The 55,681-nt window shown below is 70.6% G+C and carries 51 protein-coding genes, 2 tRNA genes and 1 rRNA gene (1 of these 54 cut by a window edge); 15 read left to right on the top strand and 39 right to left on the bottom strand.

Going from position 1 to position 55,681, the window contains the following annotated elements:
* Positions 1–1,169, top strand: the 3' portion of a protein-coding gene (locus tag XM48_RS15865) for an aminotransferase class I/II-fold pyridoxal phosphate-dependent enzyme (protein WP_046456816.1). It extends 49 nt beyond the left edge of the window; 1,169 of the gene's 1,218 nt are visible here — the last part of the coding sequence; its start codon lies off the left edge, out of view; it ends in the stop codon at positions 1,167–1,169.
* Here XM48_RS15865 and XM48_RS15860 read toward each other — a convergent pair.
* From XM48_RS15860 to serS, 6 genes are all read right to left on the bottom strand, one after another.
* The gene (locus XM48_RS15860) at positions 1,166–1,855 is read right to left on the bottom strand and encodes an SOS response-associated peptidase family protein (RefSeq protein ID WP_052961573.1); all 690 of its coding nucleotides are present in this window, start codon (positions 1,853–1,855) and stop codon (positions 1,166–1,168) included. The two genes, XM48_RS15865 and XM48_RS15860, sit on opposite strands and share 4 nt — an antisense overlap.
* 108 nt (positions 1,856–1,963) lie before the next feature.
* Positions 1,964–2,055: transfer RNA gene (locus XM48_RS15855), tRNA-Ser, on the bottom strand.
* Positions 2,056–2,164: 109 nt separating this feature from the next.
* Positions 2,165–3,415 (bottom strand): LCP family protein, encoded by a 1,251-nt coding sequence (locus XM48_RS15850; RefSeq protein WP_046456815.1) that lies wholly within the window; start codon positions 3,413–3,415, stop codon positions 2,165–2,167.
* A gap of 192 nt (positions 3,416–3,607) precedes the next feature.
* Positions 3,608–3,695: transfer RNA gene (locus XM48_RS15845), tRNA-Ser, on the bottom strand.
* Between the two features lie 10 nt (positions 3,696–3,705).
* Positions 3,706–4,572, bottom strand: a complete 867-nt coding sequence (locus XM48_RS15840) for an HAD family hydrolase (RefSeq protein WP_052961572.1) — start codon at positions 4,570–4,572, stop codon at positions 3,706–3,708.
* Positions 4,573–4,575: 3 nt separating this feature from the next.
* Complete coding sequence (gene serS, locus XM48_RS15835; protein ID WP_046456814.1) at positions 4,576–5,847, bottom strand: serine--tRNA ligase; 1,272 nt, start codon at positions 5,845–5,847, stop codon at positions 4,576–4,578.
* 81 nt (positions 5,848–5,928) lie between these two features.
* Between serS and XM48_RS15830 the strand changes: the two genes are divergently transcribed.
* Positions 5,929–6,936, top strand: a complete 1,008-nt coding sequence (locus tag XM48_RS15830; RefSeq protein ID WP_046456813.1) for a diacylglycerol kinase family protein — start codon at positions 5,929–5,931, stop codon at positions 6,934–6,936.
* 31 nt (positions 6,937–6,967) lie between these two features.
* Here the strand turns inward: XM48_RS15830 and XM48_RS15825 are convergent, their stop codons facing one another.
* From XM48_RS15825 to pgm, 5 genes are all read right to left on the bottom strand, one after another.
* Complete coding sequence (locus tag XM48_RS15825; protein ID WP_046456812.1) at positions 6,968–7,318, bottom strand: hypothetical protein; 351 nt, start codon at positions 7,316–7,318, stop codon at positions 6,968–6,970.
* Between the two features lie 116 nt (positions 7,319–7,434).
* Complete coding sequence (locus XM48_RS15820; RefSeq protein WP_046456811.1) at positions 7,435–8,586, bottom strand: hypothetical protein; 1,152 nt, start codon at positions 8,584–8,586, stop codon at positions 7,435–7,437.
* The gene (locus XM48_RS15815; protein ID WP_084821239.1) at positions 8,583–8,996 is read right to left on the bottom strand and encodes a PadR family transcriptional regulator; all 414 of its coding nucleotides are present in this window, start codon (positions 8,994–8,996) and stop codon (positions 8,583–8,585) included. The genes XM48_RS15820 and XM48_RS15815 overlap by 4 nt, the downstream gene beginning before the upstream one ends.
* A 104-nt stretch (positions 8,997–9,100) precedes the next feature.
* Positions 9,101–10,060 (bottom strand): prephenate dehydratase, encoded by a 960-nt coding sequence (gene pheA / locus XM48_RS15810; protein ID WP_046456810.1) that lies wholly within the window; start codon positions 10,058–10,060, stop codon positions 9,101–9,103.
* 60 nt (positions 10,061–10,120) lie between these two features.
* Positions 10,121–11,773, bottom strand: coding sequence for a phosphoglucomutase (alpha-D-glucose-1,6-bisphosphate-dependent) (gene pgm / locus XM48_RS15805; protein ID WP_046456809.1), 1,653 nt, complete (start codon positions 11,771–11,773; stop codon positions 10,121–10,123).
* Between the two features lie 186 nt (positions 11,774–11,959).
* On the opposite strand from pgm, the gene XM48_RS15800 reads away from it, so the two are divergent.
* From XM48_RS15800 to XM48_RS15785, 4 genes are read left to right on the top strand one after another with little or no spacing between them, the layout of a single operon-like run.
* The gene (locus XM48_RS15800) at positions 11,960–12,703 is read left to right on the top strand and encodes an HAD-IIA family hydrolase (protein ID WP_046456953.1); all 744 of its coding nucleotides are present in this window, start codon (positions 11,960–11,962) and stop codon (positions 12,701–12,703) included.
* A gap of 60 nt (positions 12,704–12,763) precedes the next feature.
* Positions 12,764–13,453: a response regulator transcription factor gene (locus tag XM48_RS15795; RefSeq protein ID WP_046456808.1), complete on the top strand. Its 690-nt coding sequence runs from the start codon at positions 12,764–12,766 to the stop codon at positions 13,451–13,453.
* Positions 13,446–14,618 (top strand): HAMP domain-containing sensor histidine kinase, encoded by a 1,173-nt coding sequence (locus XM48_RS15790; protein ID WP_304413618.1) that lies wholly within the window; start codon positions 13,446–13,448, stop codon positions 14,616–14,618. The genes XM48_RS15795 and XM48_RS15790 overlap by 8 nt, the downstream gene beginning before the upstream one ends.
* A complete protein-coding gene (locus XM48_RS15785) occupies positions 14,618–15,259 on the top strand; it encodes a VanZ family protein (RefSeq protein ID WP_084821237.1) in 642 nt (213 codons plus the stop codon). Before XM48_RS15790 ends, XM48_RS15785 begins: the two co-directional genes overlap by 1 nt.
* On the opposite strand, the gene XM48_RS15780 is transcribed toward XM48_RS15785, so the two are convergent.
* The 6 genes from XM48_RS15780 to XM48_RS15755 form a co-directional block, all read right to left on the bottom strand.
* Positions 15,238–16,776, bottom strand: a complete 1,539-nt coding sequence (locus XM48_RS15780; protein WP_046456806.1) for a carboxyl transferase domain-containing protein — start codon at positions 16,774–16,776, stop codon at positions 15,238–15,240. The two genes, XM48_RS15785 and XM48_RS15780, sit on opposite strands and share 22 nt — an antisense overlap.
* Positions 16,773–17,996: a CaiB/BaiF CoA-transferase family protein gene (locus XM48_RS15775; protein WP_046456805.1), complete on the bottom strand. Its 1,224-nt coding sequence runs from the start codon at positions 17,994–17,996 to the stop codon at positions 16,773–16,775. Before XM48_RS15775 ends, XM48_RS15780 begins: the two co-directional genes overlap by 4 nt.
* Positions 17,997–18,118: 122 nt before the next feature.
* Entirely contained in the window at positions 18,119–19,327 is a 1,209-nt protein-coding gene (locus XM48_RS15770; RefSeq protein WP_046456804.1) for an amidohydrolase, read from the bottom strand.
* A 25-nt stretch (positions 19,328–19,352) separates the two neighbouring features.
* Complete coding sequence (locus XM48_RS15765; protein WP_046456803.1) at positions 19,353–20,798, bottom strand: sodium:solute symporter; 1,446 nt, start codon at positions 20,796–20,798, stop codon at positions 19,353–19,355.
* The gene (locus tag XM48_RS15760) at positions 20,795–21,103 is read right to left on the bottom strand and encodes a hypothetical protein (protein WP_046456802.1); all 309 of its coding nucleotides are present in this window, start codon (positions 21,101–21,103) and stop codon (positions 20,795–20,797) included. Before XM48_RS15760 ends, XM48_RS15765 begins: the two co-directional genes overlap by 4 nt.
* 32 nt (positions 21,104–21,135) lie before the next feature.
* The gene (locus XM48_RS15755; protein ID WP_084821236.1) at positions 21,136–22,557 is read right to left on the bottom strand and encodes an amidase; all 1,422 of its coding nucleotides are present in this window, start codon (positions 22,555–22,557) and stop codon (positions 21,136–21,138) included.
* Between the two features lie 161 nt (positions 22,558–22,718).
* Between XM48_RS15755 and XM48_RS15750 the strand changes: the two genes are divergently transcribed.
* Positions 22,719–23,723: an Lrp/AsnC family transcriptional regulator gene (locus tag XM48_RS15750; protein ID WP_046456801.1), complete on the top strand. Its 1,005-nt coding sequence runs from the start codon at positions 22,719–22,721 to the stop codon at positions 23,721–23,723.
* A gap of 12 nt (positions 23,724–23,735) precedes the next feature.
* Here XM48_RS15750 and XM48_RS15745 read toward each other — a convergent pair whose 3' ends face one another.
* The 3 genes from XM48_RS15745 to XM48_RS15735 are packed head-to-tail and all read right to left on the bottom strand — an operon-like array spanning position 23,736 to position 26,824.
* Positions 23,736–24,515, bottom strand: coding sequence for a sulfite exporter TauE/SafE family protein (locus tag XM48_RS15745; protein ID WP_046456800.1), 780 nt, complete (start codon positions 24,513–24,515; stop codon positions 23,736–23,738).
* Positions 24,516–24,550: 35 nt separating this feature from the next.
* Positions 24,551–26,092, bottom strand: coding sequence for a gamma-glutamyltransferase family protein (locus XM48_RS15740; RefSeq protein ID WP_046456799.1), 1,542 nt, complete (start codon positions 26,090–26,092; stop codon positions 24,551–24,553).
* 15 nt (positions 26,093–26,107) lie between these two features.
* Positions 26,108–26,824: a FadR/GntR family transcriptional regulator gene (locus XM48_RS15735; RefSeq protein ID WP_046456798.1), complete on the bottom strand. Its 717-nt coding sequence runs from the start codon at positions 26,822–26,824 to the stop codon at positions 26,108–26,110.
* Positions 26,825–27,048: 224 nt separating this feature from the next.
* Between XM48_RS15735 and XM48_RS15730 the strand changes: the two genes are divergently transcribed.
* The 4 genes from XM48_RS15730 to XM48_RS15715 all read left to right on the top strand — a co-directional run bounded on the left by XM48_RS15730 (position 27,049) and on the right by XM48_RS15715 (position 30,539).
* Positions 27,049–27,921 carry an ABC transporter substrate-binding protein gene (locus XM48_RS15730; protein ID WP_046456797.1) on the top strand — a complete coding sequence of 291 codons (873 nt, stop codon included), beginning with the start codon at positions 27,049–27,051 and terminating at the stop codon, positions 27,919–27,921.
* A 64-nt stretch (positions 27,922–27,985) separates the two neighbouring features.
* Positions 27,986–28,795 carry an amino acid ABC transporter permease gene (locus tag XM48_RS15725; protein ID WP_046456796.1) on the top strand — a complete coding sequence of 270 codons (810 nt, stop codon included), beginning with the start codon at positions 27,986–27,988 and terminating at the stop codon, positions 28,793–28,795.
* Positions 28,792–29,592, top strand: a complete 801-nt coding sequence (locus XM48_RS15720) for an amino acid ABC transporter ATP-binding protein (protein ID WP_369699859.1) — start codon at positions 28,792–28,794, stop codon at positions 29,590–29,592. The genes XM48_RS15725 and XM48_RS15720 overlap by 4 nt, the downstream gene beginning before the upstream one ends.
* Before the next feature lie 2 nt (positions 29,593–29,594).
* On the top strand, positions 29,595–30,539 hold the full coding sequence (locus XM48_RS15715) for an arginase family protein (RefSeq protein ID WP_046456795.1): 945 nt from the start codon (positions 29,595–29,597) through the stop codon (positions 30,537–30,539).
* A gap of 70 nt (positions 30,540–30,609) precedes the next feature.
* Here XM48_RS15715 and pyrE read toward each other — a convergent pair whose 3' ends face one another.
* Entirely contained in the window at positions 30,610–31,164 is a 555-nt protein-coding gene (gene pyrE, locus XM48_RS15710; RefSeq protein WP_046456794.1) for an orotate phosphoribosyltransferase, read from the bottom strand.
* A 9-nt stretch (positions 31,165–31,173) separates the two neighbouring features.
* The gene (locus tag XM48_RS15705) at positions 31,174–32,526 is read right to left on the bottom strand and encodes an NAD(P)/FAD-dependent oxidoreductase (RefSeq protein ID WP_046456793.1); all 1,353 of its coding nucleotides are present in this window, start codon (positions 32,524–32,526) and stop codon (positions 31,174–31,176) included.
* Between the two features lie 141 nt (positions 32,527–32,667).
* Here XM48_RS15705 and XM48_RS15700 point away from each other — a divergent pair, with 141 nt between their 5' ends.
* A complete protein-coding gene (locus tag XM48_RS15700) occupies positions 32,668–33,369 on the top strand; it encodes a TetR/AcrR family transcriptional regulator (RefSeq protein WP_084821234.1) in 702 nt (233 codons plus the stop codon).
* Positions 33,370–33,373: 4 nt separating this feature from the next.
* Here XM48_RS15700 and XM48_RS15695 read toward each other — a convergent pair whose 3' ends face one another.
* From XM48_RS15695 to lysA, 4 genes are all read right to left on the bottom strand, one after another.
* On the bottom strand, positions 33,374–34,204 hold the full coding sequence (locus XM48_RS15695; protein WP_084821233.1) for an amino acid ABC transporter ATP-binding protein: 831 nt from the start codon (positions 34,202–34,204) through the stop codon (positions 33,374–33,376).
* Positions 34,201–35,181, bottom strand: a complete 981-nt coding sequence (locus tag XM48_RS15690) for an amino acid ABC transporter permease (RefSeq protein WP_052961571.1) — start codon at positions 35,179–35,181, stop codon at positions 34,201–34,203. Before XM48_RS15690 ends, XM48_RS15695 begins: the two co-directional genes overlap by 4 nt.
* Positions 35,178–36,107 (bottom strand): ABC transporter substrate-binding protein, encoded by a 930-nt coding sequence (locus XM48_RS15685; protein WP_046456792.1) that lies wholly within the window; start codon positions 36,105–36,107, stop codon positions 35,178–35,180. The genes XM48_RS15690 and XM48_RS15685 overlap by 4 nt, the downstream gene beginning before the upstream one ends.
* A 93-nt stretch (positions 36,108–36,200) precedes the next feature.
* Positions 36,201–37,526 (bottom strand): diaminopimelate decarboxylase, encoded by a 1,326-nt coding sequence (gene lysA / locus XM48_RS15680; protein WP_046456791.1) that lies wholly within the window; start codon positions 37,524–37,526, stop codon positions 36,201–36,203.
* Positions 37,527–37,607: 81 nt separating this feature from the next.
* On the opposite strand from lysA, the gene XM48_RS15675 reads away from it, so the two are divergent.
* Positions 37,608–39,242, top strand: coding sequence for a CdaR family transcriptional regulator (locus tag XM48_RS15675; protein ID WP_046456790.1), 1,635 nt, complete (start codon positions 37,608–37,610; stop codon positions 39,240–39,242).
* The gene (locus XM48_RS15670) at positions 39,239–40,126 is read left to right on the top strand and encodes a Sir2 family NAD-dependent protein deacetylase (RefSeq protein ID WP_046456789.1); all 888 of its coding nucleotides are present in this window, start codon (positions 39,239–39,241) and stop codon (positions 40,124–40,126) included. Before XM48_RS15675 ends, XM48_RS15670 begins: the two co-directional genes overlap by 4 nt.
* On the opposite strand, the gene XM48_RS15665 is transcribed toward XM48_RS15670, so the two are convergent.
* The 12 genes from XM48_RS15665 to XM48_RS15610 form a co-directional block, all read right to left on the bottom strand.
* Complete coding sequence (locus tag XM48_RS15665; RefSeq protein WP_046456788.1) at positions 40,111–40,704, bottom strand: short chain dehydrogenase; 594 nt, start codon at positions 40,702–40,704, stop codon at positions 40,111–40,113. The genes XM48_RS15670 and XM48_RS15665 overlap by 16 nt on opposite strands.
* A gap of 38 nt (positions 40,705–40,742) precedes the next feature.
* Positions 40,743–44,141: a pyruvate carboxylase gene (locus XM48_RS15660; protein ID WP_046456787.1), complete on the bottom strand. Its 3,399-nt coding sequence runs from the start codon at positions 44,139–44,141 to the stop codon at positions 40,743–40,745.
* 96 nt (positions 44,142–44,237) lie between these two features.
* Positions 44,238–45,614 (bottom strand): NAD-dependent succinate-semialdehyde dehydrogenase, encoded by a 1,377-nt coding sequence (locus XM48_RS15655; protein ID WP_046456786.1) that lies wholly within the window; start codon positions 45,612–45,614, stop codon positions 44,238–44,240.
* Positions 45,615–45,777: 163 nt separating this feature from the next.
* A complete protein-coding gene (locus XM48_RS15650; protein ID WP_046456785.1) occupies positions 45,778–46,554 on the bottom strand; it encodes an SDR family NAD(P)-dependent oxidoreductase in 777 nt (258 codons plus the stop codon).
* Positions 46,554–47,318 (bottom strand): SDR family NAD(P)-dependent oxidoreductase, encoded by a 765-nt coding sequence (locus XM48_RS15645; RefSeq protein WP_046456784.1) that lies wholly within the window; start codon positions 47,316–47,318, stop codon positions 46,554–46,556. The genes XM48_RS15650 and XM48_RS15645 overlap by 1 nt, the downstream gene beginning before the upstream one ends.
* A 28-nt stretch (positions 47,319–47,346) precedes the next feature.
* On the bottom strand, positions 47,347–48,435 hold the full coding sequence (locus XM48_RS15640; RefSeq protein ID WP_046456783.1) for a proline racemase family protein: 1,089 nt from the start codon (positions 48,433–48,435) through the stop codon (positions 47,347–47,349).
* Entirely contained in the window at positions 48,432–49,337 is a 906-nt protein-coding gene (locus XM48_RS15635) for a dihydrodipicolinate synthase family protein (RefSeq protein WP_046456782.1), read from the bottom strand. Before XM48_RS15635 ends, XM48_RS15640 begins: the two co-directional genes overlap by 4 nt.
* A gap of 55 nt (positions 49,338–49,392) precedes the next feature.
* Positions 49,393–50,637 (bottom strand): FAD-binding oxidoreductase, encoded by a 1,245-nt coding sequence (locus XM48_RS15630; RefSeq protein ID WP_046456781.1) that lies wholly within the window; start codon positions 50,635–50,637, stop codon positions 49,393–49,395.
* A gap of 77 nt (positions 50,638–50,714) precedes the next feature.
* On the bottom strand, positions 50,715–51,539 hold the full coding sequence (locus XM48_RS15625) for an amino acid ABC transporter ATP-binding protein (RefSeq protein WP_084821231.1): 825 nt from the start codon (positions 51,537–51,539) through the stop codon (positions 50,715–50,717).
* Positions 51,536–52,288, bottom strand: a complete 753-nt coding sequence (locus tag XM48_RS15620) for an amino acid ABC transporter permease (RefSeq protein ID WP_052961570.1) — start codon at positions 52,286–52,288, stop codon at positions 51,536–51,538. Before XM48_RS15620 ends, XM48_RS15625 begins: the two co-directional genes overlap by 4 nt.
* Before the next feature lie 15 nt (positions 52,289–52,303).
* Complete coding sequence (locus tag XM48_RS15615; RefSeq protein ID WP_046456780.1) at positions 52,304–53,149, bottom strand: transporter substrate-binding domain-containing protein; 846 nt, start codon at positions 53,147–53,149, stop codon at positions 52,304–52,306.
* Between the two features lie 330 nt (positions 53,150–53,479).
* Complete coding sequence (locus tag XM48_RS15610; RefSeq protein WP_046456779.1) at positions 53,480–54,199, bottom strand: GntR family transcriptional regulator; 720 nt, start codon at positions 54,197–54,199, stop codon at positions 53,480–53,482.
* Between XM48_RS15610 and XM48_RS15605 the strand changes: the two genes are divergently transcribed.
* Positions 54,186–55,358: an Ldh family oxidoreductase gene (locus XM48_RS15605; RefSeq protein WP_197074237.1), complete on the top strand. Its 1,173-nt coding sequence runs from the start codon at positions 54,186–54,188 to the stop codon at positions 55,356–55,358. The genes XM48_RS15610 and XM48_RS15605 overlap by 14 nt on opposite strands.
* Before the next feature lie 204 nt (positions 55,359–55,562).
* Here the strand turns inward: XM48_RS15605 and rrf are convergent.
* Positions 55,563–55,679, bottom strand: a 5S ribosomal RNA gene (gene rrf, locus XM48_RS15600).
* Between the last annotated feature and the right edge of the window lie 2 nt (positions 55,680–55,681).

Below are 55,681 nucleotides of genomic sequence, written 5' to 3'. Positions count from 1 at the left end.
CCGACGGCACGACCCGGCCGACCGTCTTCGCCGAGATGAGCGCGCTCGCCGCGCGCACGGGCGCCGCGAACCTCGGGCAGGGCTTCCCCGACGCCGATGGCCCGGAGTGGATCCGGGAGGCCGCGGTCGCCGCGATCCGCGCGGGCGCGAACCAGTATCCGCCCGGGCGCGGGATCCCCGAGCTGCGGGCCGCGATCGCACGGCACCAGCAGCGGCACTACGGCCTGGAGCTGGATCCCGATACCGAGGTGCTCGTCACGGCCGGCGCGACCGAGGCCCTCGCGACCGCGGTGCTCGCGCTCGCGGGCCCCGGCGACGAGGTCATCACCCTCGAGCCGTTCTTCGACTCGCACGCCGCGAACATCGCGATGGCCGGCGCGACCCACGTCCCCGTTCCGCTCGTCCCGGGCCCCGACGGATTCCGCGTCGACCTCGAGGCGCTGGAACGCGCCGTCTCCCCGCGTACCCGACTGATCCTGCTGAACACGCCCCATAATCCGACCGGAGCCGTGCTGAGCGCGGACGAACTGGCGGCCATCGCACGAGCGGCCGTCGCCGCCGACGCGATCGTGCTCTCCGACGAGGTCTACGAGCACCTCACCTTCGACGGCGCGACCCACGTGCCCATCGCGACCCTTCCGGGGATGCGCGAGCGCACGCTCACCGTCTCGTCGGCAGGAAAGACCTTCTCGCTCACCGGGTGGAAGATCGGGTGGATCTCGGGACCGGCCGAGCTGATCGAGGCGGTGCTCGCGATCAAGCAGTTCACGACCTTCGTCGGCGGAGCGCCCTTCCAGCCGGCGGTCGCCCGCGCGCTCGACGAGGGCGATCCCGATGTCGCGGCGCTGCGCGACGACCTCGACGCTCGGCGCGCGTTCCTCGTCGACGGCCTGCGACGGGCCGGCTTCGACGCGGTGGTCCCGTCGGGCACCTACTTCGTCTGCGCGGACGCCACGGCGCTGCTGGGGTCGCACGCGGACGGCGCCGCCTTCGCCCGGGCGCTGCCCGAGGCCGCGGGCGTCGCGACGGTCCCGCTGTCGGCGTTCTGCGTGCCGGGTTCCCCGACTGCGACCGCGCTCGCGCCCTGGCTGCGGTTCACCTTCGTGAAGGATCGGGCGACCCTCGAGACCGCGGTGGAGCGCCTGCTCGCCTACGCGGCGTCCCGCTAGAGCTCGAAGAGCGCCGGGACCCGATCCAGCCGCTCGGCCCCGGGTTCCGGCTCCGCGCCCACGATCGTCCGGCACAGGGCCTCGGAGGACGCGACCGCGCGCACGACCAGTTCCTGGTCGCCGGGTCGATCCGCGGCGAGCCACTCGTCGTGCATCGACTCGGGCAGGATCAGCGGCATGCGCGCCTCACCGCGCGACGACAGCACCGATGCGGCTGCTCCGACACCCGCGCGCGTCACCATCGAATAGGTGACCAGCGGGCTCCCATCGTGCTGCGGCACCGTGCTCGTGATCGCGGCGATCCCGAACGGCTCGCCGTCGAATCCGAACCGCACTCCCTGCTCCCGGTACCAGGTGGCCGGCAGGATCGCGCGCTGCTGGAACGGAGCCCGCCAGCTGCGCATCAGCGCGTCGTCGCGCGAGTTGAAGGCACTGAAAGATGCCGGGGCGCCGTTCTGCCACAGCCACCACCAGGCCGGGTCCACGCGCCGCTCGCCGGCGATCTCGTGCACCAGCGGGTTCAGGTTGCGGGCCTTCCGCCGGGTGATCTGCGCGGTTCCGCCGAGCGCGGCGGCCCACTGGCCGAGCCGCTCCGAGTGGACCGCCTCGTCGACCGCGACGAACGAGACGCGGCGCTGCCCGGCCCCGCTCGCGCGCACCTCATCGAATCCGTAGGTGCCGCACATGCCGCCAGCGTATGCCGACTCGGGCGCGGACCACGCGCGACGAGCCGCTGTTCGTCCAGCCGGAACACGAAGAAGCCCCCGCCTGAGCGGGGGCTTCTTCGATGGTGTTGGCGGAGACGGGGGGATTTGAACCCCCGGTCAGGTTTAAGCCCGACCCTTCATTAGCAGTGAAGTCCGTTCGGCCGCTCCGGCACGTCTCCTAGCGTTTGCACGCGAACTCCATCATAGGGGAGGAGGAGGCCCCACGAAAAATCGGCGCGGCGCGGCGACCGTTCCGGCGCGGGATTCCGCGCCGGAACGGATCTCGCGCTAGAGGACGGTCCGCCCCTGCGAACAGGTCTGCGTCGCGCTGCTCTGCCCCGAGATGTTGTCGGGCAGCTTCGTGGTGGTGGGCGGCGTGGTCGTCGAGGGCGTCGTCGTCGACGGGGTCGTGGTGCTCGGCGCCTGCGTGGTCGCCGGGGGCGCGGTCGTCGTGGGCGTCGGCGTACCGCCCTCGGTCTGGACGCCCTCGCCGACCTTCGCCACCTCGAACGGCTTGCCGCTCTTGAGGATGTCGAACAGCGTGGTCGCCGACGCCTCGTCGGGAGTGAGGCGGCCCTGCTGGTACGGGTGCGGGAAGCTCGGGTACTGGACGAAGGTGATGCGATCCAGGTCGATGTCCTTCACCGTGCCCGCGAGGGCCTGCAGGAACCCGGCGGACGCCATGTTGCTGGTGAGCTTGATGTTCTCGACGCCGGCCTTCGCGAGCGCATAGACCTTCAGCGGGTTCGACAGCGTGTCGGCGCTCTTCATCTTGCGCACGAGGCTCGACATGAAGATCTGCTGGTTGCTGATGCGGCTCGTGTCGCCGCCGTCGCCGACGCCGTGGCGGGTGCGCAGGAACTGCAGCGCCTCCATGCCCTTGAGCGTCACCTCGCCCTTCGGCAGGTCGAGGTCGGTGTTCGGGTCGACGATGGGTTCGGCGAGGCAGACCTCGACGCCGCCGAGCGCGTTCGACATGCCGATCACGCCGTCGAAGGTGATGAGCCCGCCATAGGGGATCTTGAGTCCGGTGAGCTGCTCAATCGTGAGCATCACGCAGGGCAGACCGCCCTCGGAGAGCGTGGAGTTCAGCTGCTGCTCGCTCATCGCCGGCAGCTCGCCCCCGCCGGGGGCCGGACAGCTCGGGATCGGGATCATGAGGTCGCGGGGGAAGCTGATGACGGTCGCGCTCTTGTGATCGGCGGACACGTGCAGCAGCAGCGTCACGTCGTTGAGCTCGCCCGTCTCGCCGTCGTTGATCGCCTGCCCCTGCCGGGAGTCGGATCCGACGAGCAGGATGTTGACCTCGCCCTTCAGCGAGTCCTCGCCCGCGGCGACGGCGTCGGGGCCGTCGACCGTGTGCACGCTGGTCGCGAGGCCCCAGACCGCGTAAGCGGCGATGGAGGCGCCGCTGAGCAGCACGACGACGGCCATGGTGAGCAGGATCCGGCCGGAGTTCAGCCAAGCGCTCGAACGCCGGAGCTTGCCGTGCCGAGCGCTCGCCCACTCCCCTGCCGCGTCCCGCCGCCGTTTCGCCATGCCGTTCGATTCCCCACCTGTCGGATCGCGCGCCGCCGCAAGATTCCGGCGGAGACGCGCATACGTCAGAACGAGAGTACCGGAGGATCCTGGGGGTCGGCCCGCCCCGGGCGAGCTCCCAGGCGAACGCGACGAACGCCTGGGAAACGGGGAACGCCCGGTCAGAACCGCGTTCTGACCGGGCGTTCGCAGCGGTGGGTAGGGGATTTGAACCCCTGAGACGGGGTTACCGCCTGCTTGTTTTCAAGACAAGTTCCTTCGGCCGCTCGGACAACCCACCGCAGAAGAGCTTAGCCGAGGAGCGCGGGGAACCGGTCGCGCAGCGCCTCGAACAGGCCGTCCTGGTCGACCGGAGCCGTGACGCGACCCGCTTCGGCCCGCACATCGGCCACCGCCTGGCCCATCGCGACCGAGTCGCCGTGGCGCCCGGCCCACTGCAGCATGTCGATGTCGTTGCGACCGTCGCCCGCCGCGAAGACGCGGGAGCGGTCGATGCCGACGCGGGAGCGCACGACCTCGAGCGCACTCGCCTTGGTCACCCCGCTCGGCGCGATGTCGAGCCACGAGGTGCGGCCGACCGCGTACGACACGTGGGTGAGCCCGAGCGTCTCGACGGCGCTCAGGAACTCCTCGAGGCGGTGGTCGGGCGAGACGACGACCACGCGCGAGGCCTGCACGCCGAGCAGTTCCTCGAACGGCACCTGCCGCTGCTGCGACGGCAACGTCCCCGTGGGGATCGGCTCGGTGTAGAGGAACCCGCCGCTCGCGAGCTCGACCGCGAACCGCGCGGTGACGAGCTGCGCTCGGATCTTGACGAGCGCCTCGCTCGGGTCGAACGCTTCGACGTACTCGCGGCGGTAGGCGCGCGGCGCCAGCGCGTCGCGGTGCAGCGTCACGGCACCGTTCGCGGCGATCACCCACTCGGGCTTGATCCGCAGCGCCTCGACGACCGGCAGCGTCGCGTCGACTGAGCGCCCGGTCGCGATGACGACCTCGTGCCCGGCGGCGTGCAGCGCACGGATCGCGTTCCCGGCCCGCTCGGGAATCTGGTCGTCCCAGTCGGTCCCGGCGGTGCCGTGGTGTTCGTTGTCGAGCACGGTCCCGTCGAGATCGAGCGCGATGAGGTGGCGCTCGTTCGCCGCGATGCCGGCCGCCACGGTCTAGGCTCCCGCGATCGGGGTCAGCACTTCGAGTCCGCCGAGGTAGGGACGCAGCGCTTCGGGCACGCGCACGCTGCCGTCCGCCTGCTGGTGCGTCTCGAGGATCGCGACGATCCACCGCGTGGTCGCCAGCGTGCCGTTCAGCGTGGCGACCGGAGCGGTCTTGCCGCTCTCGCCGCGGAACCGGGTCGAGAGCCGCCGCGCCTGGTAGGTCGTGCAGTTGCTCGTCGAGGTGAGCTCACGGTAGGTGCCCTGGGTCGGGATCCACGCCTCGATGTCGAACTTGCGCGCCGCGCTGGATCCGAGGTCGCCGGCGGCGACGTCGATCACGCGGTAGCTGAGCTCGAGCGCCTGCAGCATCTCCTCCTGCCAGCCGACCAACCGGTCGTGCTCGGCCTCGGCCTCGGCGGGGTCGGCGTAGACGAACATCTCGAGCTTGTTGAACTGGTGCACGCGCAGGATGCCGCGGGTGTCTTTTCCGTGCGAGCCCGCCTCGCTGCGGTAGCAGGTGGACCAGCCGGCGTAGCGCAGCGGACCGCCCGCGAGATCGATGATCTCGTCGGAGTGGAACCCGGCGAGCGCGACCTCGCTCGTTCCGGTGAGGAACAGGTCCTGATCCTTCAGGTGGTAGACCTCGTCGGCGTGCTCGCCGAGGAAGCCCGTGCCCTGCATGATCTCGGGCTTGACCAGCGTCGGCGTGATGAGCGGCGTGAATCCGTTCGACAGCGCGCGGTCGAGCGCCATGTTCATGAGCGCGATCTCGAGGCGCGCGCCGATGCCGCTCAGGAAGTAGAAGCGAGCGCCCGAGACCTTGGCCCCGCGCTGCATGTCGATCGCCCCGAGCATCTCGCCGAGCTCGAGGTGGTCGCGCGCCTCGAAGTCGAAGCTCGGCACCTCGCCGACCTCGCGCAGCGTCACGAAGTTCTCCTCGCCGCCGATGGGGACGCCGTCGACGACGACGTTCTCGATGCGCATCGCGGCCGCCGAGAACTCCTCGTCGCGGGCCTTGGCCAGCGCTTCGGCCGCCTTGACCTGGGCCGCGAGCTCCTGAGCCTGCGCGATCAGCGCCGGCTTCTCGTCCTTCGAGGCGGACTTGACCCGGGAGCCGAACTCCTTCTGCTCGGCACGCAGGCGCTCGAACTCGGAGAGGGCGCTGCGCCGGGCCTCGTCTGCTGCGACGGCCCGGTCCACCACCGCCTCGTCGTTTCCGCGCGCGCGCTGGGAGCGCTTGAGCTGCTCGGGATCGGTGCGGAGGAGTACTGGATCGATCACGAGCCCAGTCTAGCCAGCCGGACGCCGGATCCGGGCGGAGCGTCCAGGCACGGACGGGTCCCGGCGCGGTAGTTTGGGCGCATGACCCGAACGCCCGCGCGCACGCAGCCCGCCGCGGCGGTGGTCTACCAGCCGTTCAAGACCGACATCGTCGCGCTCCGCCGCGAGGTCGGTCGGCAGGAGGCCGAGGCCGGCTGGGCGCCGAGCCGCTGGTACGAGACGGATGCCGACGACGCCGGGGTCGCCGCGACCCGGCAGGCCATCGCCGACGGGGCGAGCGTGATCCTCGGCTCGGGCGGCGACGGCACGATCCGCGCCGTCTCGGAGGCCCTCCGCGGCACCGGCGTCCCGCTCGCCGTGATCCCGCAGGGCACCGGCAACCTCCTCGCCCGCAACATCGGGATCCCGCTGAACGATCTCGGCGCGGCCGTGCGCGCGGCCTTCGGCGGCGCGAACCGCCCCATCGACCTCGGCGTCATGACGATCATCCGCCAGGACGAGAGCGAGGACGAGCACGTGTTCCTCGTGCTCGCGGGCATGGGGCTCGACGCGCGCGCGATCCGCTCGACCAGTTCGTCGCTCAAGAAGCGCGTCGGTTGGCTCGCCTACGTCGACGCCGGACTCCGCACCATGATCCGCGAGTCGCCGCTGCAGATCCTCTACTCCGTCGACGGCAAGGCCTCGAAGTCGCTCTCCGTCTACACCGTCATGATCGGCAATTGCGGGCTGATGCCCGGCGGCGTGCTGCTGATCCCCGACGCCCAGATCGACGACGGGCGGCTCGACGTCGTCGCGCTGCGGCCGCTCGGCCCGTTCTCGTGGCTGCGCATCTGGAACAAGATCGGCTGGGAGAACGGCGTGCTGCGCAAGACGAAGGCCGGGCGCCGGATCATCGACCTCGTGCACGACACCCGCAGCGTCAGCTATCTGCGAGCGAAGCAGTACGCGCTCTCGGTGCGATCGCCCGAGCCGATCCAGCTCGACGGCGACGACTTCGGGCTCGCGCTCGCGGCGAGCGGCGCCGTCGACCCGGGCGCGCTGACCGTGCGCGTGCTCCCGGGCTGGAGCGTGCCCGCGCTCGAGCGCTAGCGGGGATCCCGCGCCTCGGTGCCGGCTCCGCCTACGGGCGCTGGGATCCGGGCAGCGCCGCGCGCACCTCGATCCAGGCGTCGAGCTCGCCCGCGAGCTCGGAGGCGAGTTCGACGACGCGGTCGCGGGTCTCGGCGCGCACCGCCCACACGCGCCCGAGGGGCTTCCCCTCGACCGCGGGATCGCGGTCGCGGGCGACCGGCCCCGGGCCGACCACCACGGCCTGCGACTCGGGCGCGAGCACCTCGGTCCACTCGAGCTCGGAGGTGCTCGCCAACTCGTCCTCGAAGCGGGTCAGGAACGCCGCGATCTCCTCGTGCCACTCGGGGCTGCGTTCGCGGAGCTCGGTCTCGTCGGTGTGCCAGAGCAGCAGGTAGCGCATGGTCGCCTCCTCCGTCGGTCCGGGGCGGCCGGGCCGCGCCCCGGGGTTCCCATCCTCCCAGCGGGGTCCGGCGCTGTCGAGGGGCGGCTCGCGGAACGAACCCGGGGGCGGCGGGATCACGGCTTCGGCGTCGCGGAAGGTGCGGGGGTCTGAGTCGCACTCGTACCGGCCCCCGTCTGCTCCTGCGTCGCGCCTGGCGCCGGGCAGCTCGTCGACAATGGAGCCACCGCATCGCGCGGAGCCGCTGCGATGGGGCCCGCGTCGTCGGATACGGCGTTCCCCTGCGTATCGATCCGTTTTTCGGCGAGCGGGAACACATTCCACGCCCCCGGGTCGGCCAGACGGTTCACGCCGTACTCGATGCTCTGCTGCTTCTGCTCGTCCCAACCTCCGTCGACCTGCTGCCCGTCACCCCAGGGGCCGCCCGTGGTCGTGGTCAGCGGTCGACCGTCCTGGTCGAAGAGCCGGACTCCGTCGAGCAGTTTGCCCGAGCAGTCGTAGGCGTAGATGTTCGAAATACGCTGGTCCGCGTTCGCGTTCAGGCCGGGCTCCCCCTGCGGCTGCTCCGACACATCGGAGGAGACGACGCCCAGGTTCGCGATGCTCCCGAGCAGGAACACCAGCGCGAACACAGCGATGACATCGCCTGCTCGGCGGAGCCAGACCATCCATCGCTTCGGCAGCCACTTGCCGCTCCCCCACTGCACGCTCAGCACGGTCGTGACAAGTCCGAGCAGCACGGCGACGAACATCGAGCGCGGGTACGGAAAGCCGTAGACGTCGACGATGAATCCGGTGAAGAACATGATGGCGAACGCCACCCCCAACCCGCGGAGCACCCACCAGACCGGCCGCAGCGAGCGGATGAAGTCCCAGATCCCCTTGCGCGCCGCGGTCGCTTCGGCCCAGTCGCTGAGCCGCGCCTCGACGGCATCGGCGCGCTCCCGGAGCGTACGCCGGGGCCGGGCACCGGTCGCCTCGCCGCGCGGCGGCAGGCCCGCGGCCCGGCGCAGCTCCTCGGCGTAAGCGATCGGGTCGCCGGGCTCCCCGCCATCCGCGATGCGCTCGACGAGGTCGGCCTCGAGTCCGTCGAGGAGCTCGTCCCGCTCATCGGCGGGGAGATCGGCGAGCTGGGCGCGCACCGCGTCGGCGAATGCCGCAGCGCGGTCGGCGGCGGCACCGGGGCCGGTTTCAGCCCCGGGTCCGGTCCCGATCCCAGCGATCGGTCGCGTCGGAGCGGTCTGGTCGGAGGCGGTGGTGGCGTTCATGCGTCGACTCCCGTCGTGAGCGGCTGGGGTTCTGAAACGATCTGGGGTTCCGGGGTCTGCTGCGGCGCGGCAGCCGGCCGACCGGATCGCGGGTCGCCCGCCACGAGCTCGGTGAGCACGGCGGAGAATCGGAGCCACCCGGCCCGCTGCTCGTCGAGCAGGGCACGCCCTGCAGGGGTCATGCTGTAGTACTTGCGGTGCGGGCCGCCCTCGGACGGCACCACGTAGGTGGAGAGCGCGCCCGCGGCGTAGAGCCGTCGCAGGGTGCCGTACACCGAGGCGTCGCCGACCTCTTCGAGGCCCGCGTCGCGCAGGCGCCGCACGACGTCGTAGCCGTATCCGTCCTCGTGCTGCACGACGGCGAGCACCGCGGCATCCAGCACGCCCTTGAGCAGTTGGGTGGGATCCATCGCGTTCCTCACGTTTCTTCCGTTGCGCACTAGTGTGCATTACACAATAGTGCGCCGTCAAGAACTCTTGAAGACACCGACCCCCGGGCGGCCCGCGCGGGCGGTTACCCCTCGCCGTCGGCGGTACCCTCGATCACGCCGCGCAGCCAGTCGCGCGCATCGCGGAACGTGCCGTCATCGTGCGCGTCGCGGATCGACGCCGCGATGCGGTCGGCTCGCGGGTACGAGCCGAGGAACACCACGTTGGGACTGAAACGCTTCACGCCGAGCAGCGCATCGGCCACTCGCTCGTCCTTCACGTGCCCCTCGGCGTCGATCACGAAGCGGTACCTGCCCATGCGGTCGCCGATGGGCCGCGACGCGAGCAGCGTCAGGTTGACCCCGCGGGTCGCGAACTGCTCGAGCAGATCGAGCAGGGCGCCGGACCGGTCGTCGGGCAGCTCCACGATCAGCGAGGTCTTGTCGGCACCGGTCGGCTCGCCGACGGGCACGGTTCGGCTGACGAGCACGAAGCGGGTCTCGGCGTCGAGATTCTCGGCGATCCCCTCGGCGAGCACCTCGACTTCGTAGTGGTCGGCGATACCGGGCGGCGCGATCGCGGCGTCGATCCCCTTCTCGGGGTCGAACAGGTCGGCGGCCGCCTGCACGTTCGAGGTGGCCTGCAGGTGGCGATGCCCCGGAGCGTTGCCGTCGAGCCAGGCGCGGCACTGCCCGTAGGCGACCGGGTGCGCGGCGACGACCTCGACGTCCTCGAGGCGGACCCCGGGCCGCGCCACGAGCACGAAGCTCACGGGCACGAGGTACTCCCCCACGATCCGCAGGTCGGGGATCGTGGCGAGCGCGTCCTGCGCGACGGTGACGCCACCGTCGATCGAGTTCTCGATCGCGATCATCGCGGCGTCGCTCACGCCCGTGACGACATCGTTCAGCGCCTCGCCGAGGTTCGCCACCGGCCGCCAGTCCTCGCCGACCGCCTCGGGCACCTGCTTGAGCGCGGCCTCGGTAAAGGTTCCGGCCGGGCCCAGGTAGCTGTACCGGCGTGATCCTGCGGGGCGCTCGTTCATGGGGTCAAGCGTACCCACCCCGCGGCGACGAGCATGCGGCGAGCGCCGCAGCAGTTCGGGCTATGCGCCGAGCACTCGGTCGACGAGTCGGCGCGCGGCCTCCTGCACCTGCGCGAGGTGCTCGGGGCCGCGGAACGACTCGGCGTAGATCTTCATGACGTGCTCGGTGCCCGAGGGGCGCGCGGCGAACCAGGCGTGCTCGGTCTGCACCTTGAGGCCGCCGATGCCCGCCCCGTTCCCTGGAGCGGTCGTGAGTACCGCGGTGATGGGATCGCCCGCGAGCTCGGTGTCGGTCACGTCGGACGGGGCGAGGGCCGCGAGGCGGGCCTTCTGCTCCGGCGTCGCGGGGGCGTCCACGCGCGCGTAGGCGGGGTCGCCGAGCCGGTCTGCGAGCTCCCGGTAGCGCTGCGAGGGCGACTGCCCGGTGACGGCCTGGATCTCGGCGGCCAGGAGGCAGAGCAGGATCCCGTCCTTGTCGGTGCTCCAGGGTGCGCCGTCGAAACGCAGGAAGGAGGCCCCGGCGCTCTCCTCGCCGCCGAACACGACCGAGCCGTCGACGAGCCCGGGGACGAACCACTTGAATCCGACCGGCACCTCGAGCAGCGTGCGCCGGTGCGCGGCGACGACGCGGTCGATGAGCCCGGAGGAGACGAGGGTCTTGCCGATGCCCGCTTCGGGCGCCCAGTCGGGCCGGTGGCTCAGCAGGTAGTCGATGGCGACCACGAGGAAGTGGTTGGGGTTCATGAGGCCGGCGTCGGCGGTGACGATGCCGTGGCGGTCGGCGTCGGCGTCGTTGCCCGTGACGAGGTCGAAGTCGTCCCGGTAGCCGGTCACGGTCGACATGACCTGCGCCGAGGAGGGATCCATGCGGATCTTGCCGTCCCAGTCGAGGTGCATGAACGACCAGCGCGGGTCGACCCCGGGGCCGAGCACGGTGAGGTCGAGCTCGTAGCGGTCGCGGATCGCGGCCCAGTAGGCGACGCTGGCACCGCCCAGCGGGTGCGCACCGATGCGCAGCCCCGAACGGCGGATCGCGTCGAGGTCGATGACGCGGTCGAGCGATTCGACGTACTCGCCGAGGAAGTCGTAGCGGCCGACGGGCTCGCCCGCGACCGAGTCGCGACCGGCCCGCGGGATCGCGTCGACGCCCCGCTCGAGCAGTTCGTTCGCACGGCGAGCGATCCAGCCCGTCGCGTCGGTGTCGGCGGGGCCGCCGTGCGGCGGGTTGTACTTGAATCCGCCGTCGCGCGGCGGGTTGTGGCTCGGGGTGACGACGATGCCGTCGGCCCGATCGGGATCGGCGGCGTCGCGGCCGCGGTTGTGGGTGAGGATCGCGTGGCTCACCGCGGGGGTCGGCACGTAGATCTCATCGCCCGTGCCGGAGCGGGCGAGCACGCGGACGCCCGCGGCGGAGAGCACCTCGCGGGCGATCCGCTCGGCGGGCGCGGAGAGCGGGTGTGTGTCGGCGCCGAGGAAGAGCGGCCCCGCGATGCCCTGCTCGGCGCGGTACTCGGCGATGGCCGCGCTCATCGCGATGATGTGGGCGGCGTTGAAGGACCCGTCGAGCGAGGACCCGCGGTGCCCGGAGGTGCCGAACACGACGCGCTGCGCCGGATCGCTCGGGTCGGGGACGCGCTCGTCGAACGCGGCGAGCAGCGCTTCGAGGTCGACGAGGTCCTCGGGGCGCGCGGGTGCGGCGGCTCGGTCGTGCATGGATCCAGTCTCCCACCGGTCCCCCGCAGAACCGGTGAGGCCGCGCGGCACCGCGCGTTCACCGGCCGGGACTACTCTGTGGCTATGAGCGAAGCACGCGACGCCGTCCCGCAGCCCTCGACCGAGACCGCCCCCGCCGGCGCGGAGGCGCACCCCCGCGCCCGGATCGAGTGCTGGCTCACCGACATGGACGGCGTGCTCGTGCACGAGAACCGCGCGATCCCGGGCGCCGCCGAGCTGATCGGGCGCTGGCAGGCGGACGGTACTCCGTTCCTCGTGCTGACGAACAACTCGATCTTCACCGCCCGCGATCTCAGCGCCCGGCTCTCGGCGTCGGGCCTCGACGTCCCCGAGGACCGCATCTGGACGAGCGCGCTCGCCACCGCGGCGTTCCTCAAGCAGCAGAAGCCCGGCGGTTCGGCGTTCGTGATCGGCGAGGCGGGGATCCTCACGGCGCTGCACGATGCGGGCTACGTGATGACCGAGACCGATCCCGACTTCGTGGTGGTCGGCGAGACCCGCAACTACTCGTTCGAGGCGATCACCAAGGCGATCCGCCTGATCGAGCGCGGCGCGCGCTTCATCTCGACGAACCCCGACGCCACGGGGCCGAGCCCCGAGGGGCCGCTTCCCGCGACGGGCGCCATCAACGCGCTCATCACCAAGGCGACCGGGCGCGAGCCCTACATCGTGGGCAAGCCGAACCCCATGATGTTCCGCTCCGCCCTCAACCGGATCGGCGCGCACTCCCACAACACCGCCATGATCGGCGACCGGATGGACACCGACGTGGTCGCGGGCATGGAGGCGGGCCTGCACACGGTGCTCGTGCTGACCGGCATCTCGGATCAGCAGGAGATCGAGCGGTTCCCGTTCCGCCCCGACGAGGTGCTCGGATCCGTCGCGGAGCTGCTCGACCCGATCGCGTAGCGCGCGGATCCCCGCGGATCCGATACGCCGACGATACGCGCGGGCTCCTAGCATGGGGGCATGCGCGTACTGATCGTCGAAGACGAGCCCCTGATGGCCGAGGCCGTTCGCGACGGCCTGCGGCTCGAGGCGATCGCGGCCGACATCGCGGGGGACGGCGACACCGCGCTCGAACTGCTGAGCATCAACAGCTACGACATCGCGGTGCTCGACCGGGACGTGCCCGGCCCGTCGGGCGACGAGATCGCCCGGCGCATCGTCGAGTCCGGCAGCGGGATCCCGATCCTGATGGTCACCGCGGCCGACCGGATCGACGACAAGGCTTCGGGCTTCGAGCTCGGTGCCGACGACTACCTGACGAAGCCGTTCGAGCTGCGCGAGCTCGTGCTGCGTCTGCGCGCGCTCGACCGTCGCCGCGCGCACCACCGGCCGCCGGTGCGCGAGATCGCGGGGCTCCGCCTCGACCCGTTCCGCCGCGAGGTGTACCGCGACGGCCGCTACGTCGCCCTCACCCGCAAGCAGTTCGCCGTGCTCGAGGTGCTCGTCGCCGCCGAGGGCGGCGTGATCAGCGCCGAGGAGCTGCTGGAGCGGGCATGGGACGAGAACGCCGACCCGTTCACGAACGCCGTACGGATCACGGTGTCGGCGCTGCGCAAGCGGCTCGGCGAACCGTGGCTGATCGCGACCGTCCCGGGCGTCGGCTATCGCATCGACGTCGAGCCGAGCGCCGAGGGGCCCGGCGGTGCCTAGACCGGCGGTGGATCGCGAGCCCGGGCTGAGCGTCCGGCTGAAGTTCACCCTCAGCTACGCGGCCGTCGTGCTGCTCACCGGTGCGCTGCTGCTCGCGGTCGTCTGGGTCTTCCTGCTGCGCTACGTGCCGGCCGATGCATTCGTCGGCTCGCACTCCGACTCGCCCGATGAGTTCCCGAGCATGTTCTTCCCGGGGCGCAACGATCTGATCCGCGCCTTCGTCCCCGCCGCGATCTGGGCGCTCATCGCCCTCCTCGTCATCGGACTGGTCGGCGGCTGGGTCCTCGCCGGTCGCATGCTGGGCCCGCTGCGCCGGATCACCGCCGCGACCCGTCGCGTCTCCGACGGATCCCTCTCGCACCGCATCGAGCTCGAGGGCCGCCGCGACGAGTTCCGCGAGCTCGCCGACGGCTTCGACTCGATGCTCGATCGGCTCGAGGCCCAGGTGGCCGAGCAGCAGCGCTTCGCGGCGAACGCCTCCCACGAGCTCCGCACCCCGCTCGCGATCACCCAGACCATGCTGGAGGTCGCCCAGAGCGAGCCCGCCCGCGCCGACGACGAACTGCTGGAGCGTCTCCGCACCGTCAACGCACGGGCGATCGAGTTGACCGAGGCGCTGCTCGTGCTGAGCCGCGCCGACCGGCGATCCTTCGATCGCGAACGGGTCGACCTCTCGCTGCTCGGCGAGGAGGCCGCCGAGACGCTGCTGCCGCTCGCCGAGAAGCACGGCGTCGCGATCGAGACCGAGGGCGAGATCGCGCTCGCGTTCGGCTCTCCCCCGCTCCTCCTGCAGACGGTGACGAACCTCGTGCACAACGCGATCGTGCACAACCTCCCGTCGGCCGGGACCGTCCTGATCCGCACGGCCGCGGGTGCCGAGACCTCGCGCATCTCGGTCGAGAACACGGGCGAGCAGGTCAGCCCCGAGCTCGTCTCGACCCTCACGGAGCCGTTCCGGCGCGGTACCGGGCGCATCCGCAGCGACCAGGCCGGGGTCGGCCTGGGCCTCGCGATCGTGCAGAGCATCGTCACGGCGCACGACGGCGCCCTCGACCTGACCGCGTTGCCGGACGGCGGCCTGCGCGCGACCGTCGTGCTGCCGACGGGGAGTCCCGCCGGCGCGCACCGGACGTCGCGCCCGAACGCACCGGACCCTGAGCGCTGATGCCGACAGGTCCGGCCGACCGTCCGGCCCGGCGTCCCGTCTCGCGCAACGCGCTGATCGCGAGCCTCGGCGTCTATCTGCTCGTGCTGACCTGGGCAGTGCTCTGGAAGTTCGAGGTCCCGCACATCGGCGCGGGCGGGCTGCGCGTGATCAAACTGGTCCCGTTCGGGGCCGACACCGAGGCGACGGCGAGCTTCCCGCTCGAGATCCTCGCGAACCTCGTGCTCTTCCTCCCGCTCGGGTGGCACCTCGGGCTCCTCGCACCGCGGCACCGGTCGAAGCGGCACCTGTTCCGGGCCGCCGCGGGCGTCTCCGCAGCGATCAGCCTGCTGCTCGAGACCGCCCAGTTCGTCCTCGCGGTCGGCGTCTCCGACATCACCGACGTGATGGTGAACACCGCGGGCGGGCTCGCCGGGCTCGGGATCCTGGCGCTCGCCCGCCGGGCGCTCGGCGGACGAGCCGATCCGGTTCTGGGCCGCGCCTGCGTCGCCGGCACCGCGTTGGCGCTGGTGCTCGCCGTCGCGGTGCTCGTCTCGCCGCTCCATTTCCGGCAGCGGGACGTCTCCTGCACCGTCCCGGGTGATCCCACCAGTTGCGTCGTGACGTCCGGCCCCGCCGCTCAGACCCCGATCCGCCGGTAGCGGTCGAGCCGCGCGACCCGGCGCCGGTCGCCCTGCTGCAGCATGAGCCCCGCGAGCTCCTGCGCGATCGCGTCGCGCATCCGCCCGCAGAAGTCGACCGGTTCCCGCGCGGCATCGGGCGACTCGGCCACGATCCGGTCGACGATGCCGTTCGCGCGGAGCGCCGCCGAGGCGACGCCCTGCTGCTCGGCGAGCTCCGCCGCGTGCGCCGTGTCCCGGTGCACGATCGCGGATGCGCCCTCGGGCGGGAGCGGGGACAGCCAGGCGTGCTCGGCGGCGATCGTCCGGTCGGCCGGCAGCAGCGCGAGTGCCCCGCCACCGGTCCCCTCGCCGAGCAGCACCGACAGCGTCGGGCCCTGATGGCTCACGAGGTCGGCGAGGCAGTGGGCGATCTCGCTCGCGAGCCCGCCCTCCTCGGCGGCTCGGGACAGCGCGGCCCCCGGGGTATCGATGACGCTGACGAGCGGCAGCCGGAGTTCCTCGGCCAGGTGCATCGCGCGGCGGGCGGCGCGGAGCGCGCCCGGGCCCAGCGGAGCGTACGCGCGCTGCGCGCGACGATCCTGCCCGACGACCACCGCGGGGATACCGCCGAACCGGGCGAGGCTCAGCGAGAGGCCCGGATCCCGTTCGCCCTGGCCCGTGCCCGACAACGGGACGATGTCGCTGGCGGCGTGGCGCAGCAGTTCGCGCAGGCCAGGCCGCCTGCGATCCCGCGTGCGTATGACCGACTCCCAGGTCGCCGCGGAGCCCGCGGGATCCGCCGAGGCGGCCCCGGGATCGGCGGCGCGCGCCACGAGCGCCGCGTGCGTCGGCCGCTCGAGCAACCGCAGCGTCCGCTGCACGACCTCGCGCAGCGCATCGGGCTGGAGCACGCCGTCGATGATCCCGAGCCGCGCGAGGTTCTCGGCGGACTGCACCCCGGCCGGGAACGGCTCGCCGTACAGCGCCTCGTAGACGCGCGGGCCGAGGAAGCCGACGAGCGCGCCCGGCTCGGCCACCGTGACCTGCCCGAGCGAGCCGAACGAGGCGAGCGCGCCGCCCGTCGACGGATGTCTGAGGTAGACGAGGTACGGCAGGCCCTCGTCCTGGTGCGCCGCGACGGCCGCGGCGATCTTCACCATGGCGACGAACGCGACCGTCCCTTCCTGCATGCGGGTGCCGCCCGACGCGGTCGAGGCGAGCACCGGCAGCCGCTCGGCGGTGGCCCGCTCGATCGCGGCGACGAATCGCTCGGCCGATGCCGCCCCGATGGACCCCGCGAGGAACGCGAACTCGCAGGCGATGAGCGCGACCCGGCGTCCGTCGATGAGCGCTTCGCCCGTGATGATCGACTCGTCGACCCCGCTCTTCTCCGCCGCGCGGGCCAGCTCGTCGCGGTAGGCCTCGCCGAGATCGGGCTCGACCGGCGGCGCGTCCCACGAGACGTAGCTGCCGGGATCCGAGATGAGCTCGATGAGCTGCGCGGCCGAGAGGCGGCGCGGACGCTCGGCGGCTGCGCCGCCGACCGCGGCGCTCATGCCGCCTCCTCCGCGACCGGAGCGCTCGGCGCGACGGGAGTACTCGCGAGCCAGGCGCGGATCGCTTCGCTGTGCTGGTCCAGCACGGGCGGCGCCTGGTGCTCGGTCCGCGCGCGCTCCGTCTCCCCTGCCGCATCGACGTCGAAGAAGCGGATCGCCGGCCCCGGCAGCGAGATGCTGCCGAGCGCCGCGTGCTCCACGTCGACGACGAGCCCCTGCGAGCGGACCTGATCCCACTCGTAGACCTCGGTGAGATCGCGCACCTTGCCCGCGGGGATCCCCGCGGCACGCAGCCGATCGAGCAGCGGGACCGCGTCGTGCACCGCGAAGGCGTCCTCGACGAACGCGATCGTCTCTCCACGGCGCGCGACGCGTTCCGGATTCGTCCCGAGCCCCGGCGTCTCGGGGTCCAGGCCGAACTCGGCGCAGAACGCCTGCCACAGCCGCTCGCTGCCGACGCTGATCTGCACCGCGCCGTCGCGGCAGCGGAACAGGCCGTACGGCGCGATCGACGGGTGGTGGTTGCCCTGCGCCTGCGGAGTCTGACCGGCCACGGTGACCCGAGTGCCCTGGAACGCGTGCACGCCGACGATCGACGACAGCAGCGAGGTGCGCACCACGCGCCCGCGGCCCGTGCGCTCGCGCTCGTGCAGCGCGGCGAGCACGCCGACCACGCCGTGGATCCCGCCGAGCAGGTCGGCGATCGGGGTCCCGACCCGTTGCGGGTCCTCGGGGCCCGGTCCCGTGATCGACATGAGCCCGGCCTCGCCCTGCACGATCTGGTCGTAGCCCGCACGCCCGCCCTCGGGCCCGTCGTGGCCGAAGCCCGTGATCGAGAGCTGCACCAGCCGTGGGTTCAGCGCCGCGAGCGCGGCGGTGCCGAAGCCGAGGCGGTCCATCACGCCAGTGCGGAAGTTCTCGATGAGCACATCGGCGCGCTCGAGCAGGCCGGTCAGCACCGCGCGACCGTCGTCGCTCTTCAGGTCGAGCGCGATCGACTCCTTGTTGCGATTGCACGACAGGAAATAGGTAGAGTACGACCGGCCGTCCGCGCCGTCGACGAACGGCGGCCCCCACGATCGAGTGTCGTCTCCGCTGCCCGGCGACTCGACCTTGATCACCCGGGCGCCGAGATCCCCCAGCATCTGCCCGGCGTGCGGTCCCGCGAGCTCGCGGGACAGATCGACCACCAGCAGGTCCTCGAGCGAGCCCTCGTTCATGGTGCGTCCTTTCTGCGTTTCTGCGTTTCTGCGTTTCGATTGCGTCGTGGCTGCCGGCCACCGGCCCGGGTCGGATCCGACCCGGGTTCGGATCCGACCCGGCCGGCGGCCGACGGGCCGGTTCAGCGGCCCAGGGAGTGCCCCAGTGCGGCGAGCGCCGCGCGTACCCCGGTGCTGAGCGTCGGCTCCAGCACGGGCAGGAAGTGGGGCGAGTGGTTCACGGGCGGGGCCGGGTGGTCCGCCGGGAAGCCGCCGAAGACCCAGTAGACGCCCGGTGCACCGGCGCTGTCGGGGAGCGTGCCGAAGTCCTCCGACCCCATCGCGGGCGGAGCCGTGAACACGTTCTTCTCGCCCAGTTCCTCCCGCAGGGCTGCGCGCACCTCCTCCGCACGCACCTCGTCGTTGTGCAGACGGGGGAAGCGGTACAGCTCCTCGATCTCGGGGTGCGGGGCACCCGAGGCGTCGGCCTCCGCGTTCACGATGCGGACGATCGCGGCGAGCACCCGCTCGCGCACATCCTCCGTGAGCGTCCGGATGTTGAGGGTGAACTCGGCCCGGTCCGGGATGATGTTCTCCTTCAGCCCGGCGTGGAACGTGCCGCAGGTGACGACCGCCGGGGACTGCGGCGGCAGCTCGCGGGAGACGATGGTCTGCAGTCGAGCGACCATGTGCACGCCGAGCACGATCGGATCGATCGAGTCCTGCGGCTGCGATCCGTGCGACTGCTTGCCGTGCACGGTGACCCGCAGCGAGTCCGCCATAGCCATCGCGGGGCCCGTCGCGAGCGCGACGGTTCCCGCGGGGGTCTCGGGGAAGACGTGCTGCCCCAGCACGAGCTCCGGCACCGGAGCCCGGTCCCACAGCCCGTCGGCGACCATCGCCGCGGCACCGGCGGCGGTCTCCTCGCCGGGCTGGAACAGCCAGACGACCGTCCCCGCCCAGGAGCCCGGCTGCCGGGCCATCGCGGCGGCCGAGGCGAGCGCGACCGCGACGTGGGTGTCGTGGCCGCACCCGTGCATCACCGGGACGACGGTGCCGTCCGCGAGCGTGCCGGTCGCGGACGAGGCGTAGTCGGCCCCGGTGTCCTCCCGGATCGGCAGCCCGTCGGTGTCGGCGCGGAATCCGATCACCGGGCCGTCGCCGTTGCGCTGGATGCCGACGACCCCCGTGCCGCCGCAGCGGAAGTGCTCGATCCCGAGCTCGCCGAGGCGCGCCTCGATGAACTCGGCGGTGCGGTGCTCCTGCATCGAGAGCTCCGGGTTCGCGTGCAGGTGCCGGTAGTCCGCGTGCAGCGTGTCGCGTTCGGCGTCGGTCAGGCGGGTGTTCAGCATGCTCGGTTCCTTCCGTGATCCGGGGTCATCGCGCGACGGGGACCGCCGCGTCGTCCTCGAACTCGACCTGCTCGACCGCGGTGCCGCCGCGCGCGCGTCGGATCGCCTCGGCGACGACGAGCACCACGAGGTTCGGGACCAGGGCGATGAGGCCGGAGTCGATGCCGCCGGTCGGGATCCCCGCGAAGGTGATCGTCGCGACGGTGACGACGCCGACGAGGACGCCGAGCCCGACGGGCCAGGCCCCCACGCGCACCTTCCGCTGCAGCGCCAGGACGATGCCCGGCGCGAGCTGCGTCGTGCCGCCGTAGGTGAGCAGCAGCAGCGCGCCGATGTCGGAGCGGACGAGGCCGAAGGCGAGCGACAGTCCGAGCGCGACCACGATGACGACGTAGTTGACGGTCATCTTGCGCGCGGGGCTCACGTTCTGCAGCACGTTGGAGCTTACGAGGGTCGAGATGCCCATCACGATGCCGGCGGCCGGCACCATCGCGGCCGAGGCGCCGCCGACCGCGACGAGGCCGAGCACCCAGTCCGGCACGATGTTCCCGGTCATGGTGAGCAGCACCGCGTTGCCGGGGGTGTCCGAGGGCAGCCGCAGCACGGCGGCCATGCCGACCATGATCGGGATGAACAGCAGCAGCTGGTAGATCGGCAGCCACTTCGAGTTGCTCCGCAGCACCTCGCCGCTCTTCGCGGCGAGCATGGGCGGCCACAGGTGCGGCAGCGTCGCGAAGCCCGCGCCGATCACGGTGACGAGCATCGAGGTGACGAACCAGACCGGACCGAAGCCGTCGGCCTGCAGCGTGAGCAGCGTCGGCGTGCGGTCGGCGATCTCGGCGAACACGGGGCTGATGCCGTTGAAGCTGATCGCCACCCCCGCGATCACGACGATGAGCGCGAGCGCCATCAGGATGTCCTTCAGGATCGCGACGCGTGCGATGCCCTTGATGCCCGACCAGGCGACGAAGATCGCGACCAGGATGCTCGCGATGACCATGCTCAGGCCGCGGGCGCTGGAGCTGCCGGTCGCGAGCTCGACGATCATGCCGAGCCCTGTGATCTGCAGCTGCAGGTAGGGGATGAGCGTGATGGCGCCGATGATCGCGACCACCTTGCCGAGCCAGCGGGCGCGGAACCGGTCCTCGAAGTAGTCGGCCATGGTGAGGTAGCCGCGGCGCTGGGCGAGCTCGCGGATGCGCGGAGCGACGAAGTAGTTGATCGGCCAGGCCATGGTCAGGTAGCCGATGGCGTAGACCGCGCTCGCGCCGCCGCCGAAGGCGAGGCCCGCGAGGCCGAGGAAGCTGAAGGTCGTCAGCGACTCGCCCGCCTGCAGGAACCAGGTGGTCCACTTCGGGATGTCGCGCTTGCCGACGACCCAGTGCGAGGCGCTGGTCTGCCTGCGTCGGAGGCCGATGCCGAGCGCCCCGATGATCAGGATCCCGACGATGATGATGATCGCGACGGTCATCGGATCCCCTCCTCTTCCTCGGCGGCGATGCGCTCGAGGCGCAGCAGCTGGATCTGCTGGGTCTCGAGGCGCTCCTTCTCGGCGAGGTCGGCCTCGCGGCCGCCGTTGCGCAGGTACAGGGACTCGACGATCTGGATGCTCACGACGGTGAGGACCACGAGGACCGCGATCCACACGAGCACGGCCGGCAGGCCGAACCACAGGGTCGGCTCCTGCGCGAAGGTCCAGAACGGGGTCGAGAAGAAGCCGAGGATCGGGATGCCGATGATGGCGGCCCGTCCGGGCGTCAGCAGTCGGGGTTTCATATTGCTCCTTTGCAATAGCTGGGCGGTTCGGGTCAGCGGGAGAGCGCCATCGGTGCGCTGCGCCAGACGGGGAGTTCGCGCTCGAACTGGCGGGCCAGGGAGAGCAGCAGCGCTTCGCTGCGCGGGGGCGCGATGAGCTGCAGGCCGACGGGAAGCCCCTCGGGGCTGAACCCGCAGGGCACGCTGATCGCGGCGAAGCCGGTCACCGAGATCCGCCAGCTCGCTCGCATCCAGTCGAGGTAGTCCGCCTGCGCGACGCCATTGATCTCGCTCGGCCAGTGCTGCTCGGCGGGGAACGGGAGCACCGTGGTGACCGGAGCGGCCAGCACGTCGATGCGCTCGAACAGCTCGACCATGCCGTTGTAGACGCGAGTGCGCTGTTCGCGCGCCTCGGTGAAATCGGCGATCCCGAGTCCGAGCCCGTACTCGGTGTTCGCCACGAGCTCGGGGCTGAGGATGCTGCGGTGCTCGTCGATCAGCGCGCCGAAGCCCCGGGCGTAGCCGATACCGCGCAGCACGCGGAACGCGGGGTCCGCCTCCGCGAGCTCGGGCTCGACATCCGCGACGGCGTGCCCGAGCCGCTGCAGCGCGGGCAGTCCTTCGCCGTCGAGCACCTCGGTCACCGCCGGCTGGATGTCGAGACCGCCGAGCGTGCGGCTCCACCCGATGCGCAGCGGCCCCGCGAGCTCGGGGATCCCGGGTGCGAGCGCGTCGGGGAACGCGAGCGGCGACCGGGCGTCGCCGCCCGAGAGCACCGAGAGCAGCAGCGCCGCGTCGCCGACGGTGCGGCCCATCGGACCGTTGGTGGCGAGGGACTCCCAGGCGTCCTTCGACGGCCAGTTCGGCACGCGCCCGATGGAGGGGCGCAGGCCGACCACGTTGCAGAAGGCCGCCGGATTGCGCAGCGAGCCGCCCATGTCCGAGCCGTCGGCCACCGAGGACAGTCCCGCGGCGAGCGCGGCGGCGGCACCGCCGCTCGATCCTCCTGCGCTGCGGTCCGGCGCGTAGGGGTTCGTGGTCGTCCCGAACACCCGGTTGTAGGTGTGCGATCCGGTGCCGAACTCGGGGGTGTTGGTCTTGCCGTAGATCACGGCGCCCGCCGCGCGCATGCGCTCGACCACCAGGCTGTCGCGGACCGGCACGTGCTCGGCGTGCAGCTGCGAGCCGTAGGTGCTGCGCAGGCCGGCGGTGTCCTCGAGGTCCTTGACCGCGATGGGGAGACCCTCGAGCGGGCGCACGGGCTCGCCCGCCGCGCGTCGGCGGTCGGACTCGGCGGCCGCGGCTTCCGCCGCGTCGAAGTCCACCGTCACGACGGCGTTGATGACGGGGTTGATCCGCTCGTAGCGCTCGCGCGTCTCGCTCAGCAGCTCGCGCGCCGAGAGCTCGCCGCGGTCGAGTGCTTCGATCTGCTCCAGCGCGCTGCCGCGGCAGAGATCGATGTCCGTTTCAGTCACTCACTCCTCCTTGAATGAGTAGATCGGGAAACTTTCGCCCCCGAAGTGTCCTCTTTAGGTATTGATCGTGGGACATCGTGGCGATTCTGTCAACCTCGAATAGCTTTCGTGTCCGAAAAGCCACCTTTCGAGCCGTTAGGCTCCTGAGCAGGAGGTGTGCAATGACCGAGCCGCTCGACCAGGCAGACCGCGAGATCTGCGCCGCGCTGCTGCGCAACGGGCGCGCCTCGTGGCGCCTCATCGCCCAGACCACGGGCCTGCAGGAACGCACCGTCGCACGCCGCGGCGCGCGGCTCATCGAGCAGGGCCTCGTGCGGGTCCGGGGGCTGTCCCAGCCCCACCTCATCGACCGCGGCGACGGCTACTTCGCCCGGATCGAGTGCCGTCCGGCCGACCTCGGCGCCGTCGCCGGCTGGCTCGCGCACCGACCCGAGACGCTGTGGGTCGCCACGCTCATCGGCGAGAGCGCGATCATCTCCGAGGTCTACATCCGCTCGGACGACCGGTCCCGGTTCATCGAGGAGGAGCTCGCGACCCAGCCGGTCACCGGGTACTCCTTCGAGTACATCGATCGCTTCCGCCGCACCGTGCGCGGCTGGCACCCCGACATCCTCAGCTCCGAGCAGCTCGACATGCTCGGCGAGGACGAGAGCCGGGCGCTCCGGGCCGCCGCGGAGCACCGGAACGAGGGCCTCGAACCGGATCAGACGGACTCCGAGATCATCCGCCTGCTGAGCATCGACGGCCGACTGAGCATCGACGCGATCGCGAGCGCGGTGGGGATCGCGAAGCCGACCGTGCGCAAGCGCATCGCGCAGATGCAGCGCACCGATTACCTGAGCATCCGCGCCGTGATCGATCCCGCGCTGCTGGGGTTCCCGCTCGAGTCGCTGATCACGGTGCACGCCCCGGCGTCGCGCGTCGACGAGGTCGCGGCGTTCCTCGCCCAGGACTGGCGCACCCGCTGGGCCGCCGAGCTGCCGACGGGGCCGAGCGTGCGCGCGCTGCTCACCCTGTCATCGCGCCGGGAACTCTTCGGGCTGCTCCACGACCTCGAGGCCGGCCTCGCCGACCGGGGTGCGCTGCGGATCGAGTCGAGCCCGCTCCTCACCCACTACAAGCGCAGCGACGTGGTCCTGCCCGTCGCGGGCGACCCCGCCCCGTAGCGGCTCGAGCGCCTACTTCGTCTTCGGCTTCCGCATCTTCAGCGCCATCTGCACGAGCACGAAGGCGAGCAGGATCGAGAAGGCGATGTTCGACCAGAGCGGCGAGATGTGCGTCGCGAGCACCGATCCGAGCGGCGAGAGCACGCTCGCCGAGATCCCGAGCGCGGCCGCGGCACGCAGATCGACGTTGCGCCGGCGGAAATTGCCGAGCGTGCCCGAGATCGATCCGGGGATCAGCATGATGAGCGAGGTGCCCTTCGCGATCAGATCCGAGGCGCCGAAGAAGAACATCAGGATCGGCACCACGACAACACCGCCGCCGACGCCGAGGAGGCCCGAGAGCACCCCGGTGATGAGGCCGGTGACGACGAGCATCACGGCCGAGAACCAGGTGATCCCGATCTCGGAATCGCGCTGGGGCACCACGAACCAGAGGCTGACGGCGACCGCCGCGAGGAACACCATGAACATCCAGCGCAGGAATCCCGTGGGGACCTTCGACAGCAGGTAGCTGCCGATCTGCGCGCCGACGACGATGCCGATCGCGAGGCAGAGCGCGGCGATCCAGTCGACGTTGCCCTGCACCGCGTACCCGATGCCGCCCACGATGGCCGCGGGCAGGATCGCGGCCACCGAGGTGCCCGCGGCGAGCCGCTGCGGGAACTGCAGCAGGAGGACGAGCAGCGGCACGAGGACGATGCCGCCGCCGATGCCGAACAGTCCGGAGAGCAGGCCGGTGACCGCGCCGAGCACGATCAGGATGATGATTCCGGGGCGCGGGCTGTCGGTCATGCTGCCTTCCAGGGCGGGGACGGGTGCGGGTGCGGTCATCGGACGATTGCCGAACCGTCGGAGCGGGGATCGCTCGCGGCGGCGTAGTCGGTGCCGTCGACGCGGATCAGGTTCGAGTGCCCGAGGTCCTCGGAGTGCGGGGGCACGATGTCGACGGGGAACCCGGCCTCCGCGATCGCGACGCGCGCCGCCTCCGGCACATCGGCCTCGGCCATGACCCGCACCTCTCCGGCGTCGTTCGGCTCGCACACCATCCAGCGCGGCGCGTGCGTGGCTTCGGCGGGGTTTCCGCCCTCGAGCGCGCGCAGCAGGAGCTGGGTGTGGATCTGCGGCTGCGCGGATCCGCCCATGGTCGACGGCACCCACGCGAGCTCTCCGCCGTGCAGGACGAGCACGGGCATGAGCGTGTGCTTCGGCCGCTTGCGCGGCGCGAAGGCGTTCGGCGCGGCCGGGTCGAGCGAGAACGAGGTGCCGCGGTTCTGGAAGAGGATCCCCGTCTCGGGTTCGAGCACGCAGGCGCCGAAGCCGAAGTAGACGGAGTTGATGAGCGAGATCGCCCACCCGTCCTCGCTCACCGCGCTGATGCCGACGGTGTCCCCCGTGGGCTTCGGCTGCCCGGGCAGCGGATGCTCGGGGGTCGCCATCTCGATGAGCTCGGCTCCGCTGAGCCCGCCCATGCGGGGGTCGGTGAGCGAGGCCGCCCGCACCGCGTTGGCCGCGGCGAAGGCGCGGGCGAGCTCCCCGGCTCCGGTCGCCAGGGGGTCGGCGATCGGCGCACCGGCGACGAGGCCCTCGATCGCTTCGAGCGTGCGCAGCAGCATGAACCCCGAGCTGTTCGGCGGGCCGGTGAACACCCGGTGCTCGGCGAACGGTGCGCTGAGCGGTTCGTCCCAGTGGGCCGAGTAGTCGATGGCGTCCTGCTTCGTGATCTTCGAGCCGAGCGCGGCCAGGCCCGCGATCCAGCGGTCGGCGGTCTCGCCCTCGTAGAACTCGGCGGATCCGCCCGCCGCGACCCGGCGCAGGGTCTCGGCGAGCGCTGGTTGCACGAGGTCGTCGTATTCGGCGAGCGGTTCGCCCCCGGGAAGGAACACTCCGCGGCACCCGGGATCCCATTCGAGCGACTCGCGGTCCTCGAGGATCGCGGCCGCGACCGAGCTCGCGGTGGGGACGCCGTCGGCGGCGTAGCGGATCGCCGCCTCGAAGTGCGCATCCCAGCCGAGCGCCGCGCCGTACTCGTGCAGCGAGTTCCAGCCGCACACTCCGCCCGGGACGGTGACGGTGTCGATGCCGCGCAGCGGGAGCCGGTCGCCGTGCGCGGCGCGCAGCGCTTCGAGCGTCTGGCCGGCGGGCGCCGGGCCCGTGCCGTTGAGGAAGCGGATCTCGCCGTCGGGACTGCGCACCAGCGCGACCAGATCGCCACCGAGCGCCACGTTGTTGGGGTAGACGACGCAGAGCGCCGCCGCCGCGGCGAGCGCGGCGTCGATCGCGTTGCCGCCGGCGTCGAGCGCGGCGGCTCCCGCCTCGGTCGCGAGGTAGTGGGATGTGGAGATCGCTCCCCGGGTCGGCTGCACGGTCATCTTCGTCCGTTCCTCTCAGTTCGCGTTCTGCGCTGCGGCCGCAGCGATCTGCTGGCCGATGTCGAGCACGTGCTCGCGCGCTTCGCGCTCGGCGGTCTCCCCATCGCCCGCGGCGATCGCCTCGTAGATGCGCCGGTGCGCGGCGCTCGATACGACCCGTCGGGCCTTGGTCTGGTAGCGACTCGCACGGCTCGGCGCGATCTGCTGCGCGATCTCGCTGTTGATGAAGGCGAGCAGCGGGTTGTGCGCGTACTGCGCGATGGCCTGGTGGAACGCGCGGTCCAGTTCGGCGTAGCGCTCCTGGGTCGCGTCGCCCTCCATCGCCTCGACGAGCTCCCGCAACTGGGCGATGTCGCGCGCGGTGGCGCGGTTCGCCGTGATGCGGGCGATCGGGGGCTCGATGATGGCGCGGAGCTCCATGATGTCGTGCAGCTCGGGGTGCAGCGAGGCGACGCCGGTGAGCATGCCGTCGGTGATCCCCGCGCCGTCGCTGGGCTGCAGCACGATCGTGCCGCGGCCGGGCCTGCGGTCGATGAGCCCGCGGTTCTCGAGCTCGCGCAGGGCCTCGCGGATCGAGACCCGCGAGACGCCGAGGTGCGCGGCGAGCTCGCGCTCGGCCGGGAGGCGGTCTCCGGGGGCCAGCTGCCCGTCGAGGATCAACCGTTCCAGATCGACCGACAGCCGTTCGGGGACGGAGAGGGTCGTCGAGCGCCCCAGTGCGGACCAGTCCATCGGTGCCTCCTTCGTGGTCTGTACAGCCTTCAACCTAGCGATTCCCGTCATCGGATCGAGACCTTCTTCCCCGTGGGATTCCGTTGACGGGTCGAATCGTTCGGGGTATGGTTCTCGAAGCTTAGTCAGTTGGTCTGACCAACTGACGATAGTCAGCATAACCCCACCACGGGGAAATGCGCCAGCGGGCCGCCCGGCCCGACCACCGACAAGGAGAAATCATCGTGGCTTTCCCCGCATCCCCCGTCCGCACCCTCGCCGCGCTCGCGGTCGTCGCGACCGCGTCCGTCGCACTGCTCACCGGCTGCTCCTCGGGCCCCTCCGAAGCCGAGAAGACCGCTACCGCAGATGCGAAAGTCGCACCGCCGACCGTGCTGAAGGCCGGCACCCTCACCGTCTGCACCGGCGATACGCCGCCCAACATCTTCTACGACGAGAACAACGAGCTCCAGGGCGTCGAGATCGATCTCGCGAACGCGCTCGCGAAGCAGCTCGGCCTCACCACCAAGCTCGAGGAGTACGCGTTCTCCGGGCTCATCCCCGCGATGCAGGCCAAGCAGTGCGACGTGATCATGGGTTCGCTCTACATCAAGCCGGAGCGCGAGAAGATCGCGAACTTCGTGCCCTACCTCTACTCGGGAACCGGAGTGGGCGTCAGCAAGAAGAACCCGGCGAAGATCACCGGCTTCGACGAGAGCCTCTGCGGCGCCAAGGTCGTCGCCATCACCGGAGCGACCGGCGGCAACGGCGCCGAGGAGCTCTCCAAGAAGTGCGTCGCCGACGGCAAGAAGGGCCTCGAGCTCACCCTGGTGGACGAGGGCACCGCGGCCGTGCAGCAGGTGATCAACGGCCAGGTCGAGGCGTTCATCGATACCTCCGAGATCATGAGCTTCTACGAGAAGCAGTCGAAGGGCGCCTTCACGATGGTCGGCGAACCCTCGGACAAGATCCGCATCGGCGCCGCGACCCTCAAGCAGAACACCGCGCTCAACACGGCCCTCGACGACGCGTTCAAGTCCCTCGTCGACAGCGGCGAGTACCGGAAGATCCTCGACAAGTGGGGCGTCGCCTCCAACGACATCACCAAGACCTCCTAGCCCACCCCGCGGCGGGGCGCTCGATCCGGCCCCGCCGCACCCCGACATGCAAGGACGCATCACCATGACATTCGACTGGGAGTACTTCTGGCAGGCGCTGCTCGCCCCCAACCAGAGCTTTCTGAACGGTCTCGCCCTGACCATCATCATCTCGATCGTCGCGATGGCGCTCGCGCTCGTACTCGGCCTCGTCGTCGCCCTCATGGGGCGCAGCCGGTTCCTCCCCCTGCGCGTCATCGCCAGCCTCTACGTCTGGATCATCCGCGGCACCCCGCTCCTGGTCCAGCTCGTGATCCTCTACACCGGTTTCGCGGCGGCCAACATCTTCCGCTTCGAAGACCTCTCGGTCGGATTCCTCATCAAGGGGGCGGTGCAGGCCGCGATCATCGGCCTCATGCTCAACGAGAGCGCGTACATCTCCGAGATCGTCCGCGGCGGGCTCGAATCCATCGAGAAGGGCCAGACCGAAGCGGCACTCTCGCTCGGCATGACCCCGCTCAGCTCCATGCGCTGGATCATCGTCCCGCAGGCGATCCGCGTCATGGTGCCTCCGCTCGGCAACTCCTTCAACGGCCTCATGAAGAGCACCTCGATCCTGTCGATCATCGGCGTCGCCGAGATGTTCCAGGTCGGAAGCACGATGGCCTCGTCGACGTTCAAGGCGTTCGAGATCTACATCGTGGTCGCGCTCTACTACCTGCTGCTCACCACGATCTGGACCGTGATCCAGACCGCCATCGAGAACTGGCTCAACACGAAGGCCGGCCTGCCGAAGGCCGAGTCGATCTGGAAGCGGCTCTTCGGCATGCGCAGCAAGCGCGACCGCCTCGCCCCCAAGAACCCCATCGCCGCCCTGGAAGGAGCCGCAGCGTGAGCATCACCGACTACACCGTCCCCGTGCAGACCTCCGATGGGCCGATCGTTCGCACGGTCGGCATCGAGAAGTGGTTCGGCGACCGGCAGATCCTCTCGGACGTATCCCTCGAGATCCAGCGCGGCGAGGTCGTGGTCCTGGTCGGCCCATCGGGCGCCGGCAAGACCACCTTCCTGCGGACCCTGAACCGCCTCGAACCCATCGAGGGCGGGGAGATCCACGTGAACGGGCAGCGCATCGGCGAGCGTCAGCGCGGCGGCCGCACGGTCGAGATCTCCGCCCGCGAGCTCGCCCACCAGCGCGCCGACATCGGATTCGTGTTCCAGCACTTCAATCTGTTCCCGCACATGACCGTGCTCGAGAACATCTGGCACTCCCCCGTGCGGGTGAAGGGCGAGAAGAAGAGCGAGGCCATCGCCTACGCCCGCGAGCTCCTGGCCCGCGTCGGCCTCGCCGACAAGGCGGACGCCCGGCCCCGCTCGCTCTCCGGCGGACAGCAGCAGCGCGTCGCGATCGCTCGGGCGCTGGCGATGCGACCCGCGCTCATGCTGTTCGACGAGCCCACGAGCGCGCTCGACCCCGAGATGGTCGGCGAGGTGCTCCAGGTGATGAAGGATCTGGCCGCGGCCGGCATGACCATGATCGTGGTGAGCCACGAGATGGGGTTCACCCGCGAGGTGGCCGACCGCGTCATCGTCATGGACGCCGGGACCATCATCGAGCAGGGCGATCCGGAGCTCGTCTTCACCAACCCGTCCCACGAGCGGACCCGGCAGTTCCTGTCGAAGGTGCTCTGACCGTGGGCAGCGACGCGGGAACGGGCTCGACCCGCAGGCCGTCGGGCACCCTGTTCGGCGTGCCGCACGCGGATTCGCCGGTCGGGGCCCGCGCCGCGGTGCTCGGAGTTCCCTTCGACATGGGCGCGCACCCCTCGCGCATCGGCGGGCGCGGCGGCCCCGCGCACGTCCGGGCGGCGTCGCTGCTCGTCGCGGAGAGCGCGGAGGACCTCGGCATCGATCCGATCGCGCACCTGGGTCTCGTCGACCTCGGCGACGTCGATGTGATCCCCGGCCAGGTCGACGAGGCCTTCGCCCGGATCGCCGCCGAGATCGGCGCGATCCTCGATGCCGGAGCGCTCCCCGTGACGCTCGGCGGTGACGGAGCGGTGACACTCCCCCAGCTGCGGGAGGCTCACCGACGGCACCCCGACCTGGTCCTCATCCACTTCGACGCGCACACCGACGCGTACGAGCTGTTCGAGCCGCAGCGCTACAACAACGCGAACTCCTTCGTGCACGCCGCGGAGGAGGGGGTCGTCGACGTGAGCCGGTCCTTCCACATCGGGATCAGGGACACCGAGGTGGCCGGCCGGCCCGGCGTGATCGGTGTCGCCGAGCGGCTCGGCTACCGGGTGCGTCCCATGCGCGCGATCCGGGAAGCCGGCATCCCGGCGATCCTCGACGAAGTCCGCGAGGCCGCCGGAGCGCGCCCCGTCTACCTGTGCTGGGACATGGACGTGTTCGATCCGTCGGTCGCCCCGGGCGTCGTCACGCCCGCGTGGGGCGGCCTCACCACGGCGCAGGGCCTCGAACTGCTCGCGGGCGTCGCCGCGCTGAACGTCGTCGTGCTCGACGTCAACACGGTCTCGCCGACGCACGACCTGCGCGATCAGACGGGCAGCCTCGCCGCCCACGTCGTGCTCGAGGCGTTGAAGGCCGCGACGGTGCGGGACCTCGCCCGCTGACCATGGGCGCCCGAACGCGGAACGGCCCCGGTCCGGTTCAGGATCGGGGCCATTCCGTCGATTCGACGCGCTACTGGGGGTCGAGCCCCAGGTCCGAGAGACCGATCGCGTACCGGTACTCGTAGCCCGCGGCCTCGATCCGCTCCTTGGCGGGGGCCTGGCGATCGACGACCACGGCGACCGCGGCGATCTCGGCGCCGACCTTCTCGAGCGCCTCGATGGCCTTGAGCGGCGACCCGCCCGTGGTCGAGGTGTCCTCCACCACGATCACGCGCTTGCCGGCGAGGTCCGGCCCCTCGACCTGGCGGCCTCGACCGTGATCCTTCGGCTCCTTGCGCACCACGAACGAGTCGTAGACCTCGCCGCGGGCGACGCCCTGGTGCATGATCGCCGACGCGATCGGATCGGCGCCCATGGTGAGGCCGCCCACCGCGACGACGCCGTCGACGTCGCCGATGAGGTCGAGCATGACCTGGCCGATGAGCGGAGCCGCACGGTGGTCGAGGCTCAGCTTGCGGAGATCGATGTAGTAGGTGGCCTTCTTCCCGCTCGTGAGCGTGAAGTCGCCGTGGAACACGGCCTCGGTCTTGATGAGCTCGATGAGCTGGCTGCGCGCGTCGGACATGCTGCGATTCTACTGCCCGGCGGCGAGCAGGGCGGCCCGCTCCCCCATGCGGATCGCGCCGTCGATGTGCGTGTATCCGAGGCCCGCGATGTCGGAGCAGGCGAAGTGGATCGGCCCGACCGACGACCGCACCAGCTCCTCGTAGCGGGTGATCCCGCCGATGCCGGGGCTCGTGCCGTAGGCGCCCCGGGTGAACTCCTCGTCGATCCAGTCGCTCTCGGTGTAGAAGGCGGGCTCGAGCGCCCGCTCCCCGAAGTACTTCGCGAAGGATCCGAGGATCGCCTCGCGGCGCGCGTCGGCGTCCAGTTCCAGCATCGCGTCGGCCTGCCGATCCGAGATGAAGCCGACGAGCGTCCCGCCCGCGTAGTCGGGCGCTGTGTTGTCGTAGACCTCGTGCACGATCTCGTGCGGACCGTAGGTGCTGCCCGAGAGCCCCTCCGCACGCCAGAACGGCTCGTCGTAGAACGCCTGCACCTTGATCACGCTGCCCATCGAGAACTGCTGCAGCATCTGCGCCTTGCGCCCCGGCAGCGCCGGCTCGAAGTCGATGCGCGACACCAGGTGCGGTCCGAGCGCGACGATCGCCTCCTGCGCACGGACCGCGACCTCCGAGCCGGTGACGGTCACTCCGTCGGGTCCGTGAGCCACGGAGCGCACATCGGCGTTCAGCCGGATCCGCTCCGCGCCGACCTCCTCCGCGAGGCGGAACGGCACGTTGTGCATGCCGCCGAGCACGCGCTCGTTGAGCACGAGGTCGAGGTCCGCGAGATCCGTGAAGCCGCCGGCGCTGGCCGCCATCACGAGCGCGGCCAGCAGCGAGAACGCCTCGGCCGGCTTCGTCAGCATGCCGCCCGAGACGAACGGGGCGACGAACGCCACCGCATCGTCGTCGTCGGTGTTCGCGCGCAGCCAGGCGTCGAACGAGACCGCGTCGAACTCGGTCGCGCGCGGGTGGGTCCAGGGCTCGAAGGGATCGACCTCCTTCGAGAGGGCGTCGAGCTCGTCGCTCAGGCGCATGATCTCGGCGAGCGTGCCCGCGGCGAGCGGCGGCAGGTCCGTGGCGTGCCGGATCCGGGCACCGGCACGATCGATGTAGATCTCGTCGCCGTCCCGATAGCGCGCGAAGGTCTCGAGGCCCAGCTCCGCGATGAGCGCGATCAGCCGCTCCTGGTCGGGCGCCACCCACTGGCCCCCGACCTCGACGAGGAAGCCGTTCGACAGGTCCGACTTGACCCGCCCGCCGACGCGGTCCCGCGCTTCGAGGACGACGACCTCGCGGCCGGCCTGGCGCAGGCGATGCGCGGCGGTGAGCCCGGCGACGCCGGCTCCGATGACGACGACGTCGGTTTCGATGTGCTCCATGAGCTGCCCTTCCTCGGGGTTCGCGACCGCCGGTTCGGCGGTCTGTTCGCAACAGTGTGCGTGTCCGTGGCGATCCGGAGCGGAAGATTGTCCGCTCTGTTCATTTATGCGTCACGCTCCATCGCGGATACCCTTGCGATCATGGTCGAGGAAGGCGCAGATGCCGCGAACGCGGATCCGCCCGTGTTCAATTACGGAGGCCGGGGCCGACCGCGCGTCGCCCGGCTCGACCGCGAGCGGATCACCCGGGCGGCCCTCGCCCTGATCCAATCCGATGGCCTGCAGCGCCTCACCATGCGGTCGCTCGCCGAACGGCTCGGAGTCTCGCCCGGCGCCCTCTACCACCACGCGGATTCCCGGAGCACGGTGCTCGCGTGGGTGCAGGAGGAGATCAGCGGCCACCTGAACGTCGCCGGATACGGCACGATGTCGCTGCGCGATGCGCTCGCGCAGTGGGCCTGGAGCTACCTGCGGTTCCTGCGCGCCCGACCCAGACTCGTCGACCTGATCGTCGCCGTCCCCGTCTCGCAGACCGCGGACACCTCGCGCATGTATCAGCGGATCGTCGCCGCGTTCCGCGCAGCCGGCTGGTACGACCGCAGCATCATCCCGTCTCTCAGCGCGCTCGAGACGTTCATCTTCGGCGCGGCCCTCGACTCCGCCGGCCCCGAGAACATCTACGAGCCCGAGCCGAACGCCGGAACCCCCGCGCTCGGCGACACCCAGGCGGCGTTCGCCGCGCTCGTGCAGGAGACCGGTGAGCACGAGCACGACCTCGTCTTCCAACTCGGTCTCGATGCCATGCTCACCGGTCTCCAGATGCGCTGGGGCGGCGGACGCTGAGGCGCTACATCACGCTCTCGAGGAAGTTCCGCGTGCGCTGCCGCTGCGGCGCGTCGATCACCGCGGCGGGCGACCCGGCCTCGACCACGACGCCGCCGTCCATGAACGCCACCTGGTCGGCGACGCTGCGTGCGAAGCCGATCTCGTGCGTCACCACGATCATGGTCATCCCGTCGCGGGCGAGTTCCCGCATCACGTCGAGCACGTCGCCGACGAGCTCGGGATCGAGCGCCGAGGTCGGCTCGTCGAACAGCATGAGCTTCGGATCCATGGCGAGCGCCCGCGCGATGGCGACGCGCTGCTGCTGGCCGCCCGACAGCTGCGCCGGATAGTGGCCCGCGAAGTCCTCGAGCCCGACCCGCGCGAGCAGGTCCATCGCCCGCTGCCGTGCGAGGGGCCGGGCCCGCCCGACGACGCCGACGGGCGCCTCGACCACGTTCTCGAGCGCGGTCATGTGCGGGAACAGGTTGAACTTCTGGAACACCATGCCGATGCCGCGCCGCTGCTTCGCGATCTGCTTCGGCGTCATCTCGTGGATCCGGTGCCCCGACTGCCGGTAGCCGATCAGTTCGCCGTCGACGATGATCCGGCCGCCGTCGATGGTCTCGAGGTGGTTGACGCAGCGCAGCAGCGTCGACTTGCCCGAGCCCGACGGCCCGAGCAGCACCGTCACCGTGCCTGCGGGGACCTCGAGCGACACGTCGCGCAGCACCTGGTGCGCGCCGAAGCTCTTGCGGACCCGGCGGATCTGCACGAGCGCGTCGGACTCCGGAAGGGATCCGGGCTCCCCCGCGGCGACGGGCGCCGCGATGGTCTGATTCTCGATCGGGCTCATGCGCCGATCACCTCCGTCATCTGCGTCGCGGGTGCGGGCGCGGGGCCGGGCTTGCGACGGTCGAGCATCGCCCGGAACCGCTGGAACGGCGTGGGCGGCAGGGTGCGGGTGGATCCGCGGCCGAAGCGGCGCTCCAGGTAGTACTGCGGCACCGAGAGCACCGTGGTCATGATCAGGTACCAGATGCTCGCGACGATCAGCAGCTCGACCTGCTTGAGGTTCTGCGCCGAGATCATGGTCGCGGCCGTGTAGACCTCGGGAACCGCGATCACCATGAGCAGCGAGGTGTTCTTCAGCATCGAGATCGTCTCGTTGCCCATCGGCGGGATGATCACGCGCATCGCCTGCGGCAACAGCACCCGGCGGAACGTGTACACGGGCGACATGCCCAGCGAGTACGCGGCCTCCCGCTGTCCCTCGTCGACCGAGAGCATGCCGGCGCGCACGATCTCCGAGGAGTAGGCGGCCTGGTTCAGCGTCAGCGCGAGCGTGCCCGCGACGAAGGCGTTGATGAGGTCGTTGGTGTTCACCTGCCAGAAGACGACGTCGGTGAAAGGCACCCCGAGGGTCAGCTTCTCGTAGAGCAGCCCCAGATACCCCCAGAGCACGATCTGCACGATCTGCGGGGTGCCGCGGAACACCCAGACGTAGAACCAGGCGACGCCCGAGAGCACCGGGTTCTTCGAGAGCCGCATCGCCGCCACGAGCACGGCGAGCAGCGTCGACACGACCATCGAGATGAGCGTGATGAGCACCGTCAGACCGACGCCGGCCAGGATCCGCGGATCGAACACGAAGGTGCCGACCGTCGCGAAGTCGAGGTTGGGGTTCGTCCCGACCGAGTACAGGAAGAAGGCCAGGACCAGGATCACGGCGACCGCGCCGACCCAGCGCCACGGGTGGCGGAGGGGGATCGCGTCGACGTCGTCCTCGGTGCTCAGCTGCAGCGATGCCGCTGCGGGAGCCGTGACGGTCACTGGGCCTTCCCGCCCTGGTTGACCTCGGCGGTCTTCACGCCGTAGGCCTCCATGTGGTTCCGCTCGAGCACCTTCTGGTAGCTGCCGTCGTCGATGAGGGCCTGCAGGGTCTTCTGCATCGCGTCGACCAGCTGCGTGTTGCTCTTCAGCACACCGATGCCGCTGTAGACGGGGTTGAATCCGGCGGGGTTCTCGGGGTCGCGCACGATCTCGTAGGCCTTGCCGTCGTCGGTCGTCGCGGCGACGTAGTCGGCGACGACCGCGTCGGCCGAATAGGCGTCGCTCTTGCCGGCGCGCAGCGCGGTCAGCGCATCGAGGTCGGTCGGCAGCTCCATCACGGTGACCGGGGCTCCGCTGCACTTGGTCGCGCGCAGCAGCTCGCCCTGGATCGTGGACTTCTGCACCGACACGGTCTTCCCGCAGAGCGCGCTCTGCCCGGTGATCTTCTTCGGGTTGCCCGGCTTCACCAGGATCGCGAACCCGCCGTGCGTGTAGTCGACGTAGGTGATCGTCTGCTCGCGCTCGGGGGTGTCGTTCATGCCGCTCATGATGATGTCGTGCTTCTTCGCCTGCATCGACGGGATCACGCTGTCGAAGGCCTGCTTCGACAGCACGACGTCGACGCCGAGCTTCTGCCCGAGGAGTCGTCCGAGCTCGGGATCGAAACCGATCTCCCGGTTGTTCGCGTCGTAGGCCGAGAGCGGCGGGAAGGGGATGTCGACGGCGATGTCGATCGACCCCTTCTTCTGGATGTCCTCGGGCAGCAGCTTCTTCAGCGAGGGATCGACCTTGGTGCTGACCTCGTCGCCCTTCGGGAGGTTCGGCTTGCCGCTGTCGGCGCCCCCACCTCCGCCCGAGCAGCCGGTGAGCAGCAGGGCCGAGACGGCGGCCACGCCGATGAGGGTACGGGAGACGTGCTTGCGCATGGTGACAGGTCCTTCTTCATTGGAGGATGGTCGGGGTGCGGCGCGGAGCCGCAATGGAAACGGGGCCGAGCCCGAAGGCCCGACCCCGTGGTCTCATCCGGCGAGCGCCGGTGCGTGCAATGCGAGGAGGTCCTCGTAGGTCTCGCGACGGGCGACGAGGCGGGCCTCGCCGTCGCGCACAAACACGATCGCCGGCTTGAGCGCGCCGTTGTAGTTGTTCGCCAGGGTGTACGAGTAGGCGCCGGTGGTCGCCATCACGAGCACGTCGCCGACGCGGGCGGGCGGCAGCTGGGCGCGGTCGACGAGCAGGTCGCCGGACTCGCACTGACGACCGACCACCTGGGCGGTCTCGATCCAGGCCTCGTCGAGGCGGTTGGCGAGCACGGGCTCGTAGCGCTGCTCGGTGAGAGCGATGTCGATGAGGTCGGCGAGGCCGCCGTCCACCGCGACGAAGGTCTTGCCGGTGTGCTTGACGGTCACGACGCGGTAGGCCGAGACGCCGGCACGGGCGACGAGCGAGCGGCCCGGCTCGATCATGATCCGGGCGCCCTCGGGCAGGTTCGCGCGCGCGGCCTCCACGATCGCGTCGAGGTAGGACTCGACGCTCGGAGCGACCTCGTCGTAGGTGTACTTGACGCCGAGTCCGCCGCCCACGTCGTAGGTGTCGAAGGTGCCCACCGTCGAGATCTTCTCGACGGCCTCGGCGAACTGCTCGGTGTCGAGGATCTGCGAGCCGATGTGCAGGTGCACGCCCTCGAACTCCATGAGCGGGTGGGCCTGCATACGGGCGATCGCCTGGGCGGCCTGGTCCATGGGCAGGCCGAACTTCGAGTCGAGCCCGCCCGTCGCCTGCGAGGCGTGGGTCTTGGCGTCGACGCCGGGGATCACGCGCAGCAGCAGCTTCTGGGGCTTCGTCAGCAGGCGCTCCAGGCGGGTGATCTCGTCGTCGTTGTCGACGATGATCGTGCCGATGCCCGCGTCGAGCGCCATGCGCAGCTCGGCGTCGCTCTTCGCGTTGCCGTGGAAGTGCAGGCGTGCGGGATCGACGCCCGCGGCGAGCGCGAGCTGCAGCTCACCGCCGCCGGCCACGTCGACCGACAGGCCTTCCTCCTGCGCGAGGGCGTACATGCCCACGACGGGGAGCGACTTCGAGGCGAACAGCACCTCGGAGTCCGGCCAGCGCTCGTGCAGGCCGTCGACGAAGCGGCGTACCTGGCGGCGGAGCCCGGCCTCGTCGAAGATCTGCAGCGGGGTGCCGTACTCCTCCACCAGGCGGGTGACGGGGATCCCGCCGATCGCGAGCTCGCCGCCCTCCGGGCCGTCGACGCGCGAGGACTCCTCGGGGAGGATGCTCCACAGCTCGCCGAGACGGGTGCCCTCGGGCGACGGCTGCTGCTGCTGGTCCTGGTGCGCGTTCACGGCGTCTCCTATCTGGTCGATGGGTCGAGCCTACGGGCAGCACGGCTCCCCATTCGTGTCGATATCGCATAGATTGTCATCATGAATGCAGGGATTCCCCCAATCCTTCCGGTCGCGGAACCGCACATCGCCGTCACGCTCGGCGCTCTGCTGGCCCAGCTCGGCCCGCAGAGCGCCGAACTGCTCGGTCCGGCCGACACCGAGCGCGAGGTGCTCGGCACCGAGTTCTACGACGCACTCGACGACCTCCCCGACGAACCGGGGGCCATCCTGCTGATCCCCTCGGGCTCCGCGCTCGCGGCGACCGAGCTGAGCGCCCTCGCGAGCGCCGCCGTCGCGGCCCGCTACGCGGCGCTCGCGCTCAAGAGCCGCGACGAGGAGGTCGCGACGCTCACGGCCGTGGCCGAGACGAGCGGCATCCCGATCCTGCGCGTGCACGAGCGAGTGGGGTGGCGGCTGTTCGAGGCGCTCATCTCGCAGCAGCTCGGCGAGCACCGCCACACCGACGACGCGCACCTCGACCGCGGGGCCGAGCCGCTCTTCGCCCTCGCGAACGAGCTCGCCGAGTTCTTCGGAGGCTCCGTCGCGATCGAGGACCTCGGGCGTCGGATCATCGCGTACTCCTCGGTGCCCGGGCAGGCCATCGATCCGTTCCGCACGCAGGGGATCCTGGCCCGGCGAGTCCCCGACTCCCCGTTCAACGACGACCAGTACCGCACCGCGGTCCGGTCCGACGTCCCGCTCAAGTACGCCCAGCTGGGCGAGGAGCTCCCCCGCGTCGTCACGGCGATCCGCGCCGGGGCCCTGCCGCTCGGCACCGTCTGGGCCATCGACCCCACCGGCGACGACCCGATCACCGAGGAACAGATCCATCGCGTGAGCAGCGCGGCGGCCGTCGCGGCGGCGCACATGCTCAACGACCTCCGTGTGCGCGACGCGGGGCGGATCCCGCGCGAGAACCGCCTGCGCACGCTCATCACGGGATCCGGCGTCGTCGGGTCCGAGTTCGCCGAGCTCGGGATCCCCGAGGAGCGCGGAGCGGCGATCCTCGGCTTCGATCCCGGTGGACGCGATGAGGCCGACGGCCGAACGGCCGTGCTCGACCACCCGGCCCGCATCGCGCAGCTGCGCTCCACCGTGCAGCGGCACCTCGCGGTGCACCGGCCGGAGGTCGTGACCGTGGCGCACGGCGGAAGGGTCTACGCGCTGTTCGCCTGCGATCGGCTGGACGCGGCGATCCGCCTCGCCGAACCGCTGCTGCCGATCCTCGACCGGCTGCTCGACACCGGCACGACGATCGCCGCGCCGGGGATCGTGCATCGCGCGGTCGAGGTCGCCCCGCACCGCGCCGTGGCCGACCGTCTCTTCGACACGGCGGCGCACTGGGAGGTGACCGATCGGGTCCTCACCCCGACGCTGCTGCGCCCGCTGCTGGTCTTCGAGCGCAGCGCCGAGCTGTTCGCCGCCGAGCCCGAGCTGCGGTTCCCGCAGGTCCGGGAGCTCGTCGACGCCGACCGACCGGTCGCCGAGACGCTGCTGGCCTGGTGCCAGCGCTTCGGGAACGTCGCGCGCACCGCCGCCGATCTCGGGGTGCACGAGAACACGGTGCGCGCCCGGCTGCGACGCGCCGAGCGAACGCACGGGATCCCGCTCGAGGATCCGGATACGCTGCTGACCATCTGGCTGCAGCTGCGCAGCGAAGGAGTCGCCGCATGACCGTCTGGTTCACCCCGTCGTCCGATCCCGCCGACGCGCGGCTCGCGCTCGACGCGCTCGCCTCCGTCTTCGCCGACGGCCCCGTGCTGCTGCTCACCGGGGCCGGGATCAGCACCGACTCGGGCATCCCCGACTACCGCGGGCCCGATTCCCCGCCGCGCAACCCGATGCGCATCGACCAGTACCTGCACGACGAGTCGTACCGGCGGCGATTCTGGGCCGGCGCCCGAGTCGGCTTCGACGCCCTGCACGTCGAGCCGAACGCCGGGCACCGAGCCGCGGCCGCGCTCGAAACGTCCGGGATGCTCACCGGGACCGCCACGCAGAACGTCGACGGGCTCCATCAGCGCGCGGGTGCGCGGCGGGTGGTCGAGCTGCACGGCAGCGGGTCGACGATCCGCTGCGTGGAGCACGGGCACCGCTGGAGCCGGGCCGAGGTGCTGACCTGGTTCGACACCGCGAACCCCGGGTTCGCCGAGGCGAACGCCGGTGCGCGGATCGCGCCGGACGGCGACGCGGAGGTCGAGGGCGTCGCGGGCGTCGTCGTTCCCGTCTGCCCCGCCTGCGGCGGCATGCTGCGGCCCGACGTCGTCTACTTCGGCGAGCACGTGCCGCGCGAGGTCTTCGCCGCGGCCGAGACCCTGCTCTCCGACGCCGCGGGTCTGCTCATCGCGGGCTCCTCGCTCGCTGTGAACACCGGGGTGCGGCTCGTGCATCGCGCGACCCGGCGCGAGCTGCCCATCGGCGTGATCAACCGCGGGCCCACCGCGGCGGACGCGCGGGCATCCGTGCGCATCGAGGGCGGGGTGAGCGAGACCCTCTCGGGCCTCGCCGCCCTGCTCGGGGCCGAGCGGCGAGGCGCCGGAGATCAGTTCAGCGCGTAGATCCGGCCGTTCGAGATGCCCTCGACCGAACGCACGAACGCCTGGCCCACCCGCTCGTCCGAGACCGGCTCGAACCCGGGGAAGGCATCGAAGTAGCCGGGCGCGGACGCGAGCACGGTCGGGCTCACCGCGTTGAGGCGGATCCCTCTGGGCAGCTCACCGGCCGCCGAGATCACGAACGACTCGACGGCCCCGTTCGCCATCGCCGCCGCGGCGCCCGTGGGCACCGCCTCACGCGCCAGGATCCCGGTGGTGAGGGTGAACGATCCGCCGTCGCGCACGTGCGCGAGGCCGATACGCACGAGGTTGAGCTGGCTCAGCACCTTGCCCTCGAACGCGGCGGTCAGATCCTCCGGGGTCAGGTCGGGCGCCGGCTTGAACGGCGCCGAGCCGTAAGCCGAGACGACCGCGTCGAACTCGCCGAGCTCGGCGAAGAGCCGCTCGATCGACGCCGCGTCCGACAGGTCGACGCCGGGTTCGGTGCTGCGGCTCACGCCGACGACCTCGTGCTTCTCGCGCAGCGCGGCCGCGGCTGCCGAGCCGACATGCCCGGACGCTCCGACGATCAGAATCCTCATGCGGTGCTCCTTGTCCCTCGGTTCCCGGCGGGAACCGCCTATTCGATCACGACGATCAGATCGCCTGCCTCCACGGAGCGCGCCCCCGAGAACACGATCCGCGACACGGTTCCCGTCACGGGCGCAGTGATCGCCGCTTCCATCTTCATCGCTTCGATGACCGCGACCGGATGCCCGGCCTCGATGCGGTCGCCGACGGCGACCTTCACCGTCACGGTGCCCGAGAACGGCGCCGCGATCTGGCCCGGCACGGTCCGGTCGGCCTTCTCGGCGACCGGAGCCGAGACGGCGACCCGCTCATCCTTCACGAACACGGGACGCAGCTGGCCGTTGACCCGAACCATGACCGTGCGCACGCCCTTGTCGTCGGCATCGCCGATCGCCTCGAGACCCACGTAGAGCCGGACGCCCTTCGCGAGGTCGACCGCGTGCTCGGTGCCGGAGTCGAGACCGTACAGGTAGTCGCCGGTGTCGAGGATCGACAGGTCCCCGAAGCTCTCGCGGGCCGCCTGGAACTGCGCGGTCGGCTGCGGGAAGAGCAGCCGGTTGAGCGCGTCGCGGCGCTCGGCGCTGCTGCCGTCGAGCAGTGCCGAGTCCTCGGCCGAGACGCTCGCGGTCTCGGGGCGCACCTGACGCCCGGCGAGGACCTTCGACCGGAAGGGCTCCGGCCAGCCGCCGGGGATCTCGCCGAGCTCGCCTGCGAGGAACCCCACGACCGAGTCCGGCACGTCGTAGCTCTGCGGGTTCTGCTCGAAGTCGGCGGGGTCGGCGTCGACCGCCGCGAGGTGCAGCGCGAGATCGCCGACAACCTTCGACGAGGGCGTGACCTTCGGGATCCGTCCGAGGATCCGGTCGGCCGCCGCGTACATGTCCTCGATCTTCTCGAAGTTCTCGGCCAGGCCGAGCGCGATGGCCTGCTGGCGCAGGTTCGACAGCTGGCCGCCCGGGATCTCGTGCGCGTAGACTCGGCCGGTCGGCGAGGGCAGCCCCGATTCGAAGGGCTTGTAGAGCGTGCGTACCGCGTCCCAATAGGGCTCGAGCGCAAACACGGCGTCCTGCGAGAGTCCGGTGTCGCGCTCGGTGTCGGCGAGCGCGGCGACGAGCGCCGAGAGCGACGGCTGGCTCGTGGTCCCCGACATCGGTGCCGACGCGGCGTCGACCGCGTCGACGCCGGCCTCCGACGCCGCGAGCAGCGTCGCGAGCTGCCCGCCCGGGGTGTCGTGGGTGTGCAGGTGCACCGGCAGGTCGAATCGCTCGCGCAGGGCGCGGACCAGTTTCGCCGCGGCCGCGGGACGCAGCAGTCCCGCCATGTCCTTGATCGCGAGCACGTGGGCGCCGGCGCCCACGATCTCGTCGGCGAGGCCGAGGTAGTAGTCGAGCGTGTACTTGTCCTCGTTCGGGTCGAGCAGATTGCCCGTGTAGGCCATCGCGACCTCTGCGACGGCCGTGCCGGACTCGCGCACCGCGTCGATCGCGACCCGCATCTGCTTCACGTCGTTGAGCGCGTCGAAGATGCGGAACACGTCGACCCCGGTCGCCGCCGCCTCGCGCACGAACGCGCGGGCCACGGACTCGGGGTAGGGTGTGTAGCCGACGGTGTTCTGCCCGCGCAGCAGCATCTGGATCGGCACGTTCGGCAGGGTCTCGCGCAGGGCAGCGAGCCGCTCCCACGGGTCTTCCCCGAGGAACCGGAGCGCGACGTCGTAGGTCGCGCCGCCCCAGGCCTCCACCGACCACAGCTGCGGGGTGAGCCGGGCGACGTGCGGGGCGACCGCGAGCAGATCGCGAGTGCGCACGCGCGTGGCGAGCAGGCTCTGGTGGGCGTCGCGGAACGTCGTCTCGGTCACCGCGAGCGCGGTCTGCTCGCGCAGGCTCTTCGCGTAGCCCTCGGGGCCGAGCTCGAGCAGGCGCTGGCGGTAGCCCGCGGGCGCCGACGCGTCGAGATCGACGACCGGCAGCTTCACACGCGGCTCGATCGCGCCGGGGCGGGCGCCGTTCGGCTGGTTCACCGTCACGTCGGCGAGGTACTGGAGGACGCGCGTCGCGCGATCCTTCGGCTTGTTGAGCGTCAGCAGTTCGGGTCGTTCCTCGATGAACGAGGTCGACACGTCGCCCTCACGGAACGCGGGGTCGGCGAGCACCGCCTGCAAGAACGGGATATTGGTGGCGACGCCGCGGATCCGGAACTCGGCGAGCGCGCGCTCGGCGCGGCCGACGGCACCCGCGAAATCGCGACCGCGGCAGGTGAGCTTCGCGAGCATGGAGTCGAAGTGGGGGCTGATGTGCGCGCCCGGGTTGATCGTGCCGCCGTCGAGTCGTACCCCGCCGCCGCCCGGCGAGCGGTAGGCCGTGATGCGGCCGAGGTCGGGACGGAAGCCGTTCGCGGGGTCCTCGGTCGTGATGCGGCACTGCAGGGCCGCGCCGCGCAGCTGGATCCGGTCCTGCGTGAGCCCGAGCTTCTCGAGCGTCGCCCCGGCCGCGATCCGCATCTGCGCTTGCACGAGATCGACGTCGGTCACCTCCTCGGTGACGGTGTGCTCGACCTGGATGCGCGGGTTCATCTCGATGAACACGTGCTCGCCGCTGCGCTCCCCTTCGGTGTCGAGCAGGAACTCGACCGTGCCGGCGTTCTCGTAGCCGATCGACTCGGCGAAGGCGATGGCGTCGCGGGTGAGCGCGTCGCGCTTCTCCTGCGGCAGGTTGGGCGCCGGCGCGATCTCGACGACCTTCTGGTGCCGGCGCTGCACCGAGCAGTCGCGCTCGTAGAGGTGCACCGTGGCGCCGGTGCGGTCGGCGAGCACCTGCACCTCGATGTGACGCGGGCGCAGCACGGCCTGTTCGATGAACATCGTGGCATCGCCGAACGCCGACTCCGCCTCGCGCATCGCGCTCTCGAGGGCGTCCCGCAGGTCCTCCTCGCGCTCCACCCGGCGCATGCCGCGGCCGCCGCCGCCCGCGACGGCCTTCGCGAACACCGGGAAGCCGATCCCGCGCGCGCCCGCGATGAGCGCGTCGACGTCGGTCGAGGGCGGGGTCGAACGCAGCACCGGCACACCCGCGGCGATCGCGTGCTCCTTGGCCGCGACCTTGTTGCCGGCCATCTCGAGCGCGCGGCGACCGGGGCCGATGAACCGGATCCCTGCGGCCTCCGCGGCCGCGGCCAGCTCGGGATTCTCCGACAGGAAGCCGTATCCCGGGTAGATCGCGTCGCAACCCGCTTCCTTCGCGACCCGCACGATCTCGGCGACGTCGAGGTAGGCCCGCACAGGGTGCCCCTCGGTGCCGATGAGGTACGCCTCGTCGGCCTTCAGCCGATGCAGCGAATTGCGGTCTTCGTAGGGGAAGACGGCAACGGTCTTCGCCCCCAGCTCGTAGGCCGCGCGGAAGGCGCGGATGGCGATTTCGCCGCGGTTGGCGACCAGGATCTTCCGGAACATCGGTGGTGCGGGTCCTTTCTCGGGGGCCTCGGGGTGAGAGGCGTCTGAGGGAGACGGCCGCCCCTCGCGTGGGCGAGGGGCGGCCGTCGTACTGCGCTACTCCGAGACGAAGTAGAGGCGCTTGTTGGCGAACTCGCCGATGCCGACCGGCCCCATCTCGCGGCCGAAGCCGGAACGCTTCACACCGCCGAACGGGATCTCGGCCGCCTCGGCGGCGATGATGTTGACGTGCGCCATGCCGACCTCGAGCTTCGAGGCGACGCGAGCAGCGCGGGCTTCGTCGGTCGAGAACACGGATCCGCCGAGGCCGAGCGCGCAATCGTTCGCGAGCTCGAGCGCCTCCTCGTCGCTGTGCACCTTGTAGACGGTCGCCACGGGCCCGAAGATCTCCTCGCGGTACGAGTCGGACTCGCGGGGCACGTCGACGAGCACGGTCGGCGAGTAGTACGCCGCGGGTCCTTCGGACAGCACGCCTCCGGCGAGCACCCGTGCGCCCTCGGACACGGCCTGCTGCACCTGCGCGTTCACGGTCTCCGCCGCGGCACGGGTGGAGAGCGGCACGTATTCGCCCTCGCCCAGGTTCAGCTGGTCGCCGGGCGTGAGGCCCTCGGCGAGCTTCACGAGCTCGGCGACGAACTCGTCGTAGATGTCGGCCATGACGATGAGACGCTTGTTGGAGTTGCAGACCTGACCCGCGTTGTAGGTACGGAAGTCCCACGCGGCCTTGGCGACGCCCGCGACGTCGTCGGAGTCGAGCACGACCATGGGGTCGATCCCGCCGAGTTCGAGCACGCACTTCTTCAGGTGGGTGCCCGCCTGGGCGCCGATGATCGCGCCCGCCCGCTCGGACCCGGTGAGCGAGACGCCCTGCACCCGGGGGTCGGCGATCATGGTCGCGATCTGCTCGTGCGAGACGAACGCCGCCTGGTAGCCGCCGACGGGCACGCCGGCCTGCTCCATGATCTCCTGGATCACGAGGTTCGACTTCGCGCAGATGTCGGCGTGCTTGAGGATGATGGTGTTGCCGAGCACGAGGTTCGGTGCCGCGAAACGGGCCACCTGGTAGTACGGGAAGTTCCACGGCATCACGCCGAGGAGCGCGCCGAGGGGCAGATGCTCCATGACCGCCTTCCCGGGGATCGTGCTGGGGATCTCGTAGTCGGTGATCAGGCCGGGGCCGTAGACGGCGTAATAGTCGATGATCGCGGTCGCGAAGTCGACCTCGTCGAGGCTCTCGGCGATCGACTTGCCCATCTCGAGGGCGATGATCTCGGCCAGTTCCTCGCGGCGCTCCGCGAAGATCTCGGCGACGCGCTTCACGACGGCGGCGCGCTCCTGCACGCTGCGCTCGCGCCACTCGCGGTAGGCGGTGTCCGCCGCGGCGAGCTGCTGCTCGACCTGGGCATCGGTCGCGGATTCGAAGGTCTCGACAATCTCCCCCGTCGCGGGGTTCTGAACTCGATACTTCGCCATGATCTATCTGTTTCCTGTCTTCCACACGGCGAACCACATCGTCGCCAGTTGGTCTATGTTCGCATCATCCGCCGGGCACCCGCATCCCCAGTCGATCCGGGATGCGGGAATCGGGCGGACAGAGTGCCCTGAACCGCGCCGGGCAGGCCGGTCCGGCAGCCGTTCATCGGACGTAGTCGGCTCCGGTGATATCGATCGTCGCGCCCGTCGTATGCCGGGCGCGCCCGCTCGCGAGGAACGCGATCACCTCGGCGACGTCGCGCGCCGGCGTCACTTCGCCGAGCGGGAGCGAGTCCAGCACCGCTTCGTCGATCGCCCCCTCCGCGAGGTCGGTCGCGACCCAGCCGGGGGCGACCGCGTACGCGAGCACCCCGTCTCCCCCGTACCCGCGCGCGATTCCCTTGGTGAGCGCGAGCAGGCCGCCCTTCGCCGCGCCGTAGGCGAGATGCGCCGCATCATCGCCGCGGTGCGCGGATCGGCTCGCCAGGTTCACGATCACCCCGCCGCCGTTCGCCCGGTACTCGAGGATCGCGCGCCGGCAGAGTTCGGCCGGCGCCGCGAGGTTGAGTCCGAGGTTGGCATCCCACCCGGCCTGCCACTCGCTTGCCGAATCGATCTCCGAGGCGATCCACGCGCCGGCGTTGTTCACCAGCACGTCGATCCCGCCGAACGCCGCCACGGCGGCGTCCCAGACCGATCCCGCAGCGGCGACCCCGTCGAGCTCCCCGGTGACGAGCGCCACGCGAGAGGAGCCGGCCGATCCGGCGATCGCCCCGAGCTCCGCGAGCAGCGTCACGGTGTGCTCCGAGGCGGCACGCGCATGCACCACCACGCTCGCGCCTCGCCGGTGCAGCAGGGCCGCGGTCTCGCGGCCGATACCGCGCGAGCTGCCCGTCACGAGGATCCGCTTGCCGGCGAGCTCCCCCGGCGCGCTCGCCATCACGCCACCGCCTGGGCGCCGGTGATCTCGACGCAGGCTCCGCACACGAACTCCGCCTCGTCGGAGGCGAGGAAGGCGATCAGCGCGGCGACTTCCTCCGGTTTCCCGATGCGGCCGAAGGGCACGAGCGCGTCGAGATCCGCGATCGTCCGGCCCTTCTCGGCGATGCCCTTCTCGAGCATGGGCGTGTGGATCTCTCCCGGGCAGACGGCGTTCTCGCGTACCCGGTTCGGGGCGTAGTCGCGGGCGAGGCTCTTCGTGAAGGAGACGACGGCCGCTTTGGTGACGTTGTAGGCCAGGTGACCCGGCGCCGGAGTGAGTCCCCACTGCGAGGCGGTGTTGACGATCGAGCCGCCGCCCGCGGCGATCATCGCGGGGAGCACGGCCCGGGACATGTGGAACAGCGCGTCGACGTTCACGGCGAAGCTCAGCTCCCAGTCCGCCTCGCTCGTGTCAAGCAGCGCGCCGCGGCGCATCGCCCCGGCGTTGTTCACGAGCACGTCGAGCGCACCGCGTTCGGTCTCCGCCTCGATCGAGGCTACGGCATCGCGGCAGGCCCGGGCCGACGTGAGGTCGAACACGATCTCCTCCGCGCGTCCGCCAGCGTCCCGAATCCCCGCTGCGACCCCGGCCGCGCTCTCCGCGACCGCGTCGGCGACGAAGACCCGGGCGCCCTCGGCTGCGAGCCGTCGGCTCGTCGCCGATCCGATCCCGCCGCCGCCTCCGGTGACCAGGGCCGTTTTGCCCTCGAAGCGCTTGCTCATGCTATTCCTTCCCTTTCTACGGACCGCGCTACGCGGCCCAGATGTCTCCCACGGTGTAGCCCTCGCGGTACGGATCCGTCGGATCGAGCTCCCACGAAGCCCGACCGGTGACCCAGCCGCGACCGGTGATCGTGGGCAGCACCGCGCGGTGCTCGCCGACGACGGTCTCCCCGATCAAGCGGCCGATGAACTCGCTCCCGATGATGCTCCGATGCGAGAACTCCTCGTCGATGCCCAGCTGCCCGCGCGCATGCAGCGCAGCCATCCGGGCGCTCGTACCGGTGCCGCACGGGGAGCGGTCGAGCACGCCCGTCCAGCTCTCCTCGCGATCCGCCGAGATCGGCGCGCTCGTGAGCACGTTGGCGTTCTGCGCCTGTTTGCCGGGCACCCGGTCGCCGTTGTGCAGCATGATCATCGCGACCCGATCGATCGCCGGGTTGACCGGGTGCCGCACCGGGATCTGCTCGAGGGCGGCGAGCTTCACGAGCGCCGCGGCCCGAGTGATCCGCTTCGCGTTCTCGGGCAACAGGTCGATCCCGAGCTGCGCGATGTCGAGCTGCACGAAGAACTGGCCGCCGAAGGCGACATCGACGAGGATCTCGCCGAACTCCCGCACCTCGAGCCGGCGATCGATCTCGACCGCGTACGATGGCACGTTCGCGACGGTGACTGAGCGGACCTTGATGCGGCCCGCGCGCTCCTCGACGTGCGCCGTCGCGCGGACGACGCCGACGGCCGTGTCGATCACGACCTCGGTCTCCGGGCCGCGCACCGGTACGATGCCGGTCTCGACGGCGGCCGTGACCGCGCAGATCGTGTTACTGCCCGACATCGGGGTGAAACCGCCCTGCTCGAGCACGATGATGCCGAAGTCGGCGCCGGGTGACACGGGCGAGGTCATCAGGACCCCGCAGGTCGCCGGGTAGCCTCTCGGCTCGCGGAGCAGCAACCGGCGCAGGCCGTCCTGTTCGCGGGCGCAGAAGGCGAAGCGCTCGGCCATCGTCGTTCCCCGGACGAACCGGTCGGCGCCCGGAATGACGCGGCCCGGCTCGCCCTCGGCGTGCACCTCGATGGTGTCGACCGAGAACGGGTCCGCGCCCGCCGCAGCGAGGCTCATGCTGCGAGCACCCCGACGCCGCGGAGCGCCTCGGCGATACGCTCGCGGTCCGCATCGGCGAGTGGCAGGATCGGTTCGCGCACCGGGCCGACCGGGGTACCGAGGAGCTCGAGCGCCGCTTTCAGCCCGGCCGGGTAGTTCACCGACTCCAGCACCGAGCTGAGGTTCCAGAGCGGCGCCCAGAGTTCGCGTCCGCGGTCCAGGTCCTTCTCCTCCGCGATCACGCGGAACAGCTCGGCGGCCTGCGCCGGCGCGACCGACGCGACGCCCCACACCGACCCCTTCGCACCGAGGGTGATGCCGAGGAACGTGAGCGTGTCCCAGCCGTTGAACGCGGTGATGCGATCGGTGCGGCTGGTGAGCACGTCGGTGAGCGAGACGGCGTCGCCCGAGGTGTCCTTGAAGTAATCGACACCGTCGATGTCGCCGATCTCGGCGAGCTGCTCGGCGTCGAGCGTGACACCGGTCGCTCCGGGCACGTTGTAGTACATGATCTGCAGCTCGATCGAATCGGCGACGGCTCGGAGGAACGCCTTCAGGGCGTCGAACGAGAGCGGGTCGTAGAACGGCGGCACGACCATCACCGCATCAGCGCCGACCTCCTCGGCGTAGCGGGCCAGATCGATCGCCCCCGTGGTCGAGGTGTGCCCGATCCCCGCGACGACCTTGATCCGGCCGGCCGCCGCCTCGACGTTGAGGCGGATCACCTCGCGGTACTCCTCGGGCGTGAGGCTCGTGAACTCCCCGGAGGTGCCGGTCGGCACCACTCCGGCGACGCCGCCGGCGACCATGCGGTCGATCTGCGCTCGGATCCCGTCGGCGTCGACGGCGGCTCCGTCCGTCGTGAATGGAGTGGGGATCGCGGCGAGCACGCCGCCCAGGTTGGCGTTCTTACGGGTCATGGTGCAGTCCTTTCTGCAGTCTGTGGGGTTGTGTGGAGGCCCCGACGGCGGCGTTTCAGCGGCCGCCGCGGAAGCGCGCGGGCGAGAACGGCAACAGCACGGGATCGATCTTTCCGGTGCGGATCAGAGCGGTCATCGCACGAGCCGTCGCGGGCGCGAGCGTGACGCCGTACATGCCGTGGCCACCCGCGACGTAGGCGTTCGACAGGCGGGGCAGCCGCCCCATGACGGGCAGCCCGTCGGGTGCGACCGGACGCATGCCGGCCCGCGGTTCGACGTCGGCCGGTGCCGGCGGCTCCCAGTCGCGCAAGTAGCTGAGCGGAGCGCGCAGGATCGCGTCGACGCGGACGCGATTGATGTTCTCATCGAGCCCGCCGAACTCCATGGTTCCGGCGAGTCGCAGCCGATCCGCGAACGGTGTGACCGCGACCTTCGCGTCGTACAGATTGGTGGCGCCTTTCAGACCGTAGGGCGGCATCTCGACGGAGTAGCCCTTCCCCGGTCGGATCGGCAGGTCAGCGCCGAAGAGCTTCGACACCGGCCCGGTCCAGGCGCCCGCGGCGAGCAAGAAGCTGTCGCCTGGAAAGGTCCGAGTGCCCGAAGAAACACTGACGACCCGACCCCCGGCGGTCTGAACGCCGTCGACCGGGGCGTTCTCGACGATCTCGACGCCCATATCCACGAGCCGCGCGTGCAGCGAGGCACCGAAGGCGCGCGGGTCGAGGTGGAGTTCCTTCGGGAAGAAGAGACCGCCGCGCACCTCGTCCCTGAGCAGCGGCTCGTGCACCCGCACGTCGTCGCCGAGCAGCTTGACCGGCGCGATGCCGAAACGGCCGGTGAGATCGGCGTAGCCCAGATGCAGGTGCATGTGCGCGTCGTCGTGGAACGCCATCAGCAGTCCGTTGTGCTGCAGCTCGAAGTCGATGCCGTCGGCACGGTAGTCGTCGAAGGCCGAAATCGAGTCGCCCATCAGTGCGAGGTGCGCGGCGAAGCCCGCGCGCTGATCCTTCGCGTTCGACGCTCGGAACATGCCGAGCATGAACGTGAGGAACGACGGCTTGATCGACGGTTTGATGTACAGCGGGCTGTCGCGCCGGGTCATCCACTTCATGGCGGAGACCACGGCGCCCGGGCCGGGCAGCGGGAGCGAGTCGGCGGGCACCACCCAGCCGGCGTTGACCTCGGCCGCTCCGAGCCCGGTCGCCCGGGCATCGACCAGGGTGACGGTCTCCCCCTCGCTCGCGAGCTGGTAGGCCGTGGTGAGGCCGATGATGCCGCCGCCGATCACAACAGTGTGCACCTGATGGCTCCTTCTTTTCGGGTTCGATGAGTGCGGTGGGCGAGGCGGCCGGCCCTGCGGGCCGACCGCCGTTCGGGTCAGAACCTGACCGCGTCGACGAACTTCTGCAGTTCGGGGTTGTCGCTCCGGTTGAATGCTTCGTCCGGAGTCGTGTTGACGGCGATCTCGCCCTCGTGGAAGAAGACGAGCCGATCCGCGGCCTTCGAGGCGAACGCCATGTCGTGCGTGACGAGCGCGACCGCGATCCCCTCCTGCTCCTTCAAGCGGCGGAGCACCCCGAGGACCTCCGCCGCGACGGGCGGGTCGAGCGCCGAGGTGATCTCGTCGCAGAGCAGCAGCTTCGGTTCCATCATCAGCGCCCGTGCGATGGCGGCCCGCTGCCGCTCACCGCCCGAGAGCTGCGACGGACGGGAGTGCAGATGCTGGGACATGCCGACTTCTGCGAGCGACTTCTTCGCCCGCTCCATCGCCTCTTCCTGCCCGAGACCGAGCTTCTTCATCGGTGCCAGGATCAGGTTCTTCGCGACATCCATGTGGGGCCACAGCGTGTAGGACTGGAAGATCATGCCGATGTAGGAATCGACCTCCTGCCACACCGGCGTGCGCTGCTGGTCCTCGAACACGATCTCGCCGTCGAACATGATCCGGCCGTCATCGGGTTCGGTGAGCCCGGCGAGCGCTCGCAGAAGCGTGCTCTTGCCGGAACCCGACTTTCCGATGATCACGGTGATGTCACCGACGAGCATGTCGAAGTCGACGTTCTTCATGACCTGCCGATCGCCGAAGCTCTTCTGCAGCCCGCGGGCCGAGACGAGCGCTTCGCCGACCGACGCGGTGATGGTGCGAACCGCACCGGTCCGAGGATTCGTCGGCCCCGTCCTCGGGGTCTTCTCGTCGTTCACGGGGTCACCTGCACTTTCGCTCCGGGCACCATCTGCGCCGCGAGGGATTTGCCCTTCTTCTTCCCGCCACCGCGGATATCGCCCTGCATCATGTTCCGTTCGATCTTCGAGAGGATCAGCGACACCGGGAATGCGATCACGAAGTACATGAGCGCGGCGACCGTGAGGATCTCCAGCGCCCGGTACGACTCGGACGCGATCTTGTTCGCAGTGAACATCAGGTCGGCGACCGCGATCGTGGACACGAGCGCCGTGTCCTTGAAGAGCGAGATGTCGAGCGACATGATCACCGGCAGCTGCTGCCGGAGCGCCTGCGGAATGATGATGTGGCGAGTCCGCTGCCAGCTGGTGAGCCGGAGCATCTTGCCCGCTTCGATCTGCTCGATCGGCACGGCCTGAAATCCCGACCGGTACGCCTCGGCCATGAACGCGGTGAGGTTGAGTGTCAGCGCGATCACGGCCGAGACGAGGCCCGGGATCGTGATCCCGGTCAGCGTCGGCATTGCGTAATACACCCAGAACAGCTGCACGAGAAGCGGAGTGCATCGGAAGATCTCGATGTAGATCTGCGCGACCCAGCGGATCACCTCGATGTTCGACATGCGCAGCAGCGCCACCGGGACCGCGAGGATCATGGACAGCACGATCACGATCACCGAGATCTCGATCGTCATCCAGAGGCCTTCGAGCAGTCTCGGGAAGTTGCTCGAGACGACGGTCCAGTCGAAGTCGTAGCTCTTGATCAGCATGATGGAGCTCTTCGGCTACTTCATCTCGAGGTCGCCGAGGTTGTCAGCGCTGACGATGCCGGCCCGGTCGAACGCGGCCTTGAGGGATCCATCGTTCTGGGCGCTCCGGACCGCGATATTGAGCACCTGCAGCGACCGGGCATCGATGTTCGCGTTCACGCCGTAGTTCGAATCCTGGAAGAAGACACCGGGTGCGAGCACGATCTTCAGACTCGGATCCTTCTTCGCGGCGTCGGCGAGCGTGGGCAGGTCGGCGAAGGCTGCTGCGGCACGACCGGCCTTCGTGGCGGTGACCGCATTCGGAATACTCTCCGTCGTGAGGAGCTCGGAACCGAGCGCCTTGATCGCGGGCTCGTAGGACGTGCCTCCGGCGAGGGCGATCGGCTGCTTCGACTTCACGATGTCGTCGACGCTCTTCAGACCGGAATCGGCGCTCACGATGAATGCGCCCTCGTAGGTGTAGACGGGATCGGTGAACTGGATCGCGAGGGACCGCTCAGAGGTCGAGTCGAGGTAGGCGGCGACGTCGAAACGGTCCGCCTGGAGTCCGGAGACCATCTTCGACCACTCGGCCGCGACGGGGGTGAACTTCACACCCATCTGCTTTGCGAGCTTCTGCAGCGGCAGCACGTTCGGGCCGCCCATCTTGCCGTCGGACTGCTCCGCGGTCATCGGGGGCGCCGATGCGATACCGACGCGCAGCTCGCCCTGCTTCTTGATCTTCGCGATCCAGGCGCCGTTGTCGGCGGCGGCCGAGCCGCCGCCTCCGCCGCCGCGCATGGTCGCGCCGAGGAAGCCGGCCGCAACGGCGAGAACGAGCACGCCGAGGACTGCGAGGATTCGCTTGCTTGCTGTGGACATCGTCGTCCTTTCCCAAAGGGTCAGAGGTGGACCTGGGCGATGCGCCCGGCGGACCGCAGAGTGCGGCCCCCGATCGAGGTTCGTGGATCGGGCAAGACGCTTCACCGTGCGGCAAAGTGTCTTACAATCTGACGATAGCGCCATGTTGCATGACAATGCAAGGCTTTTGCCGAGAACCTTTCCCCTGGGCCTTCCGGAAACACGACGACGCCCCGGGCCAGTACCGCTCCGGGGCGTCGAGAAGTACGCTCCCCCGAGCGGAGCGCGGCCTCAGTAGATCTCAGGGCACCTCAGGGCGCTTCAGGGCACCTCAGGGCACCTCAGTGCGCTTCAGTCACCGGTCTCGTCGATCATCATTCGCATGATCTCATCGGCGTTCGCCAGCGTGTGCAGCGAGACCGCCTGGCGGATCACCTCGCGGTCGCGCGTCCGGAACGCCTCCATCAGCGCCAGGTGCACGCCGTGCTCGCGCTCCGGATCCGCACGGCGACGCTGGTCCTCGGCGAGGGCGATCGTGAGCTGAGCGGCGGTCGCCGGCCACAGCTTCTCGAGCAGATAGTTGCCCGAGGCCTCCCAGATGCAGCGGTGGAACTCAAGGTGGGTGTCGTGCTGCACCACCGGATCCGGGTCGAAGATCTCGACCTCGTAGCGACGCCATCCACGTTCGATCGTCGCGAGGGCCACCCCACCCTTGTCGGCGAGTATGGCGTCGACCGCGACCATGTCGAGAGCGATCCGCCCGACCGCGATGTCGTGGATCGCCGACGGCTCCAGCCGAGCCACACGCATGCCGCGATACGGCTCCTTGACGACGAGACCCTCCTCGGCGAGCGCGTTCAGCGCCTCCCGGACAGTAGGTCGGCTGACGCCGAGCTGCTCGGAGAGCAGCGCTTCGGTCAGCCGATCCCCCGGCATGAGCGCGCCGAGGATGATCGCTCGCCGGATCTCGACACGGACGGCTTCACGACGCGACACCGAACTCACCCGAGCCGGCCCCGACTCCGCGGTGCGCCGACGAGCGGTGAGCGGAGTCCCTGTGCTGCCTACCATCGATCGCCATCCTTCTCTCGCCCGGTTCGGTGCGCCTCCGGCGTTCCAACGGAAGCCGACGCCGCACCCTCGGTCACGGATTGCCCGCGCCCTCAGGATTATCTTACAATCAGACAATCACTGGACCGCGACGTCAGGAGACTCCGTGCACGATACGCGCATTTCATTCGAGCATTTGAGTGAGGCTATCGCGCACGCGTTGGCGGAGGCCGGTGCCGCGCCCGAGGTCGCGGCGGTCCTGGCGCGAAACTGCGCTTCATGCGAGCGTGACGGGGCGCTGAGCCACGGCGTGTTCCGGGTCCCCGGGTATCTCGCCTCCCTGCGCAGCGGCTGGGCCGACGGAGCTGCGGCTCCGGTGGTCGCCCGCCCGGCTTCGGGCTTCGTGCGCGTCGATGCGGCCAACGGGTTCGCACAGCCTGCGCTCGCAGCGGCCGGGGACCAGATCCGTGCCGCGGTCGCCGAAGCGGGGGTCGCGGTGGTCGCGATCAGGGACTCCCATCATTTCAGTTCGCTCTGGCCGGATCTCGAGCCGTTCGCCGAGGCCGGCCTCATCGGGGTGACCATGGTGACCGGCGGCGCCTCGGTGATTCCGCGAGGCGCGCGGCAGAAGGTCCTCGGAACGAATCCGTTCGCGTTCGCGTCGCCGGTCGACGGCTCTCGGCCACTGGTCATGGACTTCGCCACGTCGACGATGTCGCACGGCGACCTGCAGCTGGCGGCGCGCGCCGGACGACCGGTGCCGTTGGGCACGGGCACGGCAGCGGGCGGGAAGGACACCGAGGATCCCGGGGAGATCCTCGCAGAAGGCGGGCTGCTGCCGTTCGGCGGCCACAAGGGGGCCGCGCTCTCGCTCATGGTCGAGCTGCTCGCTTCGGGCCTCACGGGTGGCGCGTTCTCGTATCGGAACGATCTGGTTTTCGCCGAGCATGCGGATGACGGCGGTACCGCCAGAACGGGGCAGCTGCTGATCCTGATCGATCCGGATCGCGGAGGGGGCGGATATGCCCGGCGCGCTGCCGAGTTGATCGACGCGCTGCGCGGGGCCGGCTGGGAACGGTTGCCGTCGGATCATCGCTATCGGGCGCGCGAGGAGGCCGAGCGGGATGGCATTCCTGTCACGGAGGCCATTCGCGAGCTCCTCGGGAGCGTGCCCCGGTAGCACTCTTCGGATAGCACAACGGGGTCGGGCGGGCCTGAGCAGCGTGAGCTGTTCCGGCCCGCCGGCCCCGAAGATGAGAAGCCGCCCTGCACGCCCGCGGGGGTGCGTGTTCTTTAGGAGGTGGGGGGAAAACAAAAACGGGGCCAGCCCGACCCGGGAAGCATCACGCCCCCCCAGATAAGTCTGGCCCCGTTCGAAAAAGGGGTCCGGCGGTGTCCTACTCTCCCACCCCCTCCCGAGTCCAGTACCATCGGCGCAGTCAGCCTTCGCTACCGGGTTCGGAATGTAACCGGGCGTTTCCCTGACGCTATAACCGCCGTAAC

The organism is Leucobacter sp. Ag1 (assembly GCF_000980875.1).
Taxonomy (GTDB): domain Bacteria; phylum Actinomycetota; class Actinomycetes; order Actinomycetales; family Microbacteriaceae; genus Leucobacter; species Leucobacter iarius.
The sequence above is the reverse complement of the archived record's forward strand: the minus strand, read 5'-3'. Positions and strand labels throughout refer to the sequence as shown.

What these genes read in the sequence shown, in the direction of transcription:
- XM48_RS15635 (WP_046456782.1), bottom strand. Translation starts at nt 49,337, where the DNA reads ATGACCCGTAAGAACGCCAACCTGGGCGGCGTGCTCGCCGCGATCCCC.
- XM48_RS15685 (WP_046456792.1), bottom strand. Translation starts at nt 36,107, where the DNA reads ATGCGCAAGCACGTCTCCCGTACCCTCATCGGCGTGGCCGCCGTCTCG.
- XM48_RS15760 (WP_046456802.1), bottom strand. Translation starts at nt 21,103, where the DNA reads ATGAAACCCCGACTGCTGACGCCCGGACGGGCCGCCATCATCGGCATC.
- XM48_RS15610 (WP_046456779.1), bottom strand. Translation starts at nt 54,199, where the DNA reads ATGGTAGGCAGCACAGGGACTCCGCTCACCGCTCGTCGGCGCACCGCG.
- XM48_RS15820 (WP_046456811.1), bottom strand. Translation starts at nt 8,586, where the DNA reads ATGAACGCCACCACCGCCTCCGACCAGACCGCTCCGACGCGACCGATC.
- XM48_RS15770 (WP_046456804.1), bottom strand. Translation starts at nt 19,327, where the DNA reads ATGCTGAACACCCGCCTGACCGACGCCGAACGCGACACGCTGCACGCG.
- XM48_RS15645 (WP_046456784.1), bottom strand. Translation starts at nt 47,318, where the DNA reads ATGAGCAAGCGCTTCGAGGGCAAAACGGCCCTGGTCACCGGAGGCGGC.
- XM48_RS15750 (WP_046456801.1), top strand. Translation starts at nt 22,719, where the DNA reads ATGACCGAGCCGCTCGACCAGGCAGACCGCGAGATCTGCGCCGCGCTG.
- pgm (WP_046456809.1), bottom strand. Translation starts at nt 11,773, where the DNA reads ATGCACGACCGAGCCGCCGCACCCGCGCGCCCCGAGGACCTCGTCGAC.
- XM48_RS15785 (WP_084821237.1), top strand. Translation starts at nt 14,618, where the DNA reads ATGCCGACAGGTCCGGCCGACCGTCCGGCCCGGCGTCCCGTCTCGCGC.
- XM48_RS15700 (WP_084821234.1), top strand. Translation starts at nt 32,668, where the DNA reads ATGGTCGAGGAAGGCGCAGATGCCGCGAACGCGGATCCGCCCGTGTTC.
- XM48_RS15745 (WP_046456800.1), bottom strand. Translation starts at nt 24,515, where the DNA reads ATGACCGACAGCCCGCGCCCCGGAATCATCATCCTGATCGTGCTCGGC.
- XM48_RS15735 (WP_046456798.1), bottom strand. Translation starts at nt 26,824, where the DNA reads ATGGACTGGTCCGCACTGGGGCGCTCGACGACCCTCTCCGTCCCCGAA.
- XM48_RS15615 (WP_046456780.1), bottom strand. Translation starts at nt 53,149, where the DNA reads ATGTCCACAGCAAGCAAGCGAATCCTCGCAGTCCTCGGCGTGCTCGTT.
- XM48_RS15775 (WP_046456805.1), bottom strand. Translation starts at nt 17,996, where the DNA reads ATGAACGAGGGCTCGCTCGAGGACCTGCTGGTGGTCGATCTGTCCCGC.
- XM48_RS15705 (WP_046456793.1), bottom strand. Translation starts at nt 32,526, where the DNA reads ATGGAGCACATCGAAACCGACGTCGTCGTCATCGGAGCCGGCGTCGCC.
- XM48_RS15725 (WP_046456796.1), top strand. Translation starts at nt 27,986, where the DNA reads ATGACATTCGACTGGGAGTACTTCTGGCAGGCGCTGCTCGCCCCCAAC.
- XM48_RS15765 (WP_046456803.1), bottom strand. Translation starts at nt 20,798, where the DNA reads ATGACCGTCGCGATCATCATCATCGTCGGGATCCTGATCATCGGGGCG.
- XM48_RS15740 (WP_046456799.1), bottom strand. Translation starts at nt 26,092, where the DNA reads ATGACCGTGCAGCCGACCCGGGGAGCGATCTCCACATCCCACTACCTC.
- XM48_RS15800 (WP_046456953.1), top strand. Translation starts at nt 11,960, where the DNA reads ATGGACGGCGTGCTCGTGCACGAGAACCGCGCGATCCCGGGCGCCGCC.
- XM48_RS15860 (WP_052961573.1), bottom strand. Translation starts at nt 1,855, where the DNA reads ATGTGCGGCACCTACGGATTCGATGAGGTGCGCGCGAGCGGGGCCGGG.
- XM48_RS15620 (WP_052961570.1), bottom strand. Translation starts at nt 52,288, where the DNA reads ATGCTGATCAAGAGCTACGACTTCGACTGGACCGTCGTCTCGAGCAAC.
- XM48_RS15660 (WP_046456787.1), bottom strand. Translation starts at nt 44,141, where the DNA reads ATGTTCCGGAAGATCCTGGTCGCCAACCGCGGCGAAATCGCCATCCGC.
- pyrE (WP_046456794.1), bottom strand. Translation starts at nt 31,164, where the DNA reads ATGTCCGACGCGCGCAGCCAGCTCATCGAGCTCATCAAGACCGAGGCC.
- XM48_RS15650 (WP_046456785.1), bottom strand. Translation starts at nt 46,554, where the DNA reads ATGGCGAGCGCGCCGGGGGAGCTCGCCGGCAAGCGGATCCTCGTGACG.
- XM48_RS15655 (WP_046456786.1), bottom strand. Translation starts at nt 45,614, where the DNA reads ATGGCGAAGTATCGAGTTCAGAACCCCGCGACGGGGGAGATTGTCGAG.
- XM48_RS15695 (WP_084821233.1), bottom strand. Translation starts at nt 34,204, where the DNA reads ATGAGCCCGATCGAGAATCAGACCATCGCGGCGCCCGTCGCCGCGGGG.
- XM48_RS15830 (WP_046456813.1), top strand. Translation starts at nt 5,929, where the DNA reads ATGACCCGAACGCCCGCGCGCACGCAGCCCGCCGCGGCGGTGGTCTAC.
- XM48_RS15780 (WP_046456806.1), bottom strand. Translation starts at nt 16,776, where the DNA reads ATGAGCGCCGCGGTCGGCGGCGCAGCCGCCGAGCGTCCGCGCCGCCTC.
- XM48_RS15815 (WP_084821239.1), bottom strand. Translation starts at nt 8,996, where the DNA reads ATGGATCCCACCCAACTGCTCAAGGGCGTGCTGGATGCCGCGGTGCTC.
- XM48_RS15850 (WP_046456815.1), bottom strand. Translation starts at nt 3,415, where the DNA reads ATGGCGAAACGGCGGCGGGACGCGGCAGGGGAGTGGGCGAGCGCTCGG.
- XM48_RS15640 (WP_046456783.1), bottom strand. Translation starts at nt 48,435, where the DNA reads ATGAGCCTCGCTGCGGCGGGCGCGGACCCGTTCTCGGTCGACACCATC.
- XM48_RS15675 (WP_046456790.1), top strand. Translation starts at nt 37,608, where the DNA reads ATGAATGCAGGGATTCCCCCAATCCTTCCGGTCGCGGAACCGCACATC.
- XM48_RS15665 (WP_046456788.1), bottom strand. Translation starts at nt 40,704, where the DNA reads ATGAGGATTCTGATCGTCGGAGCGTCCGGGCATGTCGGCTCGGCAGCC.
- XM48_RS15825 (WP_046456812.1), bottom strand. Translation starts at nt 7,318, where the DNA reads ATGCGCTACCTGCTGCTCTGGCACACCGACGAGACCGAGCTCCGCGAA.
- XM48_RS15795 (WP_046456808.1), top strand. Translation starts at nt 12,764, where the DNA reads ATGCGCGTACTGATCGTCGAAGACGAGCCCCTGATGGCCGAGGCCGTT.
- pheA (WP_046456810.1), bottom strand. Translation starts at nt 10,060, where the DNA reads ATGAACGAGCGCCCCGCAGGATCACGCCGGTACAGCTACCTGGGCCCG.
- XM48_RS15670 (WP_046456789.1), top strand. Translation starts at nt 39,239, where the DNA reads ATGACCGTCTGGTTCACCCCGTCGTCCGATCCCGCCGACGCGCGGCTC.